Below are 55,751 nucleotides of genomic sequence, written 5' to 3'. Positions count from 1 at the left end.
GACGGCGACGAGGGCGGCCGAGGCCTGGCCGTGGTCGGCGCCGTCGCCGCCCGCTGGGGCGTGCGGCCCGCCCCGGCCGGCAAGACCGTGTGGGCCGAGCTGCACCACCCGTAAGGCGGCGCGCGGCGTCGGCGGGGGCCTCGTACCGGTCCTGCGCGCCCAGCCGCCAGAAGTTCGTACGCAGTCCCCTTCCAGGGCCTGGACTTCCGGCGGCGGCGCGGTTCTCCTGGCTTGATGCTGGTCACAGTCAGCGGGTAAGGGTTGTTCTTATTACCGGTGGGTAGCATGATGAGGTTACCGATTGGTATGTACGAGGAACCCGTCTCACCGAGCCTTAACGGAGCCGTCGCCATGGGGCACTACAAGTCGAATCTCCGCGACATCGAGTTCAACCTCTTCGAGGTGCTCGGCCGCGACAAGCTGTACGGCACCGGCCCGTTCGGCGAGATGGACACCGACACCGCCAAGACCATCCTCAGCGAGATGACCAAGCTCTCCGAGAACGAGCTGGCCGCCTCCTTCGAGGACGCCGACCGCAACCCGCCGGTCTTCGACCCGGCCACGAACACCGCGCCCGTCCCGGCGTCCTTCAAGAAGAGCTACAAGGCCTTCATGGACTCCGAGTACTGGCGCCTGGGCCTGCCCGAGGAGATCGGCGGCACCACCTCGCCCCGCTCCCTGATCTGGGCGTTCGCCGAGACGATCCTCGGCGCGAACCCGGCCGTGTGGATGTACTCCTCCGGCCCGGCCTTCGCCGGCATCCTCTACGAAGAGGGCAACGAGGCGCAGAAGAAGGTCGCCGAGATCGCCGTCGAGAAGCGCTGGGGCTCCACCATGGTCCTCACCGAGCCGGACGCCGGCTCGGACGTCGGCGCCGGCCGCACCAAGGCGGTCGAGCAGGCGGACGGCTCCTGGCACATCGAGGGCGTCAAGCGCTTCATCACCTCGGGCGAGCACGACATGGAGGAGAACATCCTCCACTACGTCCTCGCGCGCCCCGAGGGCCACGGCCCCGGCACCAAGGGCCTGTCCCTCTTCCTCGTCCCGAAGTTCCACTTCGACTGGGAGACCGGCGAGCTGGGCGAGCGCAACGGCGTCTACGCCACGAACGTCGAGCACAAGATGGGCCTCAAGGCCTCCAACACGTGCGAGATGACCTTCGGCGACCAGCACCCCGCCAAGGGCTGGCTGATCGGTGACAAGCACGACGGCATCCGCCAGATGTTCATGATCATCGAGTTCGCCCGGATGATGGTCGGCACGAAGGCCATCGCCACCCTCTCCACCGGCTACCTCAGCGCGCTGGAGTACGCCAAGGAGCGCGTGCAGGGTCCGGACCTGGCCAACTTCATGGACAAGACCGCGCCCAAGGTCACCATCACGCACCACCCCGACGTGCGCCGCTCGCTCATGACGCAGAAGGCGTACGCCGAGGGCATGCGCGCCCTCGTGCTCTACACCGCCTCCGTCCAGGACGAGATCCAGCTCAAGCAGGCCAACGGCGAGGACGCCTCCGCCGAGATCGGCCTCAACGACCTGCTCCTGCCGATCGTGAAGGGCTACGGCTCGGAGAAGTCCTACGAGCAGCTCGCCCAGTCCCTGCAGACCTTCGGCGGCTCCGGCTACCTGCAGGAGTACCCGATCGAGCAGTACATCCGCGACGCCAAGATCGACACGCTCTACGAGGGCACCACGGCCATCCAGGGCCAGGACTTCTTCTTCCGGAAGATCGTCCGCGACCAGGGCGCCTCCCTGAACGTCCTCTCCGAGACGATCAAGAAGTTCCTGGCCGAGGCCGTCGGCGGCGAAGAGCTGGCCGGCGCCCGCGACGCGCTCGCCCAGGCCGCCGTCGACCTGGAGGCCATCGTCGGCGCGATGATCGTCGACCTCACCGCCACCGGTGAGGACGTCAAGAACATCTACAAGGTCGGCCAGAACACCACCCGCCTGCTGATGGCCTCCGGCGACGTCGTCGTCGGATACCTGCTGCTCAAGGGCGCGGCCGTGGCCGCCGAGAAGCTCCCCACGGCCTCCGCCAAGGACGTGCCGTTCTACACCGGCAAGATCGCCGCCGCGAAGTTCTTCGCCGCGCAGGTCCTGCCGGGCGTCTCGGTCCAGCGCCGGCTGGCCGAGGTCGTCGACAACTCCCTCATGGAGCTCGACGAGGCCGCCTTCTAGACAGCCCCACACGTACGCGGTGTACGCACAGCGGCCGGGTCCCCTCACCAGGGGCCCGGCCGCTGGTGTACTCCCGGACACCGGCCCGCGGGGCGGCGACACGCACGGCACCGGCTCCCGGAGCACCGGCTTTCCCCGTTGTCGGTCGTTCATGGGACGCTCGTAGACATGAGTCCACAGGATCAGCACGGCAGCAGGGGGTACTCCGTCCCCACCGGGCGGCCGTACGCCCTCAAGGAGCTGCAGGCGAGCCTGGGCAGCCTCGGCGACCACCTGCGCGAGCTGTACGACGGCGCGCACCCCGCCGAGTACGACGGGATCGCCGACGCCCTGTACGTGGCCTTCCAGACCGCCGGCGGCCTGGCACCCGCCAAGAGCTACACCGGCTGCTCCGAGCACCCCAACGGCGCCCTCGACCCCGAGGCCCCCGACGGATGGGGCCGCTGCCTCATCTGCAACGACCGGCGGCGCCTCGGGCTGCGCGGCCGCGGCGGCCGCGCAGGCGCCCCGACACCGCCCGCCGGGGAACAGCGCCGCCTGGGCTACCCCGTGCCGGACCCCCCGTACACCCTCACGGTGCTGCGCACCTGCCTGCGCACCGTCGAGGACCAGCGCTTCCACCTGAGCCTCTCCTCCCCGGCCGAGGACTTCGTCCGCATCGCCGACGACCTGCACCGCGCCTTCATCGTCGCCCGCGAACTGTCCCGGCCCCGCAACGCCTCGGGCTGCTCCGAGCACCCCGGGGCCCCCATCGACCCCGACGCGCCGCCCGGCGAGGCCTGTATCTTCTGCGCCGGACGCAAGAGACGCGCGCAGCGCTCCGCGCAGACCCCGGAGATGCTCCCGCGCATCCGCCGGGGCGAGCGCAGGCAACTGCAGCGCAGATTCGAGCGCCCGCCGGGCTGAGAACCGAAGGGACCGCAGATCACACACCCCGCGGCCCCCGACCTCTCGGCTATCAGCCGCAGTCCGGCCATGGCGAACACGACCGTCGTTAAGGTGAACCACATGAGCTCTCCCGCCCGCTTCGACCGCGGCCACACCGACGATCTGATGACCTTTTTGACGGCCAGTCCGTCGCCGTACCACGCCGTGGCCAACTCGGCCGAGCGGCTGGAAAAGGCAGGCTTCAGGCAGTTGTCGGAAACGGACGCCTGGGACGCGAGCACCGGGGGCAAGTTCGTGCTCCGCGGCGGCGCGCTCATCGCCTGGTACGTCCCGGAAGGCGCGGCCGCGCACACCCCGTTCCGGATCGTCGGCGCGCACACCGACTCCCCCAACCTGCGGGTCAAGCCGCTGCCGGACACCGGCTCGCAGGGCTGGCGGCAGATCGCCGTCGAGATCTACGGCGGCACGCTGCTCAACACCTGGCTGGACCGGGACCTGGGCCTGGCCGGCCGGCTGACCCTGCGGGACGGAACCGAGCGCCTGGTGAACGTGGACCGCGCGCTGCTGCGCGTCCCCCAGCTCGCCGTGCACCTGGACCGGTCGGTGAACACCGACGGCCTGAAGCTGGACAAGCAGCGGCACATGCAGCCGATCTGGGGCCTGGGAGAGGTCCAGGAGGGCGACCTCATCGCCTTCCTGGAGGAGGAAGAGGGCCTGCCGCAGGGCTCGGTGGCCGGCTGGGACCTGATGGTCCACTCGATCGAGCCGCCCTCCTACCTCGGCCGCGACCGCGAGCTGCTGGCCGGCCCCCGCATGGACAACCTGCTGTCGGTCCACGCGGGCGTCGCCGCGCTGGCCGCCGTCTCCACCTCGGAGGCGCTCGACCACATCCCGGTGCTGGCCGCCTTCGACCACGAGGAGAACGGCTCGCAGTCGGACACGGGCGCCGACGGCCCCCTGCTGGGGAACGTGCTGGAACGTTCCGTCTTCTCCCGCGGCGGCACCTACGAGGACCGCGCCCGGGCGCTCGCCGGCACCATCTGTCTCTCCTCGGACACCGGGCACGCCGTGCACCCCAACTACGCGGAGCGGCACGACCCGTCGCACCACCCGCGCGCCAACGGCGGCCCGATCCTCAAGGTCAACGTCAACCAGCGCTATGCGACGGACGGCAGCGGGCGCGCGGTGTTCGCGAGCGCCTGCGAGCGGGCCGGCGTGCCGTGGCAGGCGTTCGTCTCCAACAACTCCATGCCGTGCGGCACGACGATCGGCCCGATCACGGCCGCCCGGCACGGCATCCAGACGGTGGACATCGGCGTCGCGATCCTCTCGATGCACAGCGCCCGCGAACTGTGCGGCGCGGACGACCCGTTCCTCCTGGCGAACGCCCTGGTGGCCTTCCTGGAGGGCTGAGGTCCCCCGCCCCCCTCACGTATGACGCAACCCCGCCCCGGATGCCGCGTCCGGGGCGGGGTTGCGTCGTACGGGCCGTCGATCCGCCTACGCGTCGTCGTCCATGCCGGCCAGGACGAGCGGGAGACGGGCCGCCCCGCCGGGGGCGACCGTCACCGGGACGCCCCAGTCCTGCTGGTGGACGTGGCAGGCCGGGTACTCGTTGGCCGGGTCGTCGTCGCAGGAAGCCGCCATCGCGGACACGTGCAGGACGCCTTCGGTGACCTCCGGGTTCAGCTCCAGCTCCCGGAACAGGTCCGTCCCGGCCCCCTCGCCGCCCGCCAGCAGCGCGGGCGGGGTCGAGGAGACCAGCAGGCGGGTGGACGGCCCGTAGCGGGTGTCGAGCTTCTGCCCGGCCGGGGCCTGGAAGACCACGTCGAGGCGGAGCGTGCCGGGGGCCACCTCGGTCGCGGCCCGCTGCGTGCGGTGGGCGACGGCGTCGACCCGTACGGCCTCCTCCGGGAGCCGCAGCCGGGTCAGCCGGTGCCGGGCCGACTCGACGACGACGATGTCCCCGCCGACGAGGACGGCGTCGCTCGGCTCGCGCAGATCGGTCGCCAGGGTGGTGACCTCGCCGGTGGCGGGGTCGTAGCGGCGCAGCGCGTGGTTGTACGTGTCGCAGACCGCGACGGATCCGTCGGGCAGGGCGGTCACACCGAGCGGGTGCTGGAGCAGCGCCTGGGCGGCGTCGCCGTCCCGGTGCCCGAAGTCGAACAGTCCGGTGCCGACGGCGGTGGTGACGGCGTAGCCGCCGCCGTCGCCGTCGGCGGGGTGGACGTACCGCAGGGCGCTGGTCTCGGAGTCGGCGATCCACAGCCGGTCCCCGGCGGCGGCCAGCCCGGACGGCTGGGCGAACCAGGCCTCGGCGGCGGGACCGTCGTGCAGGCCCTCGTTGGTCGTACCGGCCGCGACCGCGACCGTGCCGGTCTCCGGGTCCCAGGTCCACAGCTGGTGGACGCCGGCCATGGCGATCCACACCCGGCCCCGCCACCAGGCGACGTCCCACGGCGAGGACAGGTCCACGTCCAGGGCCGGCCCGGAGGTCGGCGAACCCTGCCACCACTGGCGTCCGGTCCCGGCGACGGTCTCCACGGCCCCCGTGGCGGGGTCGAAGCGGCGCAGCGCGTGGTTGACGGTGTCGGCGACGACGACGGTCCCGTCGGGCAGCAGCGCCAGCCCCTGCGGCTCGCTGAAGGCGTCGGGCCCGAACCCGCGCTCGCCGCTGCCGACGCGCCGTACGACGCGCTCCCCGTCGGCGGCCAGCTCGACCAGCTGGTGCCGGGTCGAGTCGGACACCAGGAAGTTCCCGGAGGGCAGCAGCAGCGCCTTCCCGGGGAACCGCAGGTCGCTCGCCACCGGCTCGGGCGCCACGTACGGCCCGTCCCCGCGCCGCAGCGTCCCCTTGGCCCCGTGCTCGGCCTCCAGCTCCTCGACGAGCCGCGCGATGGCGTGCGCGTGGCCCTCGCCGGCGTGCTGGGCGACGACGTACCCCTCGGGGTCGATCACGACGAGCGTGGGCCAGGCCCGCACGGCGTACTGCTTCCAGGTGGCCAGCTCGGGGTCGTCCAGCACGGGGTGGTGCACCTCGTACCGCTCGACGGCGTCGACGACGGCGGCGTGCTCGGCCTCGTGCACGAACTTCGGCGAGTGCACGCCGATGATCACGACGGTGTCGCGGTGCTTCTCCTCCAGCTCGCGGAGCTCGTCGAGGACGTGGAGGCAGTTAATGCAGCAGAATGTCCAAAAATCGAGGATCAATGTGCGACCTCGGAAGTCGGCGAGCCTCAGGTCCTTCCCGCCGGTATTGATCCAGCCCCCCTTACCGATCAGCTCGGGGGCACGGACACGGGCACGCTTGCGGGGTGCGGGCGCGGGGGTGGGCGCCGGGGCAGCATCGTTCATGTTTCAAGCTTGCCAGGGGCCCATGAACACCGGATCACGGCCGTACGACGCCATTGTCCCGCGCAGCTATGGGATCCGCTCCACCACGGCGACCTCCGAGAATTCCCGGAGGTAGGTCATATGCCCGGTCCGGCCAGTGTGCTGTATGCACATGTCGGTGCACACGTCCGCGTTCCCGGTCGGTTCGGAGGTCCATCGGCAGTCCGGGTTCAGGCACCGCGCGGTTGCCGTGGTCTCGGCCGATGGGTGGCGGCGCATGACGTAGCTCACGTACCGCAGCACGGCTTTCACGCTCACGTCGACTCCCCGGGGTGCGGGTGGTTCCGGAGCTCCACGTTGCAGTCGCTGACCACGGAGCCGTCGCCTTCGAGGCGGGCCTCTCGCCGCTGCGCGGCCAGGGCGGCGCAGACTCCGCAGCCGTCCGCCGGTACGGGCTCCGGATCTGTTCGCAGCGGCAGCTCTACCGGGGGCTGCGCATAGGTGATGGGCTTCACGGCCCGATCTCGTGTCGTCCGCATGGTGACCACGCTAGGAATGCCGAGGTCGCACTTCCCATGAGATTGCATGAGGTTGCACGGCCATCACCGCAGGGTCTGAATGACGCTCGTGACAAGCGCTCGGGCCTTCGCCCCGTAGACCGCCATGTCGGCCAGCTCCCTGAACGTGTCCGCGTACGCGGCAACCTCACTGGGCTGGGTCAGCGTGAGGTAGCCCGAGACCAACTCGACGTTGACCTGTGCTGCGTCGAAAATCCAAAACCCCTCCACCGGCATCCGCGATCGCTCAGTACGCGTGGGGACCACCCCCAGACTGACGCTGGGCAGAGAGCCGACCGTGAGGAGGTGGCGGAGCTGTTCCTCCTGTACCTCCGCCCCGCCGAGCCCGTTCCGCAAGACCGATTCCTCAACCAGGAACGCGAACCGCCGATCACCTTCGTAGAGCACGCGCTGACGCTCCATGCGGACGGCGACCGCATCGGCAACGTCGTCCACTTCGACCCGTCTGCGCTGGACCGCGCGCAAAACGGCTTCCGTGTAGCCGTAGGTCTGGATCAGGCCCGGAACGAACCACGAGGAGTAGGCGCGGAACCGGCGGGTTCGCTCGAAGAGCGGGAGACGGGCTTCCTGGGCCCGCTTGAGCCCACCGCGCTCCATGCGCCGCCACCCGACCCACATGCCTTCGGCGGTACGCAGCGAGGCCAACAGGTCTTCCGTCTGATCTTCCGAGCCACACGCCCGGCACCACGCCCGGATGTCGTCAGCGGACGGGGGCGTGCGCGCGTTCATGATCCGCGACGACTTGGACGGGTGCCAGGAGCACAGACGGGCGATGTCCCGTCCGGTGAGGCCGGCATCCCGGCACAGCTCAGCGAGTCGGTTCGCCAGAGCCTGCCGGGCCTGCTGTGCGCTTGATGAGGGTGAGACGGCCATGGTGGTGACAGCTCAGCGCGGTCGGTACTCCTCGTGCGGTACGGCCCGTTGCCAGGCTGCTTCGAAGGCGATGGCGCACAGCTTCACCCGCTCGGGCTCGTCCGTGTACTCCCGCCCGTCCTGGTCGAGCTGCCCGTTCCCGGTGAAGTGGTGGAACAGCGCTTGCCCACCGTCGAACAGCCAGAAGTCAGTACCCGGCAAGGCCAAGTCCGTGGTCTGCCGCCGTGGCAGCCACCGGACCAGTTCACCCGCCGCGATGTTCGTGAAGGTGCAGTCGTACTCGTACCGCACGTAGTCGCTGATCGGCTCCGACACGATCCGAAGCCGCCGGACCACGACCCCTCGGGCCGTCGCTTCGCTTACCGCGTCGTGCCAGCCGCCCCACCAAGAAGACCGGTCAGCGGGGTCGAGGCGCTTTCCCTGCTGCCACGCGATGAACTCGGGGTCATCGAGCACGTAGCTGTCACGCAACTCAAGGTGCACCGCCGAGTGCTGTGCTCGTGCCAGTGCATGACGTGCGGGTGGCTGCACGGCCTGCCTCTCAGTTGTCGTCCGGGCGCGGGATGTACTTCAGCATCACCGCGGGCAGCCGGATGATCGTCTCGTGGTCCGGAACGTCCGTGGAGTGGCCCGGGATCGAACCGATCTCCTGGCACGCCTTCACCTCGTCCTCGGTCGCCTTGTAAGACTGAATCAGAAGGTCGCCGGTCTCCTCGTGGAGCCAGATCGTCGGAGACTCGTCAGTCGGCGTGTTCGGGATGATGCCGAGGAACTTTAGGGTCACGGTCGCTCCCGCCGTCGAGTGGGTTGCACCAGCGTGCACGAGCCTCACCCCTGCGGCTGAGCCGCGCAAGAGGGCCTTCAGACAAGGCGATTGGGGTGCCAGCGAAGGCACAAGAGCCCCCGCGCTCGCCGCCCCGATCAGGGGTGACGAGTGCGGAGGCTCGTGGTGTTGCCCTGCCCTCCGGACGGCATCATGGGGCGTTCGGCGGGCTTTACAGGGCGCTAACTCTGTCGCTCTCGCGCGTTCGGCGGTCGATATCCGCTGGTCAGGGCGATGATGGGCCCGAAAAACGGCGTCGCACCCAGCGTGCGTGTTCCGAGCTGGGGCCGGGGTCGGGATGGTGACCACAGCGCAACTTCGCGCCGACCCTCCGATGGCCCCAGTGACGAAGTGACGGAATGACGTTTTGTTCTCTTCCATCTACAGAGACTCAGAACACCTCTATAAAGAGGTAATGGGCTTCGACCGTCATTCCGTCACTTCGTCACCCGTTGACTCCGCCCCAGCACCGCCTCTGGTCGCCCAGACGATCCGGCAGCGCTCGTCACCGTTGAACCTCACGCCCACCCTCCCTCGCTGGACTTCCACGCGATCGATTGCGAGGCCAAGGCGTTCACGCCTTCCGGCCGCATCGTCGGCTTCCCAAGCTTCACGTAGCAGGCCGGCGTCCAGGAGCGGAGAAATATCCACGGAAGGGGTAGGCATCCGCAGTAGGTCTGCGCGCAACCCCTCGATCCGGGTACGAAGTCGTCCTGCGAGACGGTTGTACCGGTCGATCGCGTCTGCGCCGGTGAACTCGCCACGGACGTACCTGGCCTCCTCCAGGTCCGCCAGACGGGCTCCCTCGTCCACGATCTCCGCCTCGATCGCGTCCCGCTTCGCGAATACCTCCGGGTCCTCCCTCTGCACCCACCGATCGGCGATCACGGCGAGCAGCGGGTCCTGGGGCCCCAGGGACGGCAGGCGTGACAGGAACGCCCGGGTCACGTAGTCGTCGATGCTCTCCACCCGGGCGGAGACGCCGGAGCATCCTCGCCCCATCCGGTGGCTGGAGCACTGATACGACGTGCCGGCCTTGCTCATCCGGGCGCCGCAGAGCCCACAGCGCGCTATGCCGGTGAGCAGTGACTTGCCCTGCTTGTGGCCATGCCGCTTTCCCGCCAGAGGAAACGTCCGCGCTTCGAGCTGGCGGAGGATGAGTTCGCGCTCCCCGACCGTGATGATCCCCTCGCCGATACCCACGGTTTCGAGCGTCTCCGGGTCTCGGTAAGGGGAGACCCGGTTCATATACTTGCGTGTCCCGTCCGGCTGCTCCTCGTACTCGGTCTGCGGCATGAGACCGGCGAAGGCCGGTGAGCGAAGAAGTTGCATGACGCTGGACGAGTTCCACTCGCCTCCACGGGCGGACTCCACCCCGTGCTCGTTCAGCAACCGGGCGATGTGGACGAGGGCCTTCCCGGACAGCGCCTCATCGGCGATCAGGCGGGCGTAGACGGCGGTCTCGGGGTCGTGGATGAGCTTCTTCGCCTCAGGGTCCACCAGTAGCCCGTAAGGCGGCTGTCCGCCGATCCACTGGCCCCGCTGGCGTAGGTACCGCTTGGCGTTGCCGACGCGCATCCCGAGGTTGCGGGACTCGTTGCGCGCCAGTTCCGCCAGCATCGCGATGGTGACCCGGGCGCTGTCGTTCTTCGTGTCGAGGCCGTCCATGACGGAGACCAGCCGTCCGTCGACCCGGCCTATGTCGTCCAGAGCCTTGCCGACCTCGCCGATGCCCTTGCGGGACAGGCGGTCGAGCTTCCAGACGATCAGAACCCCCACGACGCCGGCCGTGGCTGCTGTGATCGCCGCATCGAACCCCTTGCGGCTGACGTTCTTGTAACCGGAACGTCCACGGTCGATGTGGACCTTGCGGACGGCCAGTCCGTTGCGCTCCGCCCACGCGCGGCAGTCGGCTTCCTGGCGGTCGATCGCAGTCTTGCCCTCCCGGTCCAGGGACAGGCGCAAGTACAGATCAGCTGTGGTGTGTTGGTGCACATCCTCACGCTAGCGAGGAGTGCGCACATTGGTTCAGGAAATCCAGAAATCTACAACACCGCACTTACCTCGCAGATCGGCGAGGGTGAGCTCTTGGCCTCCGGTGTTGAGCCAGCCGCCCTTGCCGATCAACTCAGGGGCACGGACACGGGCACGGCGGGGTGCGGGCGCGGGGGTGGGCGCCGGGACGGCATCGTTCATCCTTCAAGCTTGCCATCCGGGTATGAACACCGGATCACGCGCGTACGGCGACGCCGACTCCACCCGCAGGGGTGACGACGCGCGGCAACGCCCCGTGCGAGCCTGGCGGCAGGCAGCCGAGGAGGGAGCGGACCATGACCGCCGCGCACGACTACAGCGAGGGCATTGATCCCGAGCGTGCCCTGAAGTACGTCATCCAGCACTTCCTCGGGGATCGGACCGAGATCGTTGAGGGAGTCATCTCTCACGTGACGCCGAGTTGGGACCACGAGAACGCGGCCGAGGAGATCCGTGACCAGATCAGGCCGCGCGTCAAGGAGCTGGACTGCGTCACCGGGTCGGGCAACCTCGATCTGCCCGATTCGCCGAACTGGTACGTCCCGGACCTCGCCGTGGCGCCGAAGGAACTGGCCAAGGGAGGCGGGGCACTGGTCCCCGACCAGACCCTGCTCATCGTCGAGATCACCTCCCGGTCCAACGCCGAGACCGACCGCGTCGTCAAGCGAAAGCGGTACGCCGCGTACGGGGCCCCGTTGTACCTCCTGGTCGACCGGACGGACAAGACCGTCACGCTGTTCGCCGGCCCCGGGCGGCTCGGGTACACCAAGGTCGACGGGCCGCACCCGTTCGGGACGGCCGTACGGCTGCCCGAGCCGTTCGGGATCGAGCTGGACACCAGCGGGCTCTAGGCGCCCCACCGGCCGGGCGTCAGGCGCCGAAGGTGTGGAGGGAGCGGGCGAAGGCCTCGACGAAGGAGTCCCGGACCGGTTCGGGGAGCAGGTCGAGCGAGAGGTACGGGTTCAGGTCCTCCAGCTCCACCAGCAGCAGTTCCCCCGACGGCGCCCGGCAGGCGTCCACCCGCTGGATGCCGTGGTCCAGGGTGTTCCAGGCGATGAACGCACGGGCGAAGTCCAGGTCCGCCGCCGTCGGTTCGTAGGGCGTCAGCTCCCAGCGGCGGGCCGGGTCGGGGGCGTACAGGGCGTACTGGAAGGCGTCGTCGACGAAGTAGAAGGACACCTCGTACGCGAAGTCGATGCGCGGCTGGATGAGGATCTCCCCCGCCGGGCCCTGCGGGGTCGCGGTGAAGGCGAGGCCGATGGAGTCGGCGCCCTGCTTGGGCTTCACCGCGTACTCGGCCACCCGGGGCAGCTCGCAGAGGCGCGCGGGGTCGTCGACCGTCGGGATGACGGGGTAGCCGGCGGCCGTCAGGTCGAGGAGGTACTGCTTGCCGGCCATGTCGCCGCGGCCGGTGAGCGGGTTGTAGACGGGCGTCCCGGCGGCGAGCGCGGCGGCCCGGAAGGCGTCGTAGGCCTCCTGGTAGTGCAGGACCGGGCCGCTGTTGCGGACGACCACCGCGTCGAAGCCCGGCATCAGGGCGCGGGCGTCCCCCGGATGGCACAGGGCCACGTCGAAGTGGGCGCGCAGCCGGGAGGTGAGGAATATGTCCTCGTCGCAGTACCGGCGGCCGCGCGCCGGGTACGCCAGGTCGGTCACGTAGAGCAGAGGCATGACAGCAACCTATCGCGGGCACGGATCAGCGCATGAAATACCTCGTACGGGACAAAATGCTGGCCCTCGGCGACGACTACTGGATCGAGGACGAGGGCGGCCGCCACGCCTTCCTCGTCGACGGGAAGGCGCTGCGGGTCAAGGACAAGCTGGAGCTCAAGGACCCGGACGGGCAGATCCTGATCACCCTGCGGGAGAAGCTGTTCTCCTTCCGCGACGCGATGACCCTGGAGCGGGACGGGGAACGGCTCGCGGTGATCCGCAGGAAGCGGTTCTCGCTGCTGCGCAACCACTTCCGCGTGACCCTGGTCGAGGGCACGGAGCTGGACGTCAGCGGGCGGATCCTGGACCGGGAGTTCAAGGTCGAGTACGACGGGGAGCTGCTCGCGCTGATCTCGCGGCAGTGGTACCGGGTGCGCGAGACCTACGCGGTCGACGTGATCCGGGAGGACGCGGACGCGGCGCTGCTGATCGCGGTGGCGGTGTGCGTGATCCGCATGGCGGAGAAGGAACGGGACGACGGGGCCTGACGGGCGGGGCGCGCCCGCGGCGTCCCCGCCCCGCCGTCGGCCCCGCCCCCGCACGGGCATGGGCACGGGCACGGGCACGGGCGGGAGCGGGAGCGGGAGCCAACGGTCCGCCCGGCCCCCACGGGCGTCAGTGGGGCAGGCGGCGGTCCTTCAGGGCGGGGAACTGGGCGCGGGTCTCCGCGACCTTCGCCGGGTCGAGGTCCACCGTCAGCACGTCCTCGCCCGGCCCCGCCTCCGCCAGGACCTCGCCCCACGGGTCCACCACCAGGCTGTGCCCGGCCTGCTCGACCCCCGCGTGCGTGCCGGCGAGGCCGCAGGCCAGTACGTACGCCTGGTCCTCCACCGCCCGGGCCCGGCTGAGCAGGGTCCAGTGCGAGCGGCGGCGGGCCGGCCAGCCCGCCGCGACGACCAGCGTCGTGGCCCCGGCGTCGACCAGGCCGCGGAACAGCTCCGGGAAGCGCAGGTCGTAACAGGTGGCGATGCCGAGGGTCTGCTCCGGCAGGACCACCGTGGTCAGGGAGTCGCCCGGCGCCATAAGCACGGCCTCGCCCTGGTCGAAGCCGAACCGGTGGATCTTGCGGTACGTGGCGGCCAGCTCGCCCGCCGGGGAGATCACGAGGGCGGTGTTGTAGAGCGAGCCGTCGCCCGCCCGTTCCACGACCGAGCCCGCGTGGAGCCATACTCCGGCGTCGCTCGCCGCCTTGGACATGGCTTCGAAGGTCGGGCCGTCCAGCGGCTCGGCCTCGGTCTCGAACTGCTCGTAGGCGAAGGCGCCCACGGTCCACAGTTCGGGCAGCACGACGAGGTCGGAACCCGCCTGCTCCCGTACGAGGTCGGCCACCCGGGACCGCCGGGAAGTCACCGACTCACCGTCGTTCACCGCGATTTGGATCAGCGAGGCGCGCACACTACCACCGTCCTGGCATTCAAGCCGTCAACTCGGGCCTACGATCGTCACACGAAAGCACTGCCGGGGTGCTCACCGGCAGCGTAGTTTTGGAAACCAAGCCCGCAGCTTCCAAAAAACGCGTCACTGAACAGCACCGCGAGGGGTCCCGTTGACCGTCCATCCCAGCCTTCAGCCCTATGCCGACGCGTGGACGCACTCCATCGAGGCGATATCCGAGCTGGTCCTCCCGCTGCCGGAGCGCGAGTGGAACCGGGCGACCCCGTGCCCCGGCTGGTCGGTCCGTGACGTGGTGTCACACATCATCGGCATCGAATGCGAGCAGCTCGGGGACCCGCGGCCGATCCACACCGTGGCGCGGGACCTGCGGCACGTGGTCGACGAGTTCACCCGGTACATGGAGGTGCAGGTCGACGTACGGCGCCACCACACCGCGCCGGAGATGACCTCGGAGCTGGAGTACACCGTCATCCGGCGCATGCGGCAGCTGCGGAACGAGAAGCGGGATCCGGCCACGATGGTGCGGGGGCCGCTCGGGGAGCAGGTGACGCTGGAGGAGGCGCTGCGGATGCGTGCCTTCGACGTGTGGGTGCACGAGCAGGACCTCCGCCAGGCGCTGGGCGTGCCCGGGAACTGGGACGCGCCGGGCGCGTACGTCGCGCGGGACATGCTCCTGGCCGGGCTGCCGAAGGTCGTCGCGAAGACGGCCGGCGCCCCCGCGAACTCGGCCGTGGTGCTCGACGTGCACGGGCAGCTGGAGTTCATGCGGACGGTACGGGTCGACGCGCAGGGCCGCGGCACGCTGGACAAGGCGCCCTCGCTGGGTCCGGCCGTGACGCTGACCCTGGACTGGGAGACGTACGTACGGCTGGCTGCGGGCCGGGTCCGGGCGCACACGGTCGCCGACCGGGTGAAGGTGGAGGGCGACGCGGAGCTGGCGGACGCGATCCTGACGCGGTTCGCCGTCACCCCGTAGCAGTAGCCGTAGCGGTAGCCGTCGACCACGGCCGTACGGGCACCCCGTGGCCCCGGCCCCCGCGGGCGGTCAGGCCGGCGCGCGTTCCGGGGCCGGCGCCGCGGGGCCGGTCTTGGCCGGGGCCGGTGCGCGCAGCTCCCGTTCACGGGCGAGCGCGCGGCCGCGGAGCCGGAGGATCCGGGTGACGCCCAGGGCCTCCAGGGCGAACACGGTCGAGAAGGCGATGCGGTAGTTGTCGCCGGTGGCGTCCAGCAGGACGCCCACGGCCAGCAGGGTGGTCATCGTGGCGATGAAGCCGCCCATGTTCGTGATGCCGGAGGCGGTGCCCTGGCGTTCCGCCGGGTTGGCCGGGCGCGCGAAGTCGAAGCCGATCATCGAGGCAGGCCCGCAGGTGCCCAGCACCAGGCAGAGCGTGACGAGCAGCCACATCGGCGCCCGGTCGCCTGGGTGGACGAGGACGGCGGCCCACAGCGTGGCGGTCAGCCCGACCGTGCCGAGGGCGAGGGGGAGCCGCGCGGACTGGCGGCGGCCGACGAGTTGCCCGTAGACCAGCCCGAGCGCCATGTTCGAGGCGACGACGAGCGTCAGCAGGCCGCCCGCGGTGGTCCGCGACAGCCCCTGCGCCTCCACGAGGAACGGCATGCCCCACAGCAGCAGGAACACCATCGCCGGGAACTGCGTGGTGAAGTGCACCCACAGGCCGAGCCGGGTGCCGGGCTCCCGCCAGGACTCGGTGATCTGGCGGCGCACGAACCCCCCGGAGGCCCCGCCGTCCCCCGGCTCCCGGTCGCGTTCGTGTTCGTGTTCGCGCGGCCGCGCCGGCGGTCCGTACCCCTCCGGGTGGTCCCGCAGGAACAGCACCAGCGGGACCAGGACGACCAGTCCCGCCACCGCGCTGCCCGCGAACGCCGGCACCCAGCCGACGCCGTGAAGTACGGGCGCCAGCACCAGCGTGGAGACCAGGTTGCCCGCCATGCCGACGAGCCCGGCGAGCTGCGCCATCAGCGGCGCGCGCCGGGCCGGGAACCAGCGGGTGCCCAGCCGCAGCACGGAGATGAAGGTCATGGCGTCGCCGCAGCCCAGCAGGGCGCGGGCGGCGAGGGCCATCCCGTACGACGGGGACAGTGCGAAGCCGAGCTGCCCGGCGGTGAACAGGACGGCGCCGAGCGTCAGCACCTTCTTGGTGCCGAGCCGGTCCACCATCAGGCCGACGGGTATCTGCATGCCCGCGTAGACCAGCAGTTGGAGGAGGGAGAAGGCGGACAGCGCCGAGGCGTTGACGTGGAAGCGGTCGGCGGCGTCGAGTCCGGCCACGCCCAGGCTGGTACGGAAGATCACCGCGACGAAGTACACGGCGACGCCGATGGACCAGACGGCGACGGCCCGGCGCCCGCCCGGGGGGTCCTTCACGACCTGCGGGCTGCTCAACGGCCGGGCCGGCCGGGCCGGCCGGGCCGGCCCGGTGCTCATCGACCCGGCCCCCGTACCAGCGCCTCGACGCGGCCGATGTGGCCGCGGACGGACGCGGCGGCCGCCTCCGCGTCCCCGGACCGCAGCGCGTCGAGGATCTCGGCGTGCTCGGCCAGGGTGCGTTCCACCCGGTCGGGGTGGGCGTGCAGCAGGGCCACGCCCATCCGCAGCTGCCGGTCGCGGAGCTGGTCGTAGAGGCGGCACAGGATCTGGTTGCCGGCGCTGCGCACGATCTCGGCGTGGAAGCCCCGGTCGGCGGCCATCAGCGCGGTGAGGTCCCCCGAGGCGGCGTGCCGGCGGTGCTCCTCCAGCAGCGCCGCGAGCCGGTCCAGCAGCCCGGGGGGCGCGGGCACGGCCCTGCGTACGGTGAACTCCTCTACCAGCAGCCGGGTTTCGAGCACGTCGGTGATCTCCTGCACGGAGACCGGCAGGACCAGGGCGCCCTTCTTCGGGTACAGCTTCAGCAGCCCCTCGGTCTCCAGGCGCAGCAGCGCCTCGCGGACCGGCGTGCGGGACACCCCTACGGCGTCGGCGAGTTCGCCTTCGGTGAGGAGGGTGCCGCCTTCGTAGCGCCGGTCGAGCACGCCTTCCTTGACGTGCCGGTAGACACGGTCGGCGGCGGTGAGCGTACTGCTGGCGGCTGGCATGCGCACAGCTTAGATACAACAGGGGTGCAAGTCGGCGGCCCGTCCAGGATGTGGAACGCCGCCCGGCAGCGCGGACCGGGAGCGCGGACCGGGAGCGCGGACCGGGAGCGCGGACCGGGCAGGAGTCCCCGCCCGGTCCGCTGCACCGAAGGATGTACCGGGTCTTCCTCCGCCCGCACGACGTGCGGGCCCGCTCCCGCCGGAACGCTGGAGTCATGGCCGACATCCTGCTCACCCCCGCCGTGGCCGCGCAGGCGAGCCGCCGCCTGCCCCTCCTCGACGTCCTGCGCGGCGCCGCCATCCTCGGCACGCTCATGACCAACGTGTGGATCTTCGCCTCGCCCGGCTCGGAGTGGGCCGTCCTCCAAGGCGGGCTCGGCGCGGCCGATCCGCTCGCCGACCCCTCCGCCGCCACCATCGCCGAGACCGTCTTCCGGGCCGTCGCGGACGGCAAGTTCCTGGCCCTGCTGACGGTCCTGTTCGGCGTGGGCCTGGCCGTCCAGTACGACTCCGCGGCCCGCCGCGGACAGCCCTGGCCCGGCCCGTACCGGCGGCGCGCCGCCTTCCTCTTCGCCGAGGGCACCGTCCACTTCCTGCTCGTCTTCGCCTGGGACGTGCTGATGGGGTACGCGGTCACCGCGCTCCTCGTCGCCTGGCTCCTGGCCCGCTCCGAAAAGGTCCGCCGCCGGGCCATGTGGACGGCCGGCGGGGTGCACCTGGCCCTGATCGCCCTGCTGACCCTCGCCCTGGCGGCAGGCGGATCCGACGGCCCCGCGCAGGGCCCGGACCCCGACGCCGTCGCCCTCTACGCGCAACGAGGCTGGGGCGACCAGATCGCCTTCCGCGCACAGAACCTCGCCGCGCTGCGCATCGAGCCCGTCATCACCTTCGGACTGCTGGCCTTCCTCTTCCTCCTCGGCGTACGGCTCTACCGCGCGGGCGCCTTCGCCGACACCGCCCCAGGCCGCCGCGTCCGGGGCCGGATGGCCGCCTGGGGACTCGGACTGGGGCTGCCGCTGACCGCCGCGACCACCCTCGGCGGCGAGGACTTCTTCCTCCTGGGCCGCTACGGCGTCGCCCCGCTCGTCGCCGTCGGCTACATCGGCCTGATCGGCACCGCCCTCGACCGCCTGTGGATCCCCCGCCCGCTGACCGGCGCCCTCTCCGCCGTCGGCCGCACCGCCCTGTCCTGCTACGTCGCGCAGAACGTGCTCTGCGTCCTGCTCTGCTACGGGATCGGCCTGGGCCTCGCCGAACGGTTCGCCGGGCACGGCCCGTGGTGGGTGATGGGCCTGTGGGCGGCCGTGGGCCTGGTCCTGGCCGCCGGGTCGTGGCTGTGGCTGCGCCGGTTCGACCGGGGTCCCCTGGAGGCCGTGCAGCACCGGGTGCTCAACGGCCGGCGCTGACCTCCACGTCCAGCACGAACTCGTCGTACGGGGCCTCCTGCGGGTAGGCCGGGCGCACCTGCGCGAAGCGGACGCGGGCCCGGCCCCCGGGCGGGCGGCCCCGTACGACGTACGACCGCTCCACCGCGGCGCCGGGGGCGGGAGCGGGGGCGGGGCCGGAGGCGGGGCCCGGCGTGCCGGAAGCGGACGCGCCTTGGCCCGGCGCGCCCTCCGTGACCGTCACCGTGTCGGCGTCACCGGTGACCTGCCAGGTCCACACGTACCCGCGCGCCCCGCGCCCGGTGAGCCGCAGCTCGTACGCCTCTCCGGGGCCCAGCCTGATGCTCCGTACCTCCACCGGGCTCCTTCCCGTGCCTCGCGCCTCAGACGGGGCCGATGACGGCCCCCTCGTGCCAGCCGGCGCCGTCCCGCCAGTAGTGCTGGAGCAGGCGGTCGGTGCGCAGGGCGACGACTTCCAGGTTGAACCCGAAACTGCCCTGGAGCATCCCGGTGACCGCGAGCACGTCGTGCCCGAAGACCGCACTGCGGCTCCAGGCCGAGCCGGAGGCGTTGCCGCGCCACCAGTGCTCCACGCGTCCGCCGGCGACGGCCACGCACAGCTCGTAGTTCCCGGCGGTGTCCTCGTCGGCCGCCCCGTACTGGCCCTCGATCAGGCAGGGCGCCGACACGGCCGCGGCGCCGAAGACCTCGCCGGGCCGCCAGACGAAGCCGTTCGCGTCGTCCCGCCACCACAGCTGCATCCGGCCGTCGGTCAGGGCCGCGACCAGGTCGAGGCGCCGGGAGCGGGTCTGGACCAGGGCGGGCCCGTGGTGGGCGATGCCGGAGGCGAAGCGGCCGCCGTCGTGCCACGACCAGGGGGCGCCGTTGATCCGCCACCAGTGGTTCAGCCGGCCGTCGGCGGTACGGACCACGGCCTCGAAGTTGCCCGGCTTGCCGTAGTCGCTCTGGATGAACGCGGGGGTGGCGCCGAGCGCCGCGTCCCCCGGGCCGAAGGCGCCGCCGTCGCGCCAGACGCGGGCGGACTGCTCGAAGTACCAGTGGCGCAGCCGCCCGCCCGTGGTCACGTGCAGGGACTCCATGTTGCGGTTGTAGGTGCTGCCGGTGAAGGCGGGCTGGCCGGAGGCGTCGTGCGCGAAGGCGTCGGCGCGGGTCCAGGCGAACGGCGCGTCGCCCTCGCGCCACCAGTGCTGGAGGCGGCCGCCGGTCGTGGTGGCGAGGAGCTCGAAGTTGCGGTGGGCGCGGCCGTTGCCGCTCTCGTAGACGTTGCCGGCGTGCAGGCGGCGCTTGCTCCACGGGTCGACGTTGGTGCCGCGCAGGCCGCACTTCGCCCAGTGGTCGATGCTGACCTCGCCGTAGGCGATCCGGCCGTAGCCGCCGACGTGGTAACCCGTGCCCCAGGAGTTCTTGAACAGCCAGCAGCCGGCCGCGTCGTCGTAGCCGACGATCAACACGCAGTGCCCGCCCGCGTACTGGCCGGCGGTGTGGTGGTAGACGCCGGAGCCGAGGGCGAAGAAGTCGTCGTACACGTCGAAGCAGGCCGTCAGCGGGCCCACCGTGTCCAGCCAGACCTTCTGCTGCTCCACGTCGCCGAGCCGGACGTGGCCGGTGATCCGTACGGTCCTCCCCGACCGGTCCCAGCTGGGCGTGTACTCGGCCCGCCAGGCGTCACGGCGGGCGGCGGGCAGGCCGGGGGGCGGGGTGCTGTACGGCCAGCAGTCCGGGTCGGCGAGACCGCCGTTGGCCTTGACCCAGTCCAGGGCCGTCTCCGGGTTGCCGCCCTGCCCGCAGGTGCACTTCAGCCCGTCGTGCACGTCCCCCTCGGACCGCTCGGCCCAGACGCAGTGCTCGATCCGGGCCATGGACTCCACCAGGCCGGCCGCGCCGAAGGCCCAGCAGGAGCCGCAGGGGTTCTGGTCCTTCACCCTGGTGATCCAGGGCCACCCCCAGCGGCCGCGCCAGTCCACGGCCGCGGGCCGGGCCGCGGCCGTGGCCGCCCCGGGCAGCAGGCCGTGCGCGGCGCGCCGCCGGGTGAGGTGCGGATTGCCGCTCTCCCGCCCGACCAGCGCGCGCAGGTCGACCGCGCCCGCCTCCTCGGCGGTGGTCAGATTCGCCCCCGGCTCCAGGCCGAGCGCGGGCCGCGGCAGCGGCTCCGCGTCGGCCAGGTGCTCCATGACCGACCACCGCGCCCCGTCGGCCACGAGCCGCGCCCGCAGCTCCCCCACCGTCCCCACGGACTCCTCCGGCATAGCGGCCCCCCAGCTGCAACCGTTTGATGCGAGACACGGGAGCGTCCCTCCCCCGGAGGGGGGCGTCAAGGGGGTCCGGGCGGTCGCGCGGAGGCACGGGGGGCGTGCCGTTCCGGCTCCGCCGGGGATCCGCGGCCGGGGGCGGGTCGGGGGCCGGGCGGGGTCCGGGTCCGGGCGTACGGCCGTCCCCGGCCCCGGGGTGCGGGGGCCGGGGACGCGGCGGTGCCGCTACCGGACGGGCAGCGCGGGGGCCGGGAGCGGCAGCGCCGGGGCGGGGAGGGCGGGCGCGGGCACCGGGAGCGGGGGCAGACCGGGCAGACCGGCGCCGGTGAGGAGGGCGACCAGAGTGGCGACCAGGTTCGTCACCACGTCGGTGACCTTGGTCTTCGCGTCCGTGGAACAGCCACAGGGGCCCGCGGTCTTGACGAGGGCGTCGACGGACGCCTTGAGGCGGTCGACGGCGTCGGAGACCAGGTCGCGCGGCACGCCCGCCTTGGACTTCGCGACGGGGAGCGCGGGGGCCGGGAGCGCCGGGGCGGGGAGCGCGGGGGCCGGGAGCGCCACCGGGGGCTTGACCGGCAGTTCCGGCGCGGGTACCGGCAGTTCCGGCGCGGGCACGGGCAGGGCCGGGGCGGGCGGCAGGCTCTTCGTCAGGCCGGCCAGAGCCTGGCCGACCTTCTCCTGGTGCGCGGCCAGGTCCGTTTCCGGGATCTTGCCGTCCGGCGACTTGAGCACGTCGGCGAGGAGATCGGTGACGGGCTTCAGCAGCCCGCCGACGCCCCCCAGCGACTGGACCTGCGCGAGCAGCGCCTCGGTCCCGGGGATGGACGGCTTGGCGGCGGCGACCGGCGGCCGCTCGGGGGCGTGCGCGGCGGCCGCGAGGCCGGGGGACGCAGCCAGCAGGGTCGCACAGAGGGCGGCGGGGACGGCGTAGCGGGTGAAGCGGTGCAACGGATCTCTCCTGTCCGGGTGGGACCAGCCATGACAGCGGGACTGCGGGGTACAGCGGGTACGCGGATACTGCGGTGACATGGGATGTGTCACGCCCCACGTAGGGACAGCCCGCCGACCCCCGCAACCGGAGCTCCCCGTGCCACGCCGGTAACACGCCGTGCGACCGGCGTACCCACCCTGCTGACCTGCGCCGATACCGTCACCCTCACGTGATGGCCCGTCAGGCTGCACGCGCAGGTGCCTCAGTCACCGCCCCCGCCGCCTCCGCCGCCGCAGGAGTGGCCGGGGTGATCGCCGTGTTCGGCGCGGTCGTCCCGTTCGGCGCGGTCCACGGCCCGGTCCAGGGTGCGGCCGATGCGGTGGAGGGCGCGGCCGATCATGCCGGTGTCCAGCGGGGTGTGCCGGGTGGAGCGCCGCCGCTTCGGCGGCGCCGGCCAGCCCCCGAAGACGTACGCCGGCCACTGCCCGTCCGCCCGCGCCGCCGCGAGCACCCGCTGCCCGGCCGCCGTGGGGCGCCGCCGGCCCAGCAGCCCGGCCTCGACCAGCGCCCGGCCGACCCCGGCGGCTTCCGGCCCTCCGGCGACGGCGGCCAGCACGGCGGAGAGTGCCTTCCCGCGCGGGCACAGCCGCAGCACCGCCCGCTCGACGGGGTGCACGCCGCCCCCGGCCTCCCGCGCGGCCCGCACACGGGGCCCGGTCACGGTGACGGCCCCCCGGTCGCGCAACCCCAGCACCGCCACCTCGGCCACCCGGCGCGGTCCCCCCGCGAGATGGGCCGTCTCGTATATGTCCACGCCGGGTTGATGTCCGCCGCACGGCCCGGCCGAACCGCGGGGAGCCACGTTCAGAGGAGAACCTGAGATTCCGTCAGGCGGCGGTCATGGCCTCGCGGATCCGCCCCAGCGACGGGTTGACCATCGCCGGCCCGTCCCCGACGACCACGGTCGGCACGGTCTCGTTCCCGTCGGCCACGCTCCGCACGAAGGCCGCCGCGTCCGGGTCCCGCCAGATGTTGACCTTCCGGTACGGAATCCGCGCGAGCCGGAGCTGCGCGCGCAGCTTGATGCAGTACGGGCACCCGGGCCGCCAGTACAGCGTCACCGGCGTCACCGGCCCGCCACCGCGAACGCCGTCCACGCGGCCTCGGTGACCCGGATGACCGCCCCGTCCGCCCGCTTGCCGTCCCGGACCCCGTCGGTCCCGGCCGCGTTCGCGGCCACCTCCACGCACTCGTTCATGTCCTGGCCACCCTGGGTCGACTCCTTGCATTGGAACTCTGGCATGTCTGCACCCCATGCCCGAAAGCCGATGCCCCTCGTTCACGGCAATCGGGGCCGCACCGCGGCCCAGGCGTCGACGGCGCCGGCCAGGGGGTCGGAGTCCGCGAGGTGCGGGCGGACGAGGACCAGCCAGGGGAGCAGGTTCTTGATGCGTCGCAGGTGCAGGATCCGCGCGCGCGGCAGGTCCCGCCAGACACGGGCCTCCGCGGCCGCCGCCCGCGGGGTCAGGTCGATCAGCGCCAGCAGCTCCCGGCACAGGGCCGCCGGGTCGCCGCCGCGCCCTGGGCCGAACTCCCGGATCAGGTAGCCCCGTACGGCCGCCAGCTCGGCCCCCCGGGCCAGCGCGTCGGCGCCCTCGGCCCGCGCACGGCGCTCGGCGGCGGCCAGAGCCACCCGGCCCCAGCGCAACCGGATCCCGTCCGGCACCCGCTCGTCCCGCATCCAACCCACGGCCAGGGTGTGCAGGGGCCTCGGCCAGGGCTCGTCGCCCAGCGGCGGGCCCGTCGCCAGCCACTCCTCCAGCACCTCCAGCGAGTGCCCGTCCGGCGGCACCGCCGTCAGCACCTGCCCGCGGCTGAGCAGCGCCACCACGGCGCCCGTGAGGTGGACGCGCGCGATGTGGCCGGCGCCGAAGGAGCCGACGGTCCGCCCGTACCGCTCTATGCGGCGCAGCCCCAGCCGCAGCTCACCCGCCGCGTACACCTGTCCGGCGCGCGCCACCCCGCCCACGCACCGGACCACGCACACGCCGCCCGTGACGTCGGCCTCCTCGACGGAGTACACCTGCAATTCGGCTATCGGCACGCCGGGAGGGTACCGCCTCGGGGTACGCACATTCGACGGCCGGCCGGGGCGGCGCTCACCGCCTCACCGCCTCACCGCCTCACCGGGCCGGGTCCTCCAGGACGAGGCGGATCTCCGTCACCTCGTACCCGGCCCGGTCGAAGGCCGCCGCCATCGGGACGTTGACGGTGTCGGTGGTCGCGGTGACGCGGTCGGCGCCCGCGGCCGCGTGGAAGCGGGTGATCTCGGCGAGGACCTCGTCGATGAGCCCCTTCCCGCGCTGCTCCGGTACGACGCCCAGGTAGCCGACGTTGCGGTGGTACGGGGTCGCGGACGGGACGGCCAGGCCCGCGAGGGTGCCGTCGGGCAGGTGCGCCAGGCGCCACCAGGACCGCTCGCCCGGGCAGCCGAGGTAGAACGCCATGTCCGCGCGGGCCAGTTCCCCGGCGTCCTTGACCAGCAGCTCGGTGCGGGTGGCCAGGTCCAGGCTGCCCCGGGAGAGCCGCGTGAAGGCGTCCAGGAACTCCTCGTCGGTGCCGTCGCGGAACACGAGCCGCCCGGTGGCCGGGGCGGTGCCGGCCGCCGGGGTCCACTCGTAGCGCAGCCGCTCGATCTCCCGGGTCAGCCCGGTGGCGTACGCGGCCTGCCGGCGCCAGGCGACCTCCCCGGCGGTGGCCGGGTCGTCCCGCCAGCCGCGGGGCAGCGAGAGGTGGTAGCCGGGGCGGTTGCCGAAGGCGGCGTGGCCGGCCTCCAGCAGCCCGGCGGCCACGGCGGCCGGGTCGGCGACGCCGGCCCGGACCTGGAGGCAGTCCAGCGCGATCGGCTGCTCGCTGTCGGCGCGGCCCCACCACAGGGCGCGGCCGAGGATCCGGCCGTCCCCGTCCTCGGCGAACCAGGTCCACTCGGGGCGCATCCGGTGCGCGGCGAGCTCCTCACGGACCTTCCCGGAGGTCAGCGGGGGGACGGGGCCGTCCGCCGGGAACGCCGTGGCGCGGTCCAGGTCTGCGGGGTCTGCGGGGTCTGCGGTCGCAGCGCGGAAGATCATCCGGCGATGATCACACGGGCCGGGCCCGCCGACCAGGGGAATACCGTGTGCCGGCGGTCGGCCCGCCGGGCCTCACCCGCCGAGCCCCCCGACCCCTCACCGCGCCCCGCCCGCCCGCCCGCTACGGCGATCCCTGCAGGTAGACCCTGGTGTGGGTGACCCGGGACGCCGCGGCGGAGAAGGAGATCTCCCGCCTGTCACCGGCCACGGTCACGTCGAGCCGGTCCGATGCGCCCTCGGCGATTGCGCCCCCGGCGATCCGGACGCTGCGCTCCGCCTCCGCGACGATGCCCGCCATGCGAAGGCCGGTCACCCCGGTGAACTCCACGAAGAAGCACAGGGTGTTGTACGGCTTGGCCGACCACTCCGGTTCCGGGTGCGCGGGCAGCTGCGAGGTCTCGAAGCCGAAGGTCACCGACGATTCCCGCTCGTCGACATGGACGTAGAAGAAGCCGCACGTGTCCAGGGAGGGCGGCTGCGCCGTGCCGTACAGGGCCCGGAGTTCCGGCAGGTCGCTCGAATCAGTCATCTCACACACGCTCGTAGAAGGTGTTGACGTACGGGGGAGGGATCGTCGGATAGAGCTTGCTCTCCAGCCTCCGGGTGAAGTCGTGCGGGCCGCCGTCGCCGCCGTCCACGTCCCGCGTGAAGACGCTGATCCTTCCCGCCTTGACCGACGCGCTCGCCGTGAACGAGACGGCGACGCCGGGCGCCGCCACCTGCACCGCCAGCCGGTGTTCCGGCAGCGCGCGCAGGGCGACGTCCGCCGTGACCGGCGGCTGCCAGCCTTCCATCAGGAAGTCCTGGACCATGGAGAACTGGATCTGGCACTGCATCGTGTCGCCCGGTACGCCTTCCCAGCGGTCGGGGAACCTCGGCAGGTCGAACCGCAGGGTGACGGTCGGGTCCCAGCCGTCCAGGTGCACCGACCGCAGCCGCACTCCCGTCAGGTCGGGCACCTCGTCGTAGTACGTCGTGAGGGTGCCCTTCGCATTCACGACGAAGTCAGTCCAGGTCATAGTAATAATGTCCTCCGCGCCGGGTATCTGCCCGTTCCGGGTATTTTCTCCCGGCCGGACGTGCACGTGGGCCGGCTGGTATCCGGGTTCACCGGGCTGTTGGTGGCCGAACCAGTGGTCCTGGTACACGACGATGTCGCCGTTGGGCAGTTCGTACCACTCTTCGGTGTAGACGATCGGCTGGTGGTCCGGGCCCATGAGCTGCTTCCCGCCCTGCCACTCGGGCGTCGTCGCCTTCACCCACTCGTCCACGATGTCCGGCTCCAGGCCCTCCGGCACGCCCGCGTCGCGCAGCACCTGCGCCTTCGCCTCGTCCCTGCCCCGGCCCACCTTCGGCGGGCATTCCGGGGCCAGCCCCAGGGCGTCCGTCCACGTCAGCGGGTTCGTGACGTACGTCGACGCGTTGGGTGCCGGCCCGAGGCCGAGCGGGTCGACCGACAGATAGCGGGCGGTCTCCGGGTCGTAGTAGCGGAAGCAGTTGTAGTGCAGCCCCGATTCCGGGTCGAAGTACTGCCCGGGGAAGCGGAGCGGGGTGTAGGCGTGCGCCTGCGCGTTCCAGGTGGTCGTCCCCCACACGGTGCTGCGCGTGCGCCAGGCGACCTCGCCCGCCTCGTCGACGAGCTCGTGCGGGGTGCCGATCAGGTCGGTGACGATCGCGAAGAACCATGCGCTGTTTGACGCGGCGCCGGCCCATCAGGTCGTAGCCGTAGCGCCACAGCGTGCCGTCCGGCGTGGTCACCGCCGTGAGCCGGTCCTCCGCGTCCCACGCGTAGCGCCAGGTGTCCGGCTTGCGGGAGAGCCGGGCGCGCCGGCGCGCGGTGACCCGGCCCATGGCGTCGTACTCGTACCGGATGCGGCCCGCGCCGGTCAGCCGGGTGCCCTCGTACACGCGCGGCCCGGTGGCGTCGGAGCCCCCGTCCTGGAGGCGATCGGCCACCCCCGATTCGCACACGTTACTCAGCCCAGGGGCTCCCGTGCAGCCCCGGCCCCACACGAATGGCCGGCCTCCAGGAACGGAAACCGGCCATGCGTGCGTGCCAACTGCGGGTACTACGACCAGGTGACGAGGCGGCGCGGGTGTTCCAGGACCGCCGCGATGTCGGCCAGGAAGCGGGAGCCGAGCTCGCCGTCGATGAGACGGTGGTCGAAGGACAGCGCCAGGGTGGTGACCTGACGGGGCTTCACCTTGCCCTTGTGGACCCACGGCTGGAGCTTGATCGCACCGACCGCGAGGATCGCGGACTCGCCCGGGTTGATGATCGGCGTACCGGTGTCGACGCCGAAGACGCCGACGTTGGTGATGGTGATCGTGCCCTGCTGCATGTCCGCCGGGGAGGTCTTGCCGTCGCGGGCCGTGGCGACCAGCGAGGACAGGGACTCCGACAGCTCGCCGAGGGTCTTGGCGTGGGCGTCCTTGATGTTCGGGACGATCAGCCCCCGGGGGGTGGCCGCCGCGATGCCCAGGTTGACGTAGTGCTTGAGCACGATCTCCTGGGCCGCCTCGTCCCAGGACGCGTTGACGTCCGGGTTGCGGCGGATCGCCACCAGGACGGCCTTGGCGATGAGGAGCAGCGGGTTGACGCGCAGCCCCGCCAGGTCCGGATCGGCCTTGAGCTCCTGGACCAGCTTCATCGTGCGGGTCACGTCGAGCGTGATGAACTCGGTGACGTGCGGCGCGGTGAACGCCGAGCCGACCATGGCCTGGGCGGTGACCTTGCGGACGCCCTTGACCGGGATACGGGTCTCCCGCGCCCCCGGCGCGACCACCGCGGCGGCGGCCTGGACGGAGGCCCCGGCAACGGCCTGCACGACGGCCGGAGCCATGGCCGGTACGGGCGCCACGGCCTGCGGGGCGACCGCCGCGGCGGCCGCCGCGTGGACGTCCTCCCGGGTCACGACCCCGCCGTCCCCGGTGGGCACCACGAAGGACAGGTCGATGCCGAGGTCCTTGGCGAGCTTGCGCACGGGCGGCTTGGCCAGGGGCCGTTCCGCGGCGGCGTAGGCGCTGCCGTTGCCGTTCGACTGGGCCGGGACGGCCGCCGGAGCGGTGACCGGGGCCGCGGGGGCCGCCGGAGCGGTGGCCGCGGGGGCCGCCGTGCCGTTCTGCGCGGCCGTGCCCGCCGGGGCCTTGCGGGGGCGGCGCTTGGTGGAGGCGGTGGAGACCCCGTACCCGACCAGCACGGGCTGGCGGGCCGCGGGAGCCGGCTCCTCGACGGCGGCGAGGGCCGCCGCCGCGGCGGCCGGGGCCGCCTCCTGGACCGGGGCCTCCGAGGCGGCGCCCGGGGCGGTCTGCACGGAGATGATCACCTGGCCGACGTCGACCGTGGTGCCCTCCTCGAAGAGCAGGGCGTGCACGACACCGTCGAACGGGATCGGCAGCTCCACGGCGGCCTTGGCCGTCTCCACCTCGCAGACGACCTGGCCGTCGGTGACCGTGTCACCCGGCTGGACGTACCACTTGAGGATCTCGGCCTCGGTGAGGCCCTCGCCCACATCGGGCATCTTGAATTCGCGGATCGTCACAGGGCTCTCCTCAGTACGCCAGCGAGCGGTCGACGGCGTCGAGCACCCTGTCCAGGCCGGGCAGGTACTCGTCCTCCAGGCGGGCCGGCGGGTACGGCGCGTGGAAGCCGCCGACCCGCAGGACCGGCGCCTCCAGGTGGTAGAAGCACCGCTCCGTGATGCGGGCGGCGATCTCCGAGCCCACGCCGAGGAACACCGGCGCCTCGTGGACGACCACGAGCCGGCGGGTCTTCTCCACCGACGCCTGGATGCCGTCGAAGTCCACCGGGGACATCGAGCGCAGGTCCACGACCTCGACCGACTTGCCCTCCTCGGCGGCCGCCGCGGCGGCCTCCAGGCAGACCTTCACCATCGGACCGTAGGCCGCCAGGGTGATGTCCGAGCCCTCGCGGGCCACCCGGGAGGCGTGCAGGGCCTCCGGGATGGCCTCGACGTCGACCTCGCCCTTGTCCCAGTAGCGCCGCTTCGGCTCGAAGAAGATCACCGGGTCGTTGCTGAGGATCGCCTGCTGGAGCATCCAGTAGGCGTCCGATGCGTTGCTCGGCGAGACCACCTTCAGGCCCGGGACGTGCGCGAACAGCGCCTCCGGGGACTCCGAGTGGTGCTCGACCGCGCCGATGCCGCCCGCGTACGGGATGCGGATGACGACCGGCATCTTGATCTTGCCCAGGGCGCGGGCGTGCATCTTCGCGAGCTGCGTGACGATCTGGTCGTACGCGGGGAACACGAAACCGTCGAACTGGATCTCCACGACGGGCCGGTAGCCGCGCAGCGCGAGCCCGATCGCCGTACCGACGATGCCCGACTCGGCGAGCGGGGTGTCGATGACCCGCTCCTCGCCGAAGTCCTTCTGCAGTCCGTCGGTGATCCGGAAGACGCCGCCGAGCTTGCCGACGTCCTCTCCCATGATGAGGACCTTCGGGTCCGTCTCCAGCGCCTTGCGCAGCGACTCGTTGAGCGCCTTCGCGAGCGACATCTTCTCGATGGCCATGGCGGTCACTCCCCACCCTCGAAGGACGCGAGGTAGGCGGCGAACTGCGCGCGCTCCTCGTCGACGAGCGCGTGCCCGTCCGCGTAGACGTTCTCGAAGATCGCCATGGTGTCGGGGTCGGGCATGGCGCGCACGGCCTCGCGCACGCGCTTGCCCAGCGCCTCGCTCTCGACCTCCAGCTCCGCGAAGAACGCCTCGTCGGCGCCGCCGGAGGCCAGCAGGTGGGTCCTCAGGCGCAGGATCGGGTCCTTCGCCTCCCAGGCCGCCGTCTCCTCGTCCCGCCGGTACTTCGTCGGGTCGTCGGAGGTCGTGTGCGCGCCCATCCGGTACGTGAACGCCTCGACCAGCGTCGGGCCCTCGCCGCGGCGGGCGCGGTCCAGGGCCCAGCGGGTCACGGCCAGACAGGCCAGCACGTCGTTGCCGTCGACGCGGACGCCCGGGAAGCCGAAGCCCTGGGCGCGCTGGTAGAGCGGTACGCGCATCTGGCGCTCGGTGGGCTCGGAGATCGCCCACTGGTTGTTCTGGCAGAAGAACACCACGGGGGAGTTGTAGACGGCCGAGAACGTGAACGCCTCGGCGACGTCGCCCTGGCTGGACGCGCCGTCGCCGAAGTAGGCGATGACCGCCGAGTCGGCGCCGTCCTTGGCCACACCCATCGCGTAACCGGTCGCGTGCAGCGTCTGCGAGCCGATGACGATCGTGTACAGGTGGAAGTTGTTGATCGTCGGGTCCCAGCCGCCGTGGTTCACACCGCGGAACATGCCGAGCAGATTGGTCGGGTCGACCCCCCGGCACCAGGCGACGCCGTGCTCCCGGTAGGTCGGGAAGACGTAATCCTCGTCGTTCAGCGCCCGCGCGGAGCCGATCTGCGCGGCTTCCTGGCCCAGGAGCGAGGCCCAGAGGCCCAGCTCGCCCTGGCGCTGGAGCGCGGTGGCCTCGCCGTCGAAGCGACGGGTGAGGACCATGTCGCGGTAGAGCCCGCGCAGGTCCTCGGTGGTGATGTCGGCGACGAAGGGCGCGAATTCCGCGAGTTCGGCGCTGTTCGAGGCGTCGACCCGGTCCCCTTCGGGCGTCAGCAGCTGTACGAGCTGAGGTACGGCGTCCTGCGTCTGTGCGGTGGCAGCGGCGGTCTTGCGGGCGCTTGCCGCGCCTGCCGCCCGCTTGGTGCCACTGCTGCGTCGCGGCTTGCGCGCGGCAGTGCTCTCCACGGTCACGTGTGCTCCTCCGTCGGTCCGGCACCCGGGTTCTCCGGGGTCCAGTGCGGCTCACCTGCATCCGGACCCGCGCACGGGGTGGGTGCGCGTCTGGTACGGGATTCAGGCGTGACAGGTGCCCCGGCGAGTGCCCTGCGCAATGCACGTTACCCAGTACGCCGCATATCTGCGAAACCCCGTTTGACCTGCGTTTTTGCTTGGATTTCCAAGTAAATCCGCAGAACCGGGAACACGTACTGGTCACAGCCTTGCAGGGGGCCGGAACAACGGCACGTTATCCCGGGTAACTCCGGCAGGGAAGGGGTCAGTGTGTGAAACTGACTTCGTGCGCGAAGACGGAAAAATCAAGGTATTCCTCCTGGACGACCACGAAGTGGTACGTCGGGGTGTTCATGAGCTGTTGTCGGTCGAAGAGGACATCGAGATCGTCGGCGAGGCCGGCACGGCCGCCGACGCCCTGGTCCGCATCCCCGCCACCCGCCCCGACGTGGCCGTCCTCGACGTGCGCCTGCCGGACGGCAGCGGCGTGGAGGTGTGCCGCGAGGTGCGCTCCCGGAACGAGGACATCAAGTGCCTGATGCTGACCTCGTTCGCCGACGACGAGGCACTGTTCGACGCGATCATGGCCGGCGCCTCGGGCTACGTCCTGAAGGCGATCCGCGGGAACGAGCTGCTCAGCGCCGTGCGTGACGTCGCGGCCGGCAGGTCCCTGCTCGACCCGGTGGCGACCGCCCGGGTGCTGGAGCGGCTGCGCGACGGCAAGAACGGCAAGGGCGACGACCGCCTCTCCAACCTCACCGACCAGGAGCGGAAGATCCTCGACCTGATCGGCGAGGGCCTGACGAACCGCGTCATCGGCGAGCGGCTGCACCTGGCCGAGAAGACGATCAAGAACTACGTCTCCAGCCTCCTGTCGAAACTGGGCATGGAGCGGCGCTCCCAGGCCGCCGCCTACGTCGCCCGCCTGCAGGCCGAGAAGCGCCGCTGACGCGCACGGGGCGCCGTCGGCGGCGAGACGGGTTCATTCGGGACCAACGTCCCCGCTCATGAGGGCGGGATCCTCTTTCCCGGCACCGTGTCGGTACCGGACAGTGGACGGCATGTCCCCAGAGGATCTCCACGCCATCGAACTGCTGCGCCGGGTGCCGTACGGCCGGGTGGCCACCAGCATGCGCGCGCTGCCCTTCCTCGCGCTCGCCCGCCACATCGTGGTGGACGGCAAGGTCGTCCTGAGAATGCACTCGGGTTTCGGATACCACCAGGCCTGCAACGGCAGCGTGGTGGCCTATGGCGCGGACAACTTCAATTCCCAGGACCAGCGGCTGTGGTCGGTCCAGTTCACCGGCACCGCGCAGATCGTCGAACCGGCCAACGCCGAACTGGAGCTATTCGGTCCGGGTCCGCATTTCGTGGACGGCTCGCTCTTCGACCCGGTCTACATGCGGATAGAACCCCAGTTCGTCACCGTGCACTCCCTCGCGGGGAATCCCGACCGCGCGTACCAGCACGCGCTCTGAACTGCTCTGACGCGCTCTGACCTGCCGGATTCACGCACGGAGTTCGGGTACGGAGTTCGGGTACGAGTTCGGGTACGAGTTCGCGTACGAGTTCAAGTACGAGCACGGACAAGGCCCCGGCGGAAGCGATTCCGCCGGGGCCCTTCCGCGTCACTACTCCGTCAGCGTCACCGGGGGATCCGGGGACTTCGTCACCGGGGGCTCGGGAGACTTCGTCACCGGGGGCTCGGAGGGCTTCGTCGCCGAAGGCTTCGTGGAGGGCGTCGCGGACGGCGTCGCCGAAGGCGTCGCGGACGGTGTCGCGGACAGCGACGGGCTCTGGGTCCGCTGGCGGCTCGGCGTCGGCGACGCCTGGTTGTACGTGGGGTTGCTGGTCTCCGGCGTCGTGCGCGGCGGCGGGTTCTCCTCGGTCCCGGGCTGGCTCGGCTGGGTGCCGGGCGTGCTCTGGGACGTCTGGGGCTTGGGAGTCTCCTCCTTCTTCTTGCCGCCGCCCGCCATATTGCTGACGGCGTACGCCACGCCGCCCGCGACCGCGATGATCGCGAGCACCGCGAAGAGCCACATCTTCCAGCGGCTGCTGCCGCCGTTGCCGCGGTCGTCGTACCCGTCGTAACCGCCCTGGCCGCCGCCGGGGAAGGCCGAGCCGTCGTCCGGGTTGATCGGCGGCACCATCGGCTGCTGGAACTGCGAGGTCGTGGCGTGCGCCGGGTACTGCTGGCCGCCGGAGCCGCCCATGGACATGGCCGTCGTCGCGGCCGGGCCCCGGCCGTGCGGGAGCGTCATCGTCACCGGGCCGGTGTTCCAGGTGCCCGTGTTCGGCCCCTGCTCGTGGAGCATCCGGAGCGCGTACTGGGCCAGCCCGCGCATCTCCTCGGCGCTCTGGAACCGGTCGTCCGGGTCCTTGGCGAGGGAGCGCATGACGAGCCCGTCGAGCTCCTGCGGGATCGAGCCGCCCTCGGGCAGGTGCGAGGGCGGGATCGGCGCGTCCTGGACGTGCTGGTAGACCACCGACAGCGGGGTCTCACCGGTGAACGGGGGCCGCAGCGCGAGGAGTTCGTACAGCAGGCAGCCGGTCGCGTACAGGTCGGAGCGGTGGTCCACGGCCTTGCCGAGGGCCTGCTCGGGCGACAGGTACTGCGGGGTGCCCATGACCATGCCGGTCTGGGTCATCGTCGACTGCACGCCGTGCAGGGCGCGGGCGATGCCGAAGTCCATGACCTTGACCGCGCCGGCCTCGGTGATGATGACGTTCGCCGGCTTGATGTCACGGTGCACGATGCCGTGCTGGTGCGAGTACGCGAGGGCTTCGAGGACCCCGGAGACGATGATGAGCGCCTGCTCGGGGCCCGGGGCCTCGGCGCTGAGCAGCAGTTCGCGGATGGTGCGGCCCTCGACCAGCTCCATCACGATGTACGGGACGGTGTTCGGACCGACCCGGTCCTCGCCCGAGTCGTACACGGCGACGACGGCGTGGTGGTTGAGCCCGGCGACGGACTGCGCCTCGCGCGTGAAGCGGGCCTTGGAGACCGGGTCCTCGGCGAGGTCGGCGCGCAGCAGCTTCACGGCCACGGTGCGGCCCAGGCGTACGTCCTCGGCGGCGAACACCTCGGCCATGCCGCCTCGGCCCAAGCGGTGGGTCAGCCGGTAACGGCCGTCTCCCACCAGGCCACCGGCGCCCCAGTACTCAGGACCATCGGCCATCCCGGCGCCGTTTCCCTCGGGTTCGGGTGCCATCAGTCCTCGCCGTCGTCTCTCTCGGCCGCCGCTCAGCGGTTGTCCTCTTCTTTGGTGTTCCGGTGAACGCTACAGCCTCGGAACCGCTCGCCGTTCGGACAAAGCCGCCCTGTGCCCGTGTGGTCACGGATCGGGTACCCGGCTTGACGTGTGCTTGCCCTCCGGCAGACTGGGCGCGACATGCGCTCAGCCAGACGCGTAGTGACACATCCCGAGGGGAAGCAACAGCCATGAGCCAGGACGGCACTCAGGGCCAGTACGCGGGCGGCTCTCTGGCCGGTGGCCGTTACCAGCTAAGGGACTTGCTGGGCGAGGGCGGCATGGCCTCCGTGTACCTGGCCTACGACTCGGCGCTCGACCGGCAGGTCGCCGTCAAGACCCTGCACAGCGACCTCGGCCGCGAGCAGTCTTTCCGCGAGCGCTTCCGCCGCGAGGCCCAGGCTGTAGCCAAACTGTCGCACACGAACATCGTCTCGGTATTCGACACCGGCGAAGGCGAACTGGGCGGCGCGGTGATGCCGTACATCGTCATGGAGTACGTGGAGGGCCGGCCGCTCGGCTCGGTGCTCGACGAGGACATCCGGCGGTACGGGGCGATGCCGGCGGACCGGGCGCTGAAGGTGACGGCCGACGTGCTGGCCGCGCTGGACACGAGCCACGAGATGGGCCTCGTCCACCGGGACATCAAGCCGGGCAACGTCATGGTGAACAAGCGCGGCGTGGTCAAGGTGATGGACTTCGGCATCGCGCGCGCCATGCAGTCGGGGGTCACCTCGATGACGCAGACCGGCATGGTCGTCGGCACCCCCCAGTACCTCTCCCCCGAGCAGGCGCTGGGGCGCGGCGTCGACGCCCGTTCCGACCTCTACTCGGTCGGCATCATGCTGTTCCAGCTGCTGACCGGGCGGATCCCCTTCGACGCGGACTCGCCGCTGGCCATCGCGTACGCACACGTCCAGGAGGAGCCGGTCGCCCCGTCCTCCATCAACCGCTCGGTGACCCCGGCGATGGACGCGCTGGTGGCGCGGGCGCTGAAGAAGAACCCGAACGAGCGCTTCCCCACCGCCGCCGCCATGGGCGACGAGGTCGCGCGGGTGCTGGCTTCCGGGCAGACCGGGACCCCGGTGATCGTCCAGGGGGCGCCGACGGGCGGCAGCGGCGCGGGCGTCTCCTCGGCCGTGTTCCCGCCGGTGGACTCCGGCTTCCAGGCACCGCCGCAGCACTCGGTGCAGCAGCCGTACCAGCCGCAACACACCCCGTCGCCGTACGCGCCGAACCCGACGCCGGCACCGCAGGCGCACGGGCACGCGCAGGCGCACGCTCAGGGCGGCTACCCCGGTGCAAGCACCGGCTCCACTGGAGCGGCGTACACCGCGCCCTTCTCCGCGCACACGCCCGCGCCCGCGACCGCGCCGCAGCAGTACGCGCCGCACACCCCGCCGCCGTACACGATCTCGCCCGCGGTGGGCGCGCAGGGCCAGGGGGCGTCCGCCGGGGGCGGCGGGAAGCGGAACACGCCCGTGGTCGTCGGCGCGGTCGCGGTGGCGCTGCTGGCCGTCGGCGGCCTGATCGCGGCGATCGTGATCAACGGCGGCGACAAGGACCCGGACGACAACGCCTCCCCGGGCAGCTCGGCGTCGGCTCCCGCCCCGTCAAAGCCGGGGTTCAAGGACGCGGACGTCACGCGCACGATCGACGCGGCCAAGTGCAAGGAGCCGACGAAGCACTACAGCGAGGCGGGCAAGTACATCGCGCCGGACCTGAAGTACAAGAACCTGCTCTCGGTGAAGGCGTGCATCCAAGCCTCGGGCGGCAAGTACAAGATCGTGGAGAAGGACGAGGCGGTGTTCGGCAAGGACACCGTGCTCTCCCAGAACCCGAACGCCGGCGACAAGATCGACAAGGAGGGCACGGAGTACACGCTGACCGTGTCCACCGGCTACCCGGAGTAGGCCGCGGCGCGGGCCCCACGCCGGGGCCCCCGCAGGGGCCCATGGCCGGCCCCATGCCCGCGCCGTCCCGCGGAATCTGACACACCGGCATCCCGGGCACCCCGATGGGGCGCCCGGGATGCCGCTTTTGCCCCACTATGTAAATCTGAGCGAGACACCTCGGTCGCTCGGGACGGGAGGGGCTCCCCGTGTTCAAAGGCTTCCACCCCCGACGCCGCACCCGGCTCGGGACCCGACGCGTCCGGTTCGGTATCCGAAGCGCCGGGCCCGGGACCCGACGCGCCCGGTTCGGCATCCGCGGCCGACGTGTCCGGCTTCCCCTGCCCGCCCGGGTTCTCCGGCTTCGCGCGCCCACCACGCTCCGCGACGGACTCCCCACCCCGCTCCACACCCCGCTCCGCGACGGGCTCCGCGACGGGCTCCGCGACCGGATCGGGCCGCCGCGCCTGTTGGCCTGCGCCGCGCTGGCCGCCGCCGCGCTCGTGTGCGGCGCCCCGGCCGCCCTGGCGTTCGGCGCTCCCGCGCCCCTCGCCCCTCCCTCCGCCGCCGCCCTCGCCGCCCCCGCGCACGGCCGGCTGCCCATGGCGGCCGCGGCCCTCGCCGCGCCGGCCGGCGGGCCGCCGGTGGACACCCCGCAGCCCGACGGCTCGGACCACGGGGGCGGGGGCGGGGACCTGGCCGGGGGCGGGGATCCGGCCGGAAGCGGGGACCTGGCCGGGAGCGCCTCCGGAGCCGGCCGGGAGCGGCCGGGCAGGTCGGCGGCCGACCCCGTGAACCGGGAGGCCATGGTGGCCTCCCGCCCGCTGACCGTACGGCCGCGCACCCGGCCCGCCACTCCGCCGAAGCCCCCGCCGACCCCCACTCCCCACGCCACCACCGCGCTCGGCACCGAACCGAACGAGCGGGCCGCCGACCTCGCCGCGCACCTGCTGCCGCTGGGCACCGGATGCGCCCTGATGGGCGTGGGCCTCGGCTACCTCGGGGTGCGGCTGCGCCGGGGCATCTAGGACCCCGCAGCGGCCCCGTCGAGCCCCGCCTCCTCCTCCTCAGGACGTACGCCTGAGGATGGTTGCAGAGGGTGAACATACTGGGTATACATACTCGGTATGTCGATCCGTCACGGCCTGCTCGCCCTGCTGGAACGGGGTCCTCGGTACGGCTCACAGCTGCGCACCGAGTTCGAATCCCGCACCGGCTCCACCTGGCCACTGAACGTCGGGCAGGTGTACACCACGCTCGCCCGCCTCGAACGCGACGGCCTCGTCGCCCCCGGCGGAGAAGACGCCGCCGGGCACACCCTCTACGTCATCACCGACACCGGGAGCGCGGAGCTGCGCCAGTGGTACGAGCGCCCGGTCGACCGGGCCAACCCGCCCCGTGACGAACTGTCCATCAAGCTCGCCATGGCCGTCGGTTCGCCCGGCGTGGACATCCGCGCCGTCATCCAGTCCCAGCGGCACGCCACGATCCGGGCGATGCAGGACTACACCCGGCTCAAGGCACAGGCGCTCACCGCCGTCGAGAGCGGGGACGCCCACGAACGCGACGACGTGGCCTGGCTCCTCGTCCTGGAACAGCTGATCTTCCAGACCGAGGCCGAGGCCCGCTGGCTCGACCACTGCGAGGCCCGGCTCGTACGGCTCTCCCTGCCGGCCGACCGGAGAGCCGCCGCACCCCGACCGTCCCCGGCCGCCGAGCCCGTGAACCCGCCGGCGGCCACCGCCGCCCCGGGCTCCTCCCGTACCGACCCGGCCACCACCACCACCACCACCCCGCCCAGCAGCGCCCGCGCGCGGCGGGGCTGATCCACCGTCCCAGGGGGACCCCCTCATGCCTGACCAGCGCCCGTCCCAGTCGCCCGTACTCCAGTTGGACCAACTGGTCCGCACCCACGGCAGCGGCGCCACCGAAGTACACGCCCTGCGCGGCATCAACCTCTCCGTCTTCCCCGGCGAACTAGTCGCCGTCATGGGCCCGTCCGGCTCCGGCAAGTCCACGCTGCTCACCCTGGCCGGCGGACTCGACACCCCGACCAGCGGCCGGGTGATCGTCGAAGGCACCGACATCACCGCCGTCGGCCGCAAGCAGCTCGCGGCCATGCGCCGCCGCAGCATCGGGTACGTCTTCCAGGACTACAACCTCATACCGGCCCTCACCGCCGCCGAGAACGTCGCCCTGCCCCGGGAGCTCGACGGCATCTCCGCCCGCAAGGCCCGCGTCTCCGCGCTCGCCGCCCTGGAGGAGATGGGCCTGCGTCAGCTCGCCGACCGCTTCCCCGACGAGATGTCCGGCGGCCAGCAGCAGCGCGTGGCCATCGCCCGCGCCCTGGTCGGCGACCGCCGCCTCGTCCTCGCCGACGAGCCCACCGGCGCCCTCGACTCCGAGACCGGCGAGTCCGTACTCGCCCTGCTGCGCTCCCGCTGCGACGCGGGAGCGGCCGGCGTCCTCGTCACCCACGAACCGCGGTTCGCCGCCTGGGCCGACCGCGTGGTCTTCCTGCGCGACGGCAGCGTGGTCGACGAGACCCTGCGCAGCCACGCCGACTCCCTCCTCTCGGGGCGGGCGGCCGGCCAGTGATCTCCTGGTACCACTCCTGGATCGCCGCGATCCGGATAGCCCGCCGCGACGCCTGGCGCGCCAAGGGCCGCAGCGCCCTCGTCCTCGCCATGATCGCGCTCCCCATCGTGGGCGTGAGCGCCGCCGACCTCACGCTGCGCAGCGGCGAGCTCTCCGCCGAGCAGTCCCTGAACCGGAAGATCGGCGCCGCCGACGCCCGGCTGTCCGACTCGCACTTCGGACCCGTCTACCAGAACCCCGCGGGCGACACCTCCGCACCCGTCGGCGGCTACGAGAACTACGACCCGACGCGGTCCCGGCCGAAGGAAGACGGGCCGGACCCGGTGCTCGCCGCGCTCCCGGCCGGCGCCCAGGCCGTCAAGGACAGCAGCGGCCACGCCAAGGTGCGCACCCGGCACGGGCTCCTCGACACCGAGATGCGCGAACTCGACGCGCACAGCCCGCTGACGGCCGGCATGCTCACGCTGGACCGCGGCCGGCTCCCGAAGGCCGCGGGCGAGGTCATCGCGACCAACGCCTTCCTGGAGGAGTCGGGACTGTTCGTCGGCTCCTCGGTGCTGCCCCGCGGCGCGAAGTCCGCGTACCGGATCGTCGGCGCGTACGAGCTGCCCTCCGAGCTCAGGAAACCCGAGATCACCGCCCCACCCGGGACCCTGTTCGCCCCGCTCGACGAGGCCCTGCGGGCCGCCGGGAGCCCGGACGTCAGGACCGAGGACAGCTACCTGGTCAAGGCCGGCGGCGGCGATGGTTTCACGTGGAACATGGTCAAGGCGGCCAACGCCCACGGTGCGGTCGTCATCTCCCGCGCCGTCACCCTCGACCCGCCCGCCGACTCCGACGTACCGCTCTACCAGCAGCAGTCCAAGGACCCGTACGGCCTCAACGGCACGAACGCCACCGAGATGGCCGTGCTGGCGACCGTCGTCGGTCTCGCCATGCTGGAGATCTGCCTGCTGGCCGGACCCGCCTTCGCCGTGGGCGCCCGCCGCTCGCGCCGCCAGCTCGGCCTGGTGGGCTCCAACGGCGGCGACCGCCGCCACATCCGCGCCATCGTCCTCTCGGGCGGCCTGGTCATCGGCGCCGCGGCCGCCGTCATCGGCACCGGCGTCGGTGTGGCGCTGACCATCGCGCTGCGGCCCGTACTGGAGGACCAGCTCGGCGTCCGCTTCGGCGGATTCGACGTCCGCCCGCTGGAACTGGGTGCCATCGCCCTGCTCGCCGTGGTGACCGGACTGCTCGCCGCGATCGTCCCGGCCGTCACGGCCTCGCGGCAGACCGTCCTCGCCTCCCTCACGGGCCGGCGCGGGATCCGCCGGGCCAACCGCGTCCTGCCCGTCATCGGCATGATCGCCGTCGGCGGCGGCGCCGCGATCGCCCTCTACGGCAGTACCTCCCAGATGGGCTCCGCCGTCGTCGCGGGCGGCAGTGCCGTCGCCGAACTCGGCATCGTCGCCCTCACCCCCACCCTGGTCGGCCTGTTCGGGCGGCTCGGCCGCTGGCTCCCGCTGTCGCCGCGGCTCGCGCTGCGCGACGCCGTCCGCAACCGGGGGCGTACGGCCCCGGCCGTGGCCGCCGTACTGGCCGCCGTCGCCGGCACCGTCGCGGTGGCGACGTACGAGCACAGCCGGGACCTGCAGATGCGGCACGAGTACGTCGCCAGCCTCCCGCACGGCGTCGGGGTCCTCAACGCCGACAGCAGCGCCTACAAGGAGATGCCGGCCCTGCGCGAGGCCGCCTCCCGGCACCTCCCGGTGGCCACACGGGCGGACGTCGACCGGATCGTCGTCGGCAAGCCCGGCTGCGAGGCGTACTCGTCCGACCCGACGTGCGGCCGGGCCGAGGTCCTCACGCCCAAGGACCAGCGCTGCCCGCTGTACGAGGCCGAGAACGGCCCCGACTCGTTCTCCCCCGAGGAGGCCAAGAAGCTGCGCAAGGACTGGCGCTGCGCGGACTCCTCGCGCATCAGCGGCAGCCAGGGCCCGTACGGCACGGTCGTCGCCGACGAGACGCTGCTGCGCGTCCTCGCCGTCACCGACCCCGGCAGCGTCTCCGCCCTCGCGGCGGGACGGCCGGTCGCCTTCGACAAGCGCATCGTCAAGGACGGCAAGGTGACCATCCGGGTCGTCACCGACATGGAGGCCGCCGAAGGCGCCTCCATGCGGCGGGAGGACCCGCCCGGCCAGGACAAGGTCTTCGCCGTCCACCAGGCCCCCGACACCGCCAACTCCTGGGGCAGCCAGCTGATCCTGCCGCCCTCGGCCGCGAAGGCCGCCGGACTGGCCACCGCCCCGTCCGGCAGCTACTTCACCCTCGACGGGACGGCCACCGGCAAGCAGCGGCAGGCCCTGGACGGCGAGATCGACCGGATGGGCGTGGACGCGGACGTCACCATCGAGGCCGGCTACCAGAGCCAGGGCAACATGGGCCTGCTCATCCTCACCGTCTTCGCCGGCCTCGTCACCATCGGCGCCGCCGGCATCGCCACCGGCCTCGCCCAGGCCGACGCCGAGGGCGACCTGAAGACCCTGGCGGCGGTGGGAGCCGCCCCGCGGGTCCGGCGCACGCTCAGCGGCTTCCAGTGCGGGGTGGTCGCCCTGATGGGCGTCGTCCTGGGCTCGGCGGCCGGCCTGCTGCCCGCGGTGGGGCTGCGCTTCGCCCAGCGGCGGGAGATGGAGGAGCTGTACGCCAAGAGCCGCGAGATGGGCTACTCGGTGACCGAGGCCGTGCCGTACGTCCCGGTCTCCGTGCCGTGGGAGACCCTCGGCGGGCTGCTGATCGTGGTCCCGCTGGGCGCGGCCCTGCTGGCGGCACTGGTCACCCGCTCCAGCGGGGCGCTGGCACGGCGAGCGGCCGGATAGCCACACCGAGTGACGCAGGTACCCCCGTACAGGGTGGATCACGCCCGTACGGGGGCACACCGTGTGAGTACGAAGGTGTGCGAGAGAATGACGGCATGGAGATGCCGAGGAGTGAACGGTCGCAGGAAAGCCCCCCGCACGTCCTGATCGTGGGACAGGACGGGATGGCGGTCGGCGGCGCCGATGACGAGTCGCGCGAGGTCCCGGTGACGGAGATGGTCGAACAGCCCGCCAAGGTCATGCGGATCGGAAGCATGATCAAGCAACTCCTGGAAGAGGTACGTGCCGCTCCTCTCGACGAGGCGAGCCGGGTCCGGCTCAAGGACATCCACGCCGCGTCGGTGAAGGAGCTGGAGGACGGCCTGGCCCCCGAGCTCGTGGAGGAACTGGAGCGCCTGTCGCTCCCGTTCACCGAGGAGGCCATCCCCTCCGAGGCGGAGCTGCGCATCGCGCAGGCCCAGCTCGTGGGCTGGCTCGAAGGACTCTTCCACGGCATCCAGACGGCCCTGTTCGCGCAGCAGATGGCGGCGCGGGCCCAGCTGGAACAGATGCGCCGCGCGCTCCCGCCCGGCGCCTCCCACGAGGACGACGAGGACGGCGGCCACGGCGCCGTCCGCTCCGGCCCCTACCTGTAAAACCCCCCGGCGGCCGCCGGACCCCCTCCGCCGGCCGCCCACACGCCCCGGGGCCCGGTGCCGCACCCCGCACACCGGGCCCACCCGGCCCCAACCCCCACCGCCGACCGAGGCACACCACCCAAGCCCCGCCGGCCATCGACACGCGGGTCCGGGCGGAGCCCGGAGGGGAGGGGGTAAGTCGCGGGTAAGGGCGGGTCCCGGGCGGGGACATGGTCCGCGCATACTCTGGGGCATGAGCTACGACGCGATCGTCCTGGCGGGCGGCTCCGCACGGCGGCTCGGCGGGGCCGACAAGCCCGCGCTGAGCGTCGGCGGACGCGCCCTCCTCGACCGCGTCCTCGACGCCTGCCCCGACGCCGGCACCACGGTCGTGGTCGGCGGGCGCCGGCCCACCGCCCGGCCGGTCCGCTGGGCCCGCGAGGAGCCGGCCGGCGGCGGCCCCGTGGCCGCGCTGGACGCCGGGTTGCGGGGGACCACCGCCGAGCGGGTGCTCGTACTCTCCGCGGACCTGCCGTTCCTGGACCGGCCGACCGTACGGTCCCTGCTGGCCGCCACCGACGCGCCCGAGGCCACCGCGGCCCCCGGCCCTTCGCGGGACGGCGCGCTGCTGCGCGACCCGGACGGCCGGGACCAGCCCCTCGTCGCCGTCTACAAGACGGCCCCGCTCCGCCGCGAGCTGGCCCGCCTCGCCACCGGGCGGGACGGCCTCGCCGGGCTCCCGCTGCGCTCGCTCACCGCCGCACTGGACCTCGCCCGGGTCGACGCGGGGCCACTCGCCTCCTTCGACTGCGACACCTGGGACGATCTCGCCGTCGCCCGCGCCCGGATCAGGGAGCATGGAACCGTGCTGGAGCAATGGATCACCGCCGTCAAGAACGAGCTGGGCATCGACCTCCCCGTCGACACCGCAGCCCTGCTCGACCTCGCCCGTGACGCCGCCCACGGCGTCGCCCGGCCCGCCGCCCCGCTGACCACTTTCCTGGTCGGCTACGCGGCGGCCCGGGCCGAAGCCGCCGGCGCCGACCCCGTCGCAGCCGTCGCCGAAGCCACCCGCAAGGCCGCCGACCTGGCCCTGCGCTGGGCCGCGGAGGCCGAGACCAAGGCCACCACCGAGGCCGCCACTGACACCGCCGCCGACCCCCGACAGAACGGCTCCGGATGACCCCCACCGACGCCGACCGCGCCCTGGACGGTGCCCCGGCGGAAACGGCCGGGTCGGACGGGCCCGCCAAGCCCACCGGGTCCACCGCGGCCGCCGGCTCCACCGAGCGGGACCTCGAAGAGGCCCTGGCCCTCGTCAGCCGCGCCCCCGGCACCAGCCCCGCCCCCGGGGCCGACGGCCACCGCGCCGCGCCCTGGCAGCGGGCCCGGGACACCGCCGTCCACGCCGGGACCGCCGCGCGGGCCCGCACCCACCGGGTTCCGCTCGCCGACGCCCTCGGCGAGGTGCTGGCCACACCCCTGGACGCCCTGACCGACCTGCCGTCCTTCGACACCTCCGCCATGGACGGCTGGGCCGTCGCCGGCCCCGGCCCCTGGACCGTACGCACCGGCGGCGACGCCCTCGCGGGCTCCGATCGCCCCGGGCCCCTCGCGGACGGGGAGGCCGTACGGATCGCCACCGGAGCCCGGATCCCCGCCGAGACCACCGCCGTGATCCGTAGCGAACACTGCCGCGAGCACGGCGCCCAGCTCTTCGCCGACCGGCCCGTCCTCACCGGCCAGGACATCCGCCCGCGCGGCCAGGAGTGCCGCTCCGGCGACCTGCTGCTGCCCGCGGGCTCCCTGGTCACCCCGGCCGTACTCGGCCTCGCCGCGGCCGCCGGGTACGACGAGCTGACCACCCGGCCCCGGCCCCGCGTGGAGATCCTGGTGCTCGGCGACGAGCTGCTCACCTCCGGACTTCCGTACGACGGCCTGATCCGGGACGCCCTCGGCCCCCTGCTCGCCCCCTGGCTCACCCGCCTCGGCGCCGAGGTCACCGGGACCCGCCGGCTCGGCGACGATCCCGCCGGGGCCGAGGCCCTGCTGAAGGCCGTCACCACCTCCACCGCCGATGTGATCGTCACCACCGGCGGCACCGCCTCCGGGCCCGTCGACCACGTCCACCCGGTCCTGCTCCGGGCCGGCGCCGAACTCCTCGTCGACGGGGTCGCCGTACGCCCCGGGCACCCGATGCTGCTGGCCCGCGTCGGCGACCGGACGGACGCGCGGTACGTCGTCGGGCTGCCGGGGAACCCGCTCGCCGCCGTCTCCGGGCTGCTCACCCTCGCCGAACCGCTGCTGCGCGCCCTCGCGGGACGCCGCCGGCGCCCCCGCTACTTCGCGGCGGTCCAGGGCGACGTCCCGGGCCACCCGCACGACACCCGCCTGGTGCCGGTCCTGCTGAACGACGAACACGCCGTACCGCTGCGATACAACGGCCCCGCGATGCTGCGCGGGGTGGCGGCCGCCGACGCGCTGGCCGTCGTACCGGCACACGGAGCGCGGTCGGGACAGGAGCTGGAGATTCTCGATCTGCCCTGGGCTTCGGGAGGATGTTTCACGTGAAACTCCACGGCCAGGACGCCATGGCCCGGGGGGCGGACGAGAAGCTCGTCTCCCGGCGCATCAAGCTGCCCAGACGCATCGTCGAAAAGCCACTCGCCCAGGTCACCAAACGCCTGGCGATGGCCTTGTTCGTGCTCTTCCTGACGGTCCTCATCGTGTGGCTGGACCGCGCCGGCTACCACGACAACGCCAACGAGGAGGTCGACCTCCTCGACTGCCTCTACTACGCCACCGTCACCCTGTCGACGACCGGGTACGGCGACATCGTGCCGTACAGCGACAGCGCGCGGCTGGTGAACGTCCTGCTCATCACCCCGCTGCGGGTGCTGTTCCTGATCATCCTGGTCGGCACGACCCTGGAAGTGCTGACCGAGCGGACCCGAGAAGAGTGGCGGCTGAACCGCTGGAGGAAGAACTTGCGTGAGCACACGGTCGTCGTCGGCTTCGGCACCAAGGGCCGATCCGCCCTGCAGACGCTGCTGGCCACCGGCCTCTCCAAGGAGCAGGTCGTCATCGTCGACCCGAGCGCCAAAGTGGTCGACATGGCGAACGCGGAGGGCTTCACCGGGGTGGTCGGCGACGCCACCCGTTCCGAAGTCCTGCTGCGGGCCGAGCTCCAGAAGGCCCGTCAGATCGTCATCGCCACCCAGCGGGACGACACCGCCGTGCTGGTGACGCTGACCGCGCGCCAGCTCAACCGCGGCGCGAAGATCGTCGCCGCGGTGCGCGAGGAGGAGAACGCCCCGCTGCTGCGCCAGTCCGGCGCGGACGCGGTCATCACCAGTGCCAGCGCGGCCGGGCGGCTGTTGGGCCTGTCGGTCCTCAGCCCGAGCGCGGGCACCGTGATGGAGGACCTGATCCAGCAGGGCAGCGGCCTCGACCTCATCGAACGGCCGGTCACCAAGGCCGAGGTGGGCAAGTCGGTGCGGGAGACGAACGACCTGGTGGTCAGCGTGCTGCGCGGGCACCGGCTGCTGGCGTACGACGACTCGCACGCGAGCCCGCTGCAGCCGACGGACCGTCTCATCACCATCGTGCGTGCGGTACCGCCGAGTTCGCCGCCGGTCACGCTCGGACCGGCCGAGTAGGCGCACCGGCGGAGCCGGCCCGGCGGAAGCTGCGCCGCGGGGGCTCGTTCGCGTAGCCTCCGGGCCATGCATGCGATCACCATCGAGCAGCCCGGCGGCCCCGAAGCCCTCGTCTGGACCGACGTACCCGATCCGGTGGCGGGCGAGGGCGAGGTCCTCGTCGAGGTCGCGGCGAGCGCCGTGAACCGCGCCGACATCCTCCAGCGCCAGGGGCTCTACGACCCTCCGCCCGGCGCCTCCCGCTACCCCGGCCTGGAGTGCTCCGGCCGGATCTCCGCCATCGGGCCCGGGGTGTCCGGCTGGTCGGTGGGCGACGAGGTCTGCGCGCTGCTGGCCGGCGGCGGGTACGCGGAAAAGGTGGCCGTCCCGGCCGGTCAGCTGCTTCCCGTCCCGGCCGGCATGGACCTGGTGACGGCCGCCGCGCTGCCGGAGGTCGTCGCGACGGTCTGGTCCAACGTCTTCATGGTGGCCGGGCTGCGCCCAGGCGAGACCCTCCTCGTGCACGGCGGATCCAGCGGTATCGGGACGATGGCGATCCAGCTGGCGAAGTCGGTGGGCGCGAGGGTCGCGGTGACGGCGGGCGGCCCCGAGAAGCTGGCGCGCTGCGCGGAACTGGGCGCGGACATCCTGATCGACTACCGCGAACAGGACTTCGTGGAGGAGCTGCGGACCGCTACGGAGGGCGCCGGAGCCGACGTGATCCTCGACATCATGGGTGCGAAGTACCTCACGCGGAACCTGGACGCCCTGGCCGTCAACGGCAGGCTCGCGATCATCGGTCTCCAGGGCGGGGCGAAGGCCGAGCTGAACCTCGGGGCGCTGCTGGCCAAGCGGGCGGCGATCACCGCCACCTCGCTGCGGACGCGGCCGCTGGAGGAGAAGGCCGCCATCATCGCGGCCGTACGCGAGCACGTGTGGCCCCTGGTCGCTGCGGGGCGGGTGCGGCCGGTGGTGCACGAGACGTTCCCAATGGCCCAGGCCGCGGAGGCACACCGCGTCCTGGAGTCCAGCAGCCACGTAGGCAAACTCCTCCTGACCCCCTGACCCCCTGACCCCCTAACCCACCGACCCCGTGACCCTGCCGGGGCCCCCTCCAGCCCCGCCGGCGTTTGAGGCGCGGGGTCCGTGGCGGAGCCCCGGCGGGTCCGGGCAGCGCCCGGGGAACGGTGGAAGGGCGGGTCGGGGACCAGCCCCGCGCAGCAGCACCGGCACCACCGGCCACCGCACCGGCACCGGCACGGCGGAAGCCACGGCAAGACGGGGGAGCGGCAGGACGGGGCAGCGGCAGCAGCCCGGCTCGGCGGAGCCGGACCACCACCCCGCCCGGCCCGCGCCCGAGCTACAGGCTGCGCAGCAGAACCGCCGGCGACTCGACGCAATCCGCGACGTAGCGGAGGAATCCCCCCGCCGTCCCCCCGTCGCACACCCGATGGTCGAACGTCAGCGACAGCTGCACGACCTGCCGGACCGCCAGCTCCCCGCCGTGCACCCACGGCTTGGGGATGATCCGGCCGACGCCGAGCATGGCCGCCTCCGGGTGGTTGATGATCGGCGTGGAGCCGTCGACCCCGAACACCCCGTAGTTGTTCAGGGTGAACGTGCCGCCCGTCAGGTCGGACGGTGCCAGCTTCCCCGCCCGCGCCAGCTCGGTCAGCCGGGCGAACTCCGCCGACAGGGCCTCCGCGCTGCGGCCCTGCGCGTCGCGGACCACCGGGACCATCAGGCCCCGCTCGGTCTGCGCGGCGAAGCCCAGGTGCACCGCCGGGAGCCGGACGATCTCGCCCGCTGCCAGGTCCACCGTGGAATTGAGCTCCGGGTACTTCGCGAGCGCGGCCGTGCAGATCCGCGCCAGCAGGGCCAGCACCGAGACCTTCGGTCTGCCCGCGGCGTTCATCGCGGTACGGGAGGCCATCAGCTCGGTGGCATCGGCGTCCACCCAGCAGGTGGCGTCCGGGATCTCCCGGCGGCTGCGCGAGAGCTTCTCCGCGACGACCCCCCGGAGCCCCTTCAACGGGACCCGCTCGCCCTGCACCGCCCGCACCGCCGCAGGGGCAGCCCCGGCGGACCCGGCGGACCCGGCGGACCCGGCGGCTCCGGTCACGGCAGCGGCCGGCGCCCGCAACGCCGCCTCGACGTCCGCGCGCAGGATCAGGCCCTCACGGCCCGACCCCCGCAGCGCCCGCAGGTCCACTCCGTGGTCCCGGGCCAGCTTGCGCACGATCGGCGAGATGACGGCCACCGGCCCGGTGGAAACCCCCACCGGAACGGCGACCGGCGCCGCGGCGGCCGGAGCGGGGGAACGGACCGGAGCGGGCGCCGCGGCCTCGGCGGTGGCGGGTCGCACCCGCCGCCGTCGCGCCTGGCGGGAGTGGTCCGTGCCGTAGCCCACCAGCACGTTCCCCGACCCCGAGGACTCCGATCCCGAGGACTCCGAAGCCGAGGACCTTGAGGTTCCGGCCCCCGAAGGCTCCGCGTCCGGCTCCGTCTCCGCCCCCGCGGCCGCGCCCACCGCCACGGTGATCAGCGGAGCCCCCACCGGAAGCTCCTGCCCCTCCTCACCGAAGCGGGCGGTGACCACGCCCCCGTAGGGGCACGGCACCTCCACCATCGCCTTGGCCGTCTCGACCTCGACGACCGGCTGATCGATGGCGACGACGTCGCCGACCGCCACCAGCCAGCGCACGATCTCGGCCTCCGTCAGGCCCTCGCCGAGATCCGGCAGCTTGAACTCCATCACCTGCGGCATCAGTTCTCCCACTGCAGGCGGGCCACGGTGTCCAGGATCCGGTCCACGCCGGGCAGGTGGTACTTCTCCAGCATCGGCGGCGGGTACGGGATGTCGAAGCCCGTCACCCGCAGCACCGGCGCCTCCAGGTGGTGGAAGCACCGCTCGGTGACGCGGGCGGCGATCTCCGCGCCCGGTCCGCCGAAGCCGCCCGCCTCGTGCACGACCACCGCGCGCCCGGTCCGGCGTACGGACTCCACAACCGTGTCCTCGTCGAAGGGGACCAGCGAGCGCAGGTCCACGACCTCCAGGTCCCAGCCCTCCTCGCGGGCCGCCTCGGCCGCCTCCAGACACACCGGCAGCGACGGCCCGTAGGTGATCAGGGTCGCGCTCGTGCCGCTGCGCCGGACGAGGGCCTTCCCGATGCCCGGGACCCGCGCCGGTGCCTGCGGCGACCAGTCGGACTTCGACCAGTACAGCCGCTTCGGCTCCAGGAAGATCACCGGGTCGTCGCTCGCGATCGACGCGCGCAGCAGCCCGTAGGCGTCCTCGACCGTCGCCGGGGTCACCACGGTCAGGCCGGGCGTCGCCACGTAGTACGCCTCGGAGGAGTCGCTGTGGTGCTCCACCCCGCCGATCCCGCCGCCGTACGGCACGCGGATGGTGATCGGCAGCGGCATCGCGCCGCGGGTGCGGTTGCGCATCTTCGCCACGTGCGAGATCAGCTGCTCGAAGGCCGGGTAGGCGAAGGCGTCGAACTGCATCTCGACGACGGGCCGCAGCCCGTACATCGCCATGCCCACCGCGGCGCCGAGGATCCCGGCCTCCGCGAGCGGGGTGTCGGTGCAGCGCTCCTCACCGAATTCCTTCGCGAGCCCGTCCGTGATCCGGAAGACCCCGCCGAGGGTCCCCACGTCCTCGCCCATGACGTGGACCGTGGGGTCCTCCGCCATCGCGTCGCGCATCGCCCGGGTGAGGGCCTGCGCCATCGTGGCCGGCTTGGCCGGAGCCTTGGCCTTCGCCGTGGCCGTCGTCATCACTCGTCCCCCGCTTCCAGCTCCGCGCGGAGCATGGCCGCCTGCTCTCGCAGCCGGCCGGTCTGCTCCGCGTAAACGTGCGCGAAGAGGTCCATCGGGTCCAGCACCGGATCGGCGTTCATCCCCTCGCGGAGCGTCGCCGCCATCTCCTCGGCCGCCTCGCGCTCCACCCGGATGCCCTCCTCGTCGAGGATGCCGCGGGCGGTCAGCTCGCGCTCCAGCAGCAGGACCGGGTCGTGCGCCTTCCACGCCTCGACCTCGGCGTCCCCGCGGTAGCGGGTCGCGTCGTCGGCGTTGGTGTGGGCCTCGATGCGGTACGTGACCGCCTCGATCATGGTCGGGCCGCCGCCGGCCCGGGCCCGCCGGACGGCCTCGGAGAGCACCTCGTGCATGGCGGCGACGTCGTTGCCGTCGACCAGCCTGCCGGGCATCCCGTACCCCACGGCCTTGTGGGCCAGGGTCGGGGCGGCGCTCTGCTTGGCGAGCGGGACGGATATGGCGAAGCCGTTGTTCTGCACCAGGAAGACCACCGGTGCCTGCCAGACCGCCGCGAAGTTCATCGCCTCGTGGAAGTCGCCCTCACTGGTGCCGCCGTCGCCCACCATGGCGAGGGCGACCACGTCGTCCCCGCGCAGCCGGGCCGCGTGTGCCAAACCGACCGCGTGCGGCAGCTGGGTGGCCAGCGGGGTGCTCAGCGGGGCGATCCGAAGCTCGCGCGGGTCGTAGCCGGTGTGCCAGTCGCCGCGCAGCAGCGTGAGCGCCTGTACGGGGTCCAGACCGCGCGCGACGGCCGCCAGGGTGTCGCGGTAGCTCGGGAAGAGCCAGTCCTGCTCTTCCAGGACCAGGGCGGCCGCGATCTCGCAGGCCTCCTGCCCGACGGTGGAGGGGTACACGGCGAGGCGGCCCTGCCGGGTGAGCGCGGTGGCCTGCGCGTTGTAGCGGCGGCCGCGCACCAGCTCGGCGTAGCAGCGCCGCATCAGCGCGGGGTCGAGCCGGTCCGCCGCCTCGGTGCCCAGCACCCGGTAGGGCTCGGGGTCCGGAAGCAGCGGAGCGGCGTCCGTACGGGGCCTCCAGGGGGGCGGGGTGGACCGGTGGGACGCACCGGCACCGGGCAGCTCTTGGACCGTCATGGCGGCGTACACCTCCTCGTGGGAAGCGGGCAGGGACGCCTCGGGTGTGAGGCGCCTCACCTACCGATTGTTCGGTTGTCCGCGCAATTTGGCTACAGGCGGCTCCAGGCTGTGGACAAACTGGCGCCGGGGCCCTGGTATGGGTGCAGGACGTCCAGGAGAGGGAGGCATCGGGCAATGCCGGATGAACAAATGGCCGGAGCGGGTTCCGCACCGGTCCCGCCGGGGAGCGCCTCCGGGGTCCCGCCGGTGCCGCACCGCCCCCTCGACCCGATCGACCGGTCGATCATGCGGCTGCTCCAGGCGGACGGCCGCGCGTCGATACGGTCGGTGGCGGAGCAGGTGCACGTCTCGCGGGCGAACGCGTACGCCCGCATCAACCGGCTCATCGACGACGGGGTGATCCGCGGGTTCACCGCCCGGGTGAACCACGAACGGGCAGGTCAGGGCGCCTCCGCCTACATCACCCTGAAGATCGTCCAGAACTCCTGGCGCACGGTCCGCGAACAGCTCCGCGAGCTTCCCGGCGCCGCGCACATCGCGCTGGTCAGCGGGGACTTCGACGTGCTGCTCCTGGTGCACACCCCGGACAACCGCACCCTGCGCGAGCTGGTACTGACCCGCCTGCAGTCCATCCCTGAGGTGCTGTCCACCCGCACCCTGCTGGTGTTCGAGGAGACGGACCTGCTGGCCCCGGGCCCGGGGAAGCCCGCCGGACCGACGATCACGGAGGACTAGGCCGTACGGGGCGGCTCGTGCGGATCCCGTACGACCTGCCCCGGCGCCGGCCCGGGCGCCCTGCGTCAGTCCCGGACGGTCCGCAGGCCGTCCAGGGCCATGCTGACCACCGCGTCCGCGAGCTGGTCCTGGCTGGTGCCGGGGTGCGGCCGGTACCACTCGACCAGCGAGTTCACCATGCCGAAGAGCAGGCGGGTCGCGAGGCGGATGTCCACGTCCGCGCGCAGGTCGCCCTCGGCCGCGGCGGCCTTGAGGAGCTCCGCGACCTGGTGGTCGAACTCGCGGCGCCGCTCCAGGGCCCACCGCTCGGTGCGGGTGTTGCCCCGTACGCGCAGCAGCAGCGTCACGTACGGCAGCTCGGAGACCAGCACCTCCACCGTCCGCCGGGTGACGTACTCGACGCGCTCGACGGCGCGCCCGCGCACCGCGGCCGGCTCCTCCAGGACGGCGAACAGCCCGTCGAGGGCACGGCTGACGGCCCGGCGCAGCAGCTCCTCCTTGCCCGCGACGTGGTGGTAGATCGAGGACTTCGAGATGCCGGCGGCCTTGGACAGGTGCTCCATCGACGTGCCGTCGTAGCCGCGCTCGTTGAAGACCTGTACGGCCACGGACAGGAGCGTCTCGGGGGTGTAGGTGTCCCGCTTGGCCGTCGTCACTCCGTGTCCCCCGCCTCGTCCTCGTCGCCCGCCGCGTAGCCCAGCTTGAACAGCGCCAGCGAGGGCGCGTACCGGCCGCCGGGACAGCGTTCGTCGAGGTGGTGGAGGAGGTCGTACGCCCAGTCGCGGCCGAGCCGGTCGTGCCATTCGGCCGGGCCGAGCGGGTAGTTGACGCCGAGCCGCATCGCGGTGTCGACGTCCTCGGCACTGGCCGCCCCGCGGGCGACGGCGTCGGCGGTGAGGTCGATGAGCATCGCCACCGTCCGGGCGACGATCATGCCGGGGACGTCGCCGATGACGGAGACCTTCTTGCCGAGCTTCTGGAAGAGGCCGACCGCCTCGGCGAGGGTCCGCTCGCTGGTGTCCGCGCTCGCGGAGAGCGCGACCCGTGTGCAGCCGCGGTAGTCGAGCGCGAGGTCGAAGTAGACGACGTCGGCGAACTCGACGGAGGTCTTGCCGTCCGCGAGGACCAGCTGGCCCTCCCCGGGCAGCTGGATGTACGGACCCCCGTGCTCGGTGGCCGTGACCGCGATCCCGGCCTCCTCCAGCAGGTCGGCCAGCTCGGCCGCCGGCCCCAGGTCGCCGACGACGGTGACCTTCTCCGGGGCGTCCTCGGGCCCGGCCGTGTGCGGCTGCGGCAGGACGGCGTCCGGACCGTACGGGAACCAGCCGTGCCCCGACTTGCGGCCGAGGCGGCCCGACTGGACGAGGCGGCGCTGCGCGAGGGACGGGGTGAACTTGGGGCTGCGGAAGAAGGACTCCCACACCGAGCGGGTCACGGCCTCGTTGACGTCCTGCCCGATCAGGTCGGTCAGCGCGAAGGGGCCCATCTTGAAGCCGCCGCTCTCACGGAGCACGGCATCGATGGTGGCCGGGTCGGCGCCCCGCTCCTCGTACACCGCGAAGGCCTCGGCGTAGAAGGGGCGCGCGATTCGGTTGACGATGAAGCCGGGGGTGTCCGCGCAGCGGACCGGCGTCTTGCCCCAGCCCAGGACCGTGGCGTACGCGCTCTCGGCGGCGGCCGGGTCGGTCGCGAAGCCGGTGACCACCTCGACGAGCGGGAGCAGCGGGGCCGGGTTGAAGAAGTGCAGGCCGAGGAAGCGACCGGGGTGCGCGAGCCCGGCGGCGAGCTCGGTGACGGAGAGGGAGGAGGTGTTCGTGGCCAGCAGCGCGTCGGGCGCGACCACCTCTTCGAGGGCCCGGAAGAGGGCGCGCTTGACCCCGGCGTCCTCGACGACCGCCTCGACGACGAGGGCGGCGTCGGCGAGGTCCGTCAGCGAGACGGCCGGCGCGATCCGGGCGATCGCGTCCTCGGACTCGGCCTGGCCGAGGCGGCCCTTGGCCGCCATGCGCTCGACGCGGTCCTGCACGATGCCGGCGCCGTCCGCGGCGAGCGAGGCGTTGATGTCGTAGAGCAGCACGCGGTGACCTGCGAGAAGGGCGACCTGGGCGATGCCCTGTCCCATGGTGCCCGCGCCGACGACCGCCACAGTCCGGGACCGCTCTATTGCTGTCATGACCCGATCCTCCCGCACCGACTTATCCACAGGTCCGCCGGGCCCTCTTGTCCCGACCGATCGTTCGGTTACTCTAACTCCAGTCTGCTCTCCTTCGCCCGGCTCAACGAGGAGTTGGTCCCTGATGGCCGCCGAGTCCACCGTCCCCCAGCTGTCCGCCCAGCACCGGCCCACCCTGGACCAGGCCCTGTCGGCGATCCGCAGCCGCGCCTACTGGTCCCCCCATCCCGAACACCCCAAGGCCTACGGGGAGACCGCCCCGGCCGACGGGCTCGCCGCCTTCGAGGCCCTGCGCGGCACCCGGCTGGACCTGGGACAGCCCGGTACGGACGGCTGGGTCGGCGGCGAGGTCTCGCCGTACGGCCCGGAGCTGGGAGTCGAGTACCCGCACGCCGACCCGGACGTGCTGCTGCCCGCGATGCGGGCCGGCATGGGCGCCTGGCGCGACGCGGGGCCCGAGACCCGCGCCCTGGTCTGTATCGAGATCCTGTCCCGCATCTCCGCCCGAACCCACGAGTTCGCGCACGCGGTCATGCACACCAGCGGCCAGGCCTTCATGATGGCGTTCCAGGCGGGCGGCCCCCACGCCCAGGACCGCGGCCTGGAGGCCGTGGCCTACGCGTACGAGGAGCAGACCCGCGTCCCCGGCCGGGCCGACTGGTCCAAGCCGCAGGGCAAGCGGGACCCGCTGGAGATCGGCAAGAGCTTCACGGCGGTCCCGCGCGGCATCGCGCTGGTGATCGGCTGCAACACCTTCCCCACCTGGAACGGCTACCCGGGCCTGTTCGCCTCCCTGGCCACGGGCAACGCGGTGCTGGTCAAGCCGCACCCGCGCGCCGTCCTCCCGCTGGCCCTGACCGTCCGGGTCGCGCGCGAGGTGCTCGCCGAGGCGGGCTTCGACCCGAACCTGGTCGCGCTGGCGGTGGAGCGGCCCGGCGAGGGCATCGCGAAGACCCTGGCCGTGCGCCCCGAGATCAAGCTGATCGACTACACCGGCTCCACGGAGTTCGGCGACTGGCTCGAGGCCAATGCCCGCCAGGCGCAGGTCTACACGGAGAAGGCGGGCGTCAACACCGTCGTCCTGGACTCCACCGACGACTACAAGGGCATGCTGTCCAACCTGGCCTTCTCGCTGTCCCTGTACAGCGGCCAGATGTGCACCACCCCGCAGAACCTGCTGATCCCCCGCGACGGCATCGCCACGGACGCCGGGCACAAGACGTACGACGAGGTCGTCGCCGACCTCGCGGCCTCCGTCGGCGGCCTGCTCGGCGACGACGCCCGGGCCAACGCGCTGCTGGGCGCCCTGGTCAACCCGGACGTCAGGACCCGGCTGGAGGCGGCCGCCTCCCTCGGCGAGGTCGCGCTGGCCTCCCGGGAGATCGTCAACCCCGAGTTCCCGGACGCGGTCGTCCGTACGCCGGTCATGGTCAAGCTCGACGCGGCCAAGCCGGACCCGGACGCGGCCTACCTCTCGGAGTGCTTCGGCCCGGTCTCCTTCGCGGTGGCGGTCGACTCCACGGCGGACGCGCTGGACCTGCTGCGCCGCACGGTGCGCGAGAAGGGCGCCATGACGGTCGGCGCGTACACGACGTCGGCGGACACCGAGCGGGCGATCGAGGAAGTCTGTCTGGAGGAGTCGGCGCAGCTCTCGCTGAACCTGACCGGCGGGGTGTACGTCAACCAGACCGCCGCGTTCTCCGACTTCCACGGCTCCGGCGGCAACCCGGCGGCCAACGCGGCCCTGTGCGACGGAGCGTTCGTGGCGAACCGCTTCCGCGTGGTGGAGGTCCGCCGCCAGGCGTGACCGCGGGTCGGGGCGGTCAGGCCTTGGGGCCGCCCCAGTGGAAGAGGGCCATGGCCACGCTGGTCGCCAGGTTGTAGCTGGACACCTGCGGCCGCATCGGCAGGGAGACCAGGTGGTCGGCCCGGGCACGCAGCTCCGGCGAGATGCCGTGGCGCTCGGAGCCGAAGGCCAGCACGGCGTCGTCCGGGAGGGTGAGGGAGCGGATGTCCTCGCCCTCCGGGTCGAGCGCGTACAGCGGCCCCGGCGGCAGCTCCTCCAGCTCGACCCGGTCCACGGTGGTGGCGTAGTGCAGCCCGGCTCCGGCCCGGACGACGTTCGGGTGCCAGGGGTCCAGGTCGCCGCGGGTGACCACGCCGGTGGCCCCGAACCCGGCGGCCAGGCGGACGACGGCTCCGACGTTGCCGAGGTTGCGGGGGTTGTCGAGTACGACGACGGGCGCGGGACGCGGCAGCCGCCCGAGGGCGGCACGGCCGGCCTCCCGGTCGGGCCGTACGGCGAGCGCGGCGACCCCGGTGGGGTGCACGCGGGCCAGCAGCCCCTTGAGCTCCGCCCGGCGCACCAGCCGGGCCACGTCGGCCCCGACATCGGGAGCCAGCTCGCGCGCGAGCGCCCGTACGGCGGCGGGATCGTCGGCGACGACCGCCTCGACTCGCGCCCCGAACCGCAGGGCGTGCTTCAGCGCGTGGAACCCGTCCAGCAGCACGAGATCCCCGCGCCCGACGGCCTCCCGCCACAGCCGCACGGTCTCATCGGCTCCCGCATCCTCACTCATCCCCCGACCCTACGACCCCCACAACCCCGCAAATCACACCCCCACCCCCACCAACCCCGATGACACACCCCCCACCCACCCCCGCC

The 55,751-nt window shown here is 72.6% G+C and carries 53 protein-coding genes and 1 pseudogene (1 of these 54 running past the window's edge); 22 read left to right on the top strand and 32 right to left on the bottom strand.

Annotated elements, in window-relative coordinates:
• From OTB16_RS31845 to OTB16_RS31830, 4 genes are all read left to right on the top strand, one after another.
• Positions 1-114, top strand: partial view of an ATP-binding protein gene (locus OTB16_RS31845; RefSeq protein WP_267725191.1) — the end only. 255 nt of this gene lie to the left of the window's left edge; 114 of the gene's 369 nt are visible here — the last part of the coding sequence; its start codon lies off the left edge, out of view; its stop codon occupies positions 112-114.
• 237 nt (positions 115-351) lie between these two features.
• Entirely contained in the window at positions 352-2,178 is a 1,827-nt protein-coding gene (locus tag OTB16_RS31840; protein ID WP_267725263.1) for an acyl-CoA dehydrogenase, read from the top strand.
• A 168-nt stretch (positions 2,179-2,346) separates the two neighbouring features.
• Positions 2,347-3,084, top strand: a complete 738-nt coding sequence (locus OTB16_RS31835; RefSeq protein WP_267725189.1) for a hypothetical protein — start codon at positions 2,347-2,349, stop codon at positions 3,082-3,084.
• A 102-nt stretch (positions 3,085-3,186) separates the two neighbouring features.
• A complete protein-coding gene (locus OTB16_RS31830; protein ID WP_267725187.1) occupies positions 3,187-4,479 on the top strand; it encodes a M18 family aminopeptidase in 1,293 nt (430 codons plus the stop codon).
• Between the two features lie 87 nt (positions 4,480-4,566).
• On the opposite strand, the gene OTB16_RS31825 is transcribed toward OTB16_RS31830, so the two are convergent.
• The 7 genes from OTB16_RS31825 to OTB16_RS31800 all read right to left on the bottom strand — a co-directional run bounded on the left by OTB16_RS31825 (position 4,567) and on the right by OTB16_RS31800 (position 10,668).
• Positions 4,567-6,420, bottom strand: coding sequence for an NHL domain-containing thioredoxin family protein (locus OTB16_RS31825; protein ID WP_267725185.1), 1,854 nt, complete (start codon positions 6,418-6,420; stop codon positions 4,567-4,569).
• Between the two features lie 66 nt (positions 6,421-6,486).
• Positions 6,487-6,702: a DUF7848 domain-containing protein gene (locus OTB16_RS39840; protein ID WP_438700388.1), complete on the bottom strand. Its 216-nt coding sequence runs from the start codon at positions 6,700-6,702 to the stop codon at positions 6,487-6,489.
• Between the two features lie 11 nt (positions 6,703-6,713).
• Positions 6,714-6,938 carry a hypothetical protein gene (locus tag OTB16_RS31820; protein ID WP_267725183.1) on the bottom strand — a complete coding sequence of 75 codons (225 nt, stop codon included), beginning with the start codon at positions 6,936-6,938 and terminating at the stop codon, positions 6,714-6,716.
• A 63-nt stretch (positions 6,939-7,001) separates the two neighbouring features.
• Positions 7,002-7,850: a helix-turn-helix domain-containing protein gene (locus OTB16_RS31815; protein WP_267725181.1), complete on the bottom strand. Its 849-nt coding sequence runs from the start codon at positions 7,848-7,850 to the stop codon at positions 7,002-7,004.
• A 12-nt stretch (positions 7,851-7,862) separates the two neighbouring features.
• Positions 7,863-8,381, bottom strand: coding sequence for a DUF6879 family protein (locus tag OTB16_RS31810; protein WP_324290293.1), 519 nt, complete (start codon positions 8,379-8,381; stop codon positions 7,863-7,865).
• Between the two features lie 10 nt (positions 8,382-8,391).
• Complete coding sequence (locus OTB16_RS31805; RefSeq protein ID WP_037920596.1) at positions 8,392-8,634, bottom strand: hypothetical protein; 243 nt, start codon at positions 8,632-8,634, stop codon at positions 8,392-8,394.
• A gap of 468 nt (positions 8,635-9,102) precedes the next feature.
• On the bottom strand, positions 9,103-10,668 hold the full coding sequence (locus tag OTB16_RS31800; protein WP_267725174.1) for a recombinase family protein: 1,566 nt from the start codon (positions 10,666-10,668) through the stop codon (positions 9,103-9,105).
• Positions 10,669-11,003: 335 nt separating this feature from the next.
• Here OTB16_RS31800 and OTB16_RS31795 point away from each other — a divergent pair, with 335 nt between their 5' ends.
• Entirely contained in the window at positions 11,004-11,558 is a 555-nt protein-coding gene (locus OTB16_RS31795; RefSeq protein WP_267725172.1) for a Uma2 family endonuclease, read from the top strand.
• 19 nt (positions 11,559-11,577) lie between these two features.
• On the opposite strand, the gene OTB16_RS31790 is transcribed toward OTB16_RS31795, so the two are convergent.
• Positions 11,578-12,378, bottom strand: coding sequence for an ATP-grasp domain-containing protein (locus OTB16_RS31790; protein WP_267725168.1), 801 nt, complete (start codon positions 12,376-12,378; stop codon positions 11,578-11,580).
• Positions 12,379-12,410: 32 nt separating this feature from the next.
• Here OTB16_RS31790 and OTB16_RS31785 point away from each other — a divergent pair, with 32 nt between their 5' ends.
• Positions 12,411-12,908, top strand: coding sequence for an LURP-one-related/scramblase family protein (locus OTB16_RS31785; RefSeq protein ID WP_267725165.1), 498 nt, complete (start codon positions 12,411-12,413; stop codon positions 12,906-12,908).
• A 127-nt stretch (positions 12,909-13,035) separates the two neighbouring features.
• Here OTB16_RS31785 and OTB16_RS31780 read toward each other — a convergent pair whose 3' ends face one another.
• Positions 13,036-13,815 carry a carbon-nitrogen family hydrolase gene (locus OTB16_RS31780; protein WP_267725163.1) on the bottom strand — a complete coding sequence of 260 codons (780 nt, stop codon included), beginning with the start codon at positions 13,813-13,815 and terminating at the stop codon, positions 13,036-13,038.
• Between the two features lie 151 nt (positions 13,816-13,966).
• Here OTB16_RS31780 and OTB16_RS31775 point away from each other — a divergent pair, with 151 nt between their 5' ends.
• On the top strand, positions 13,967-14,791 hold the full coding sequence (locus OTB16_RS31775; protein ID WP_267725161.1) for a maleylpyruvate isomerase family mycothiol-dependent enzyme: 825 nt from the start codon (positions 13,967-13,969) through the stop codon (positions 14,789-14,791).
• A 69-nt stretch (positions 14,792-14,860) separates the two neighbouring features.
• On the opposite strand, the gene OTB16_RS31770 is transcribed toward OTB16_RS31775, so the two are convergent.
• Together OTB16_RS31770 and OTB16_RS31765 are read right to left on the bottom strand one after the other, a co-directional pair.
• Entirely contained in the window at positions 14,861-16,261 is a 1,401-nt protein-coding gene (locus OTB16_RS31770; RefSeq protein ID WP_267725158.1) for an MFS transporter, read from the bottom strand.
• Positions 16,258-16,908 (bottom strand): GntR family transcriptional regulator, encoded by a 651-nt coding sequence (locus OTB16_RS31765; protein WP_267725156.1) that lies wholly within the window; start codon positions 16,906-16,908, stop codon positions 16,258-16,260. The genes OTB16_RS31770 and OTB16_RS31765 overlap by 4 nt, the downstream gene beginning before the upstream one ends.
• Positions 16,909-17,123: 215 nt before the next feature.
• Between OTB16_RS31765 and OTB16_RS31760 the strand changes: the two genes are divergently transcribed.
• Positions 17,124-18,314 carry a DUF418 domain-containing protein gene (locus OTB16_RS31760; RefSeq protein WP_267725153.1) on the top strand — a complete coding sequence of 397 codons (1,191 nt, stop codon included), beginning with the start codon at positions 17,124-17,126 and terminating at the stop codon, positions 18,312-18,314.
• On the opposite strand, the gene OTB16_RS31755 is transcribed toward OTB16_RS31760, so the two are convergent.
• The 14 genes and pseudogenes from OTB16_RS31755 to pdhA (OTB16_RS31690) form a co-directional block, all read right to left on the bottom strand.
• A complete protein-coding gene (locus tag OTB16_RS31755) occupies positions 18,298-18,651 on the bottom strand; it encodes a hypothetical protein (protein ID WP_267725152.1) in 354 nt (117 codons plus the stop codon). The two genes, OTB16_RS31760 and OTB16_RS31755, sit on opposite strands and share 17 nt — an antisense overlap.
• A gap of 25 nt (positions 18,652-18,676) precedes the next feature.
• Positions 18,677-20,560: a C1 family peptidase gene (locus tag OTB16_RS31750; RefSeq protein ID WP_267725150.1), complete on the bottom strand. Its 1,884-nt coding sequence runs from the start codon at positions 20,558-20,560 to the stop codon at positions 18,677-18,679.
• Positions 20,561-20,788: 228 nt separating this feature from the next.
• Complete coding sequence (locus tag OTB16_RS31745; RefSeq protein ID WP_267725149.1) at positions 20,789-21,511, bottom strand: hypothetical protein; 723 nt, start codon at positions 21,509-21,511, stop codon at positions 20,789-20,791.
• Positions 21,512-21,756: 245 nt separating this feature from the next.
• A complete protein-coding gene (locus OTB16_RS31740) occupies positions 21,757-22,356 on the bottom strand; it encodes a TIGR04222 domain-containing membrane protein (RefSeq protein WP_267725146.1) in 600 nt (199 codons plus the stop codon).
• A 25-nt stretch (positions 22,357-22,381) separates the two neighbouring features.
• Positions 22,382-22,624: a mycoredoxin gene (locus OTB16_RS31735; protein ID WP_324290263.1), complete on the bottom strand. Its 243-nt coding sequence runs from the start codon at positions 22,622-22,624 to the stop codon at positions 22,382-22,384.
• Positions 22,621-22,797, bottom strand: coding sequence for a DUF397 domain-containing protein (locus OTB16_RS31730; protein WP_267725143.1), 177 nt, complete (start codon positions 22,795-22,797; stop codon positions 22,621-22,623). Before OTB16_RS31730 ends, OTB16_RS31735 begins: the two co-directional genes overlap by 4 nt.
• Before the next feature lie 36 nt (positions 22,798-22,833).
• A complete protein-coding gene (locus tag OTB16_RS31725) occupies positions 22,834-23,598 on the bottom strand; it encodes a hypothetical protein (protein ID WP_267725142.1) in 765 nt (254 codons plus the stop codon).
• Positions 23,599-23,677: 79 nt separating this feature from the next.
• Positions 23,678-24,622, bottom strand: a complete 945-nt coding sequence (locus tag OTB16_RS31720) for a GNAT family N-acetyltransferase (protein WP_267725140.1) — start codon at positions 24,620-24,622, stop codon at positions 23,678-23,680.
• A 121-nt stretch (positions 24,623-24,743) separates the two neighbouring features.
• Positions 24,744-25,151 (bottom strand): Imm50 family immunity protein, encoded by a 408-nt coding sequence (locus tag OTB16_RS31715; protein ID WP_267725138.1) that lies wholly within the window; start codon positions 25,149-25,151, stop codon positions 24,744-24,746.
• 1 nt (position 25,152) lies between these two features.
• Positions 25,153-25,971 carry an HNH/endonuclease VII fold putative polymorphic toxin gene (locus OTB16_RS39730; protein WP_476470177.1) on the bottom strand — a complete coding sequence of 273 codons (819 nt, stop codon included), beginning with the start codon at positions 25,969-25,971 and terminating at the stop codon, positions 25,153-25,155.
• Positions 25,972-25,986: 15 nt separating this feature from the next.
• A pseudogene (locus tag OTB16_RS39725) lies at positions 25,987-26,554 on the bottom strand (RHS repeat-associated core domain-containing protein); the annotation flags it as partial.
• Between the two features lie 137 nt (positions 26,555-26,691).
• Positions 26,692-28,143, bottom strand: a complete 1,452-nt coding sequence (locus OTB16_RS31700) for a dihydrolipoamide acetyltransferase family protein (RefSeq protein WP_267725259.1) — start codon at positions 28,141-28,143, stop codon at positions 26,692-26,694.
• Positions 28,144-28,174: 31 nt separating this feature from the next.
• The gene (locus tag OTB16_RS31695) at positions 28,175-29,155 is read right to left on the bottom strand and encodes an alpha-ketoacid dehydrogenase subunit beta (protein WP_267725136.1); all 981 of its coding nucleotides are present in this window, start codon (positions 29,153-29,155) and stop codon (positions 28,175-28,177) included.
• 5 nt (positions 29,156-29,160) lie between these two features.
• On the bottom strand, positions 29,161-30,369 hold the full coding sequence (gene pdhA / locus OTB16_RS31690) for a pyruvate dehydrogenase (acetyl-transferring) E1 component subunit alpha (RefSeq protein WP_267725134.1): 1,209 nt from the start codon (positions 30,367-30,369) through the stop codon (positions 29,161-29,163).
• A 325-nt stretch (positions 30,370-30,694) separates the two neighbouring features.
• Between pdhA (OTB16_RS31690) and OTB16_RS31685 the strand changes: the two genes are divergently transcribed.
• Positions 30,695-31,357 carry a response regulator gene (locus OTB16_RS31685; protein ID WP_267725132.1) on the top strand — a complete coding sequence of 221 codons (663 nt, stop codon included), beginning with the start codon at positions 30,695-30,697 and terminating at the stop codon, positions 31,355-31,357.
• Positions 31,358-31,469: 112 nt separating this feature from the next.
• Positions 31,470-31,886, top strand: a complete 417-nt coding sequence (locus tag OTB16_RS31680) for a pyridoxamine 5'-phosphate oxidase family protein (RefSeq protein WP_267725130.1) — start codon at positions 31,470-31,472, stop codon at positions 31,884-31,886.
• Positions 31,887-32,039: 153 nt separating this feature from the next.
• Here OTB16_RS31680 and OTB16_RS31675 read toward each other — a convergent pair whose 3' ends face one another.
• A complete protein-coding gene (locus OTB16_RS31675) occupies positions 32,040-33,620 on the bottom strand; it encodes a protein kinase domain-containing protein (protein WP_267725128.1) in 1,581 nt (526 codons plus the stop codon).
• 230 nt (positions 33,621-33,850) lie between these two features.
• Here OTB16_RS31675 and OTB16_RS31670 point away from each other — a divergent pair, with 230 nt between their 5' ends.
• The 10 genes from OTB16_RS31670 (at position 33,851) to OTB16_RS31625 (ending at position 46,327) form a co-directional block, all read left to right on the top strand.
• A complete protein-coding gene (locus tag OTB16_RS31670) occupies positions 33,851-35,572 on the top strand; it encodes a Stk1 family PASTA domain-containing Ser/Thr kinase (RefSeq protein ID WP_267725126.1) in 1,722 nt (573 codons plus the stop codon).
• A 188-nt stretch (positions 35,573-35,760) separates the two neighbouring features.
• A complete protein-coding gene (locus OTB16_RS31665; protein ID WP_267725124.1) occupies positions 35,761-36,579 on the top strand; it encodes a hypothetical protein in 819 nt (272 codons plus the stop codon).
• A gap of 99 nt (positions 36,580-36,678) precedes the next feature.
• On the top strand, positions 36,679-37,377 hold the full coding sequence (locus OTB16_RS31660) for a PadR family transcriptional regulator (RefSeq protein WP_267725122.1): 699 nt from the start codon (positions 36,679-36,681) through the stop codon (positions 37,375-37,377).
• Positions 37,378-37,402: 25 nt separating this feature from the next.
• Complete coding sequence (locus tag OTB16_RS31655) at positions 37,403-38,149, top strand: ABC transporter ATP-binding protein (RefSeq protein WP_267725119.1); 747 nt, start codon at positions 37,403-37,405, stop codon at positions 38,147-38,149.
• Positions 38,146-41,007: an ABC transporter permease gene (locus OTB16_RS31650; RefSeq protein ID WP_267725117.1), complete on the top strand. Its 2,862-nt coding sequence runs from the start codon at positions 38,146-38,148 to the stop codon at positions 41,005-41,007. The genes OTB16_RS31655 and OTB16_RS31650 overlap by 4 nt, the downstream gene beginning before the upstream one ends.
• A gap of 95 nt (positions 41,008-41,102) precedes the next feature.
• The gene (locus OTB16_RS31645; protein ID WP_267725115.1) at positions 41,103-41,642 is read left to right on the top strand and encodes a bacterial proteasome activator family protein; all 540 of its coding nucleotides are present in this window, start codon (positions 41,103-41,105) and stop codon (positions 41,640-41,642) included.
• Between the two features lie 235 nt (positions 41,643-41,877).
• Positions 41,878-42,807: an NTP transferase domain-containing protein gene (locus OTB16_RS31640; RefSeq protein WP_267725112.1), complete on the top strand. Its 930-nt coding sequence runs from the start codon at positions 41,878-41,880 to the stop codon at positions 42,805-42,807.
• Positions 42,804-44,195 carry a molybdopterin molybdotransferase MoeA gene (locus OTB16_RS31635; RefSeq protein WP_267725110.1) on the top strand — a complete coding sequence of 464 codons (1,392 nt, stop codon included), beginning with the start codon at positions 42,804-42,806 and terminating at the stop codon, positions 44,193-44,195. Before OTB16_RS31640 ends, OTB16_RS31635 begins: the two co-directional genes overlap by 4 nt.
• Entirely contained in the window at positions 44,183-45,283 is a 1,101-nt protein-coding gene (locus tag OTB16_RS31630) for a potassium channel family protein (RefSeq protein ID WP_267725107.1), read from the top strand. The genes OTB16_RS31635 and OTB16_RS31630 overlap by 13 nt, the downstream gene beginning before the upstream one ends.
• A 66-nt stretch (positions 45,284-45,349) precedes the next feature.
• Positions 45,350-46,327: an NAD(P)H-quinone oxidoreductase gene (locus tag OTB16_RS31625; RefSeq protein WP_267725104.1), complete on the top strand. Its 978-nt coding sequence runs from the start codon at positions 45,350-45,352 to the stop codon at positions 46,325-46,327.
• Positions 46,328-46,622: 295 nt separating this feature from the next.
• Here the strand turns inward: OTB16_RS31625 and OTB16_RS31620 are convergent, their stop codons facing one another.
• From OTB16_RS31620 to pdhA (OTB16_RS31610), 3 genes are read right to left on the bottom strand one after another with little or no spacing between them, the layout of a single operon-like run.
• Positions 46,623-48,029, bottom strand: a complete 1,407-nt coding sequence (locus tag OTB16_RS31620) for a dihydrolipoamide acetyltransferase family protein (RefSeq protein WP_267725101.1) — start codon at positions 48,027-48,029, stop codon at positions 46,623-46,625.
• Positions 48,029-49,045: an alpha-ketoacid dehydrogenase subunit beta gene (locus tag OTB16_RS31615; RefSeq protein ID WP_267725099.1), complete on the bottom strand. Its 1,017-nt coding sequence runs from the start codon at positions 49,043-49,045 to the stop codon at positions 48,029-48,031. Before OTB16_RS31615 ends, OTB16_RS31620 begins: the two co-directional genes overlap by 1 nt.
• Entirely contained in the window at positions 49,045-50,175 is a 1,131-nt protein-coding gene (gene pdhA, locus OTB16_RS31610) for a pyruvate dehydrogenase (acetyl-transferring) E1 component subunit alpha (protein ID WP_267725257.1), read from the bottom strand. The genes OTB16_RS31615 and pdhA (OTB16_RS31610) overlap by 1 nt, the downstream gene beginning before the upstream one ends.
• A 192-nt stretch (positions 50,176-50,367) precedes the next feature.
• On the opposite strand from pdhA (OTB16_RS31610), the gene OTB16_RS31605 reads away from it, so the two are divergent.
• Positions 50,368-50,913 carry an Lrp/AsnC family transcriptional regulator gene (locus OTB16_RS31605; protein ID WP_267725255.1) on the top strand — a complete coding sequence of 182 codons (546 nt, stop codon included), beginning with the start codon at positions 50,368-50,370 and terminating at the stop codon, positions 50,911-50,913.
• A gap of 65 nt (positions 50,914-50,978) precedes the next feature.
• Here OTB16_RS31605 and OTB16_RS31600 read toward each other — a convergent pair whose 3' ends face one another.
• Both OTB16_RS31600 and OTB16_RS31595 read right to left on the bottom strand, forming a co-directional pair.
• Positions 50,979-51,569: a TetR/AcrR family transcriptional regulator gene (locus tag OTB16_RS31600; protein WP_267725097.1), complete on the bottom strand. Its 591-nt coding sequence runs from the start codon at positions 51,567-51,569 to the stop codon at positions 50,979-50,981.
• Positions 51,566-53,086, bottom strand: coding sequence for a 3-hydroxyacyl-CoA dehydrogenase (locus OTB16_RS31595; RefSeq protein ID WP_267725095.1), 1,521 nt, complete (start codon positions 53,084-53,086; stop codon positions 51,566-51,568). The genes OTB16_RS31600 and OTB16_RS31595 overlap by 4 nt, the downstream gene beginning before the upstream one ends.
• A gap of 124 nt (positions 53,087-53,210) precedes the next feature.
• On the opposite strand from OTB16_RS31595, the gene paaN reads away from it, so the two are divergent.
• Positions 53,211-54,893, top strand: a complete 1,683-nt coding sequence (gene paaN / locus OTB16_RS31590) for a phenylacetic acid degradation protein PaaN (protein ID WP_267725093.1) — start codon at positions 53,211-53,213, stop codon at positions 54,891-54,893.
• A gap of 16 nt (positions 54,894-54,909) precedes the next feature.
• Here paaN and OTB16_RS31585 read toward each other — a convergent pair whose 3' ends face one another.
• The gene (locus OTB16_RS31585) at positions 54,910-55,665 is read right to left on the bottom strand and encodes a TrmH family RNA methyltransferase (protein ID WP_267725091.1); all 756 of its coding nucleotides are present in this window, start codon (positions 55,663-55,665) and stop codon (positions 54,910-54,912) included.
• Positions 55,666-55,751 lie beyond the last annotated feature (86 nt).

Origin of the sequence: Streptomyces antarcticus (assembly GCF_026627255.1) — a bacterium.
GTDB classification, from domain to species: domain Bacteria; phylum Actinomycetota; class Actinomycetes; order Streptomycetales; family Streptomycetaceae; genus Streptomyces; species Streptomyces antarcticus.
Note: the sequence above shows the minus strand (reverse complement) of the source record. Positions and strands in the feature narration are given on the sequence as shown.

Excerpts from the sequence above, each read along its gene's own strand:
- OTB16_RS31785 (WP_267725165.1), top strand. The coding sequence starts at position 12,411 with ATGAAATACCTCGTACGGGACAAAATGCTGGCCCTCGGCGACGACTAC.
- OTB16_RS31615 (WP_267725099.1), bottom strand. The coding sequence starts at position 49,045 with ATGACGACGGCCACGGCGAAGGCCAAGGCTCCGGCCAAGCCGGCCACG.
- OTB16_RS31720 (WP_267725140.1), bottom strand. The coding sequence starts at position 24,622 with ATGATCTTCCGCGCTGCGACCGCAGACCCCGCAGACCCCGCAGACCTG.
- OTB16_RS31595 (WP_267725095.1), bottom strand. The coding sequence starts at position 53,086 with ATGACAGCAATAGAGCGGTCCCGGACTGTGGCGGTCGTCGGCGCGGGC.
- OTB16_RS31815 (WP_267725181.1), bottom strand. The coding sequence starts at position 7,850 with ATGGCCGTCTCACCCTCATCAAGCGCACAGCAGGCCCGGCAGGCTCTG.
- OTB16_RS31625 (WP_267725104.1), top strand. The coding sequence starts at position 45,350 with ATGCATGCGATCACCATCGAGCAGCCCGGCGGCCCCGAAGCCCTCGTC.
- OTB16_RS31795 (WP_267725172.1), top strand. The coding sequence starts at position 11,004 with ATGACCGCCGCGCACGACTACAGCGAGGGCATTGATCCCGAGCGTGCC.
- OTB16_RS31760 (WP_267725153.1), top strand. The coding sequence starts at position 17,124 with ATGGCCGACATCCTGCTCACCCCCGCCGTGGCCGCGCAGGCGAGCCGC.
- OTB16_RS31730 (WP_267725143.1), bottom strand. The coding sequence starts at position 22,797 with ATGCCAGAGTTCCAATGCAAGGAGTCGACCCAGGGTGGCCAGGACATG.
- OTB16_RS31675 (WP_267725128.1), bottom strand. The coding sequence starts at position 33,620 with ATGGCACCCGAACCCGAGGGAAACGGCGCCGGGATGGCCGATGGTCCT.
- OTB16_RS31715 (WP_267725138.1), bottom strand. The coding sequence starts at position 25,151 with ATGACTGATTCGAGCGACCTGCCGGAACTCCGGGCCCTGTACGGCACG.
- OTB16_RS31695 (WP_267725136.1), bottom strand. The coding sequence starts at position 29,155 with ATGGCCATCGAGAAGATGTCGCTCGCGAAGGCGCTCAACGAGTCGCTG.
- OTB16_RS31670 (WP_267725126.1), top strand. The coding sequence starts at position 33,851 with ATGAGCCAGGACGGCACTCAGGGCCAGTACGCGGGCGGCTCTCTGGCC.
- OTB16_RS31830 (WP_267725187.1), top strand. The coding sequence starts at position 3,187 with ATGAGCTCTCCCGCCCGCTTCGACCGCGGCCACACCGACGATCTGATG.
- OTB16_RS31680 (WP_267725130.1), top strand. The coding sequence starts at position 31,470 with ATGTCCCCAGAGGATCTCCACGCCATCGAACTGCTGCGCCGGGTGCCG.
- OTB16_RS31750 (WP_267725150.1), bottom strand. The coding sequence starts at position 20,560 with ATGCCGGAGGAGTCCGTGGGGACGGTGGGGGAGCTGCGGGCGCGGCTC.
- OTB16_RS31825 (WP_267725185.1), bottom strand. The coding sequence starts at position 6,420 with ATGAACGATGCTGCCCCGGCGCCCACCCCCGCGCCCGCACCCCGCAAG.
- OTB16_RS31835 (WP_267725189.1), top strand. The coding sequence starts at position 2,347 with ATGAGTCCACAGGATCAGCACGGCAGCAGGGGGTACTCCGTCCCCACC.
- OTB16_RS31770 (WP_267725158.1), bottom strand. The coding sequence starts at position 16,261 with ATGAGCACCGGGCCGGCCCGGCCGGCCCGGCCGGCCCGGCCGTTGAGC.
- OTB16_RS31635 (WP_267725110.1), top strand. The coding sequence starts at position 42,804 with ATGACCCCCACCGACGCCGACCGCGCCCTGGACGGTGCCCCGGCGGAA.
- OTB16_RS31660 (WP_267725122.1), top strand. The coding sequence starts at position 36,679 with ATGTCGATCCGTCACGGCCTGCTCGCCCTGCTGGAACGGGGTCCTCGG.
- pdhA (WP_267725257.1), bottom strand. The coding sequence starts at position 50,175 with ATGACGGTCCAAGAGCTGCCCGGTGCCGGTGCGTCCCACCGGTCCACC.
- OTB16_RS31700 (WP_267725259.1), bottom strand. The coding sequence starts at position 28,143 with ATGCCCGATGTGGGCGAGGGCCTCACCGAGGCCGAGATCCTCAAGTGG.
- OTB16_RS31820 (WP_267725183.1), bottom strand. The coding sequence starts at position 6,938 with ATGCGGACGACACGAGATCGGGCCGTGAAGCCCATCACCTATGCGCAG.
- OTB16_RS31630 (WP_267725107.1), top strand. The coding sequence starts at position 44,183 with ATGTTTCACGTGAAACTCCACGGCCAGGACGCCATGGCCCGGGGGGCG.
- OTB16_RS31645 (WP_267725115.1), top strand. The coding sequence starts at position 41,103 with ATGGAGATGCCGAGGAGTGAACGGTCGCAGGAAAGCCCCCCGCACGTC.
- OTB16_RS31840 (WP_267725263.1), top strand. The coding sequence starts at position 352 with ATGGGGCACTACAAGTCGAATCTCCGCGACATCGAGTTCAACCTCTTC.
- OTB16_RS31765 (WP_267725156.1), bottom strand. The coding sequence starts at position 16,908 with ATGCCAGCCGCCAGCAGTACGCTCACCGCCGCCGACCGTGTCTACCGG.
- OTB16_RS31655 (WP_267725119.1), top strand. The coding sequence starts at position 37,403 with ATGCCTGACCAGCGCCCGTCCCAGTCGCCCGTACTCCAGTTGGACCAA.
- OTB16_RS31790 (WP_267725168.1), bottom strand. The coding sequence starts at position 12,378 with ATGCCTCTGCTCTACGTGACCGACCTGGCGTACCCGGCGCGCGGCCGC.
- OTB16_RS31640 (WP_267725112.1), top strand. The coding sequence starts at position 41,878 with ATGAGCTACGACGCGATCGTCCTGGCGGGCGGCTCCGCACGGCGGCTC.
- OTB16_RS31585 (WP_267725091.1), bottom strand. The coding sequence starts at position 55,665 with ATGAGTGAGGATGCGGGAGCCGATGAGACCGTGCGGCTGTGGCGGGAG.
- paaN (WP_267725093.1), top strand. The coding sequence starts at position 53,211 with ATGGCCGCCGAGTCCACCGTCCCCCAGCTGTCCGCCCAGCACCGGCCC.
- OTB16_RS31620 (WP_267725101.1), bottom strand. The coding sequence starts at position 48,029 with ATGCCGCAGGTGATGGAGTTCAAGCTGCCGGATCTCGGCGAGGGCCTG.
- OTB16_RS31605 (WP_267725255.1), top strand. The coding sequence starts at position 50,368 with ATGGCCGGAGCGGGTTCCGCACCGGTCCCGCCGGGGAGCGCCTCCGGG.